This is a genomic window from Parabacteroides sp. ASF519, assembly GCF_000364265.2.
GTDB lineage: Bacteria > Bacteroidota > Bacteroidia > Bacteroidales > Tannerellaceae > Parabacteroides > Parabacteroides goldsteinii.
Map to the genome: position 1 here is coordinate 1,038,087 of NZ_AQFV02000006.1, position 57,671 is coordinate 1,095,757.

The 57,671-nt window shown below is 43.7% G+C and carries 44 protein-coding genes and 2 pseudogenes (1 of these 46 only partly in view); 29 read left to right on the plus strand and 17 right to left on the minus strand.

The genetic code is table 11. The features are described from left to right. The first annotated feature begins 706 nt into the window (after window positions 1–706). The 12 genes from C825_RS03955 to folE all read left to right on the plus strand — a co-directional run bounded on the left by C825_RS03955 (window position 707) and on the right by folE (window position 12,974). The gene (locus C825_RS03955; protein WP_010801480.1) at window positions 707–2,317 is read left to right on the plus strand and encodes a tetratricopeptide repeat protein; all 1,611 of its coding nucleotides are present in this window, start codon (window positions 707–709) and stop codon (window positions 2,315–2,317) included. Between the two features lie 193 nt (window positions 2,318–2,510). Continuing rightward, window positions 2,511–2,846 carry a DUF3244 domain-containing protein gene (locus C825_RS03960; protein ID WP_010801481.1) on the plus strand — a complete coding sequence of 112 codons (336 nt, stop codon included), beginning with the start codon at window positions 2,511–2,513 and terminating at the stop codon, window positions 2,844–2,846. Window positions 2,847–2,890: 44 nt separating this feature from the next. Continuing rightward, a complete protein-coding gene (locus tag C825_RS03965; protein ID WP_010801482.1) occupies window positions 2,891–3,871 on the plus strand; it encodes a DUF4848 domain-containing protein in 981 nt (326 codons plus the stop codon). A gap of 568 nt (window positions 3,872–4,439) precedes the next feature. Then, the gene (locus C825_RS03970; protein WP_228100124.1) at window positions 4,440–4,901 is read left to right on the plus strand and encodes a hypothetical protein; all 462 of its coding nucleotides are present in this window, start codon (window positions 4,440–4,442) and stop codon (window positions 4,899–4,901) included. Between the two features lie 90 nt (window positions 4,902–4,991). Continuing rightward, complete coding sequence (locus tag C825_RS03975) at window positions 4,992–5,453, plus strand: porin family protein (RefSeq protein WP_010801484.1); 462 nt, start codon at window positions 4,992–4,994, stop codon at window positions 5,451–5,453. 38 nt (window positions 5,454–5,491) lie between these two features. Further along, the gene (gene recG, locus C825_RS03980; RefSeq protein ID WP_007655756.1) at window positions 5,492–7,588 is read left to right on the plus strand and encodes an ATP-dependent DNA helicase RecG; all 2,097 of its coding nucleotides are present in this window, start codon (window positions 5,492–5,494) and stop codon (window positions 7,586–7,588) included. Window positions 7,589–7,796: 208 nt separating this feature from the next. Then, on the plus strand, window positions 7,797–9,044 hold the full coding sequence (locus C825_RS03985) for a M23 family metallopeptidase (protein WP_007655755.1): 1,248 nt from the start codon (window positions 7,797–7,799) through the stop codon (window positions 9,042–9,044). 93 nt (window positions 9,045–9,137) lie between these two features. Continuing rightward, window positions 9,138–9,683, plus strand: coding sequence for a DUF1599 domain-containing protein (locus C825_RS03990; protein ID WP_007655754.1), 546 nt, complete (start codon window positions 9,138–9,140; stop codon window positions 9,681–9,683). A 3-nt stretch (window positions 9,684–9,686) separates the two neighbouring features. Then, window positions 9,687–10,964, plus strand: coding sequence for a BT_3928 family protein (locus C825_RS03995; RefSeq protein ID WP_010801485.1), 1,278 nt, complete (start codon window positions 9,687–9,689; stop codon window positions 10,962–10,964). Window positions 10,965–11,002: 38 nt separating this feature from the next. Continuing rightward, window positions 11,003–11,758 carry a triose-phosphate isomerase gene (gene tpiA, locus C825_RS04000; RefSeq protein WP_007655752.1) on the plus strand — a complete coding sequence of 252 codons (756 nt, stop codon included), beginning with the start codon at window positions 11,003–11,005 and terminating at the stop codon, window positions 11,756–11,758. A gap of 68 nt (window positions 11,759–11,826) precedes the next feature. Further along, complete coding sequence (locus C825_RS04005; RefSeq protein WP_010801486.1) at window positions 11,827–12,330, plus strand: SPOR domain-containing protein; 504 nt, start codon at window positions 11,827–11,829, stop codon at window positions 12,328–12,330. A gap of 50 nt (window positions 12,331–12,380) precedes the next feature. Beyond that, the gene (gene folE, locus C825_RS04010) at window positions 12,381–12,974 is read left to right on the plus strand and encodes a GTP cyclohydrolase I FolE (RefSeq protein WP_010801487.1); all 594 of its coding nucleotides are present in this window, start codon (window positions 12,381–12,383) and stop codon (window positions 12,972–12,974) included. 42 nt (window positions 12,975–13,016) lie between these two features. On the opposite strand, the gene C825_RS04015 is transcribed toward folE, so the two are convergent. The 6 genes from C825_RS04015 to C825_RS04040 are packed head-to-tail and all read right to left on the minus strand — an operon-like array spanning window position 13,017 to window position 19,929. Further along, a complete protein-coding gene (locus tag C825_RS04015) occupies window positions 13,017–13,718 on the minus strand; it encodes a cupin domain-containing protein (protein ID WP_010801488.1) in 702 nt (233 codons plus the stop codon). An 11-nt stretch (window positions 13,719–13,729) separates the two neighbouring features. Continuing rightward, window positions 13,730–15,256, minus strand: a complete 1,527-nt coding sequence (locus tag C825_RS04020; RefSeq protein ID WP_010801489.1) for a xylulokinase — start codon at window positions 15,254–15,256, stop codon at window positions 13,730–13,732. After that, window positions 15,249–15,950 (minus strand): deoxyribose-phosphate aldolase, encoded by a 702-nt coding sequence (gene deoC, locus C825_RS04025; RefSeq protein WP_010801490.1) that lies wholly within the window; start codon window positions 15,948–15,950, stop codon window positions 15,249–15,251. Before deoC ends, C825_RS04020 begins: the two co-directional genes overlap by 8 nt. Before the next feature lie 2 nt (window positions 15,951–15,952). Beyond that, entirely contained in the window at window positions 15,953–16,723 is a 771-nt protein-coding gene (locus tag C825_RS04030; protein WP_010801491.1) for an SDR family oxidoreductase, read from the minus strand. Window positions 16,724–16,738: 15 nt separating this feature from the next. Next, window positions 16,739–19,102, minus strand: a complete 2,364-nt coding sequence (locus C825_RS04035; protein ID WP_010801492.1) for an HzsA-related protein — start codon at window positions 19,100–19,102, stop codon at window positions 16,739–16,741. A gap of 26 nt (window positions 19,103–19,128) precedes the next feature. Continuing rightward, window positions 19,129–19,929 (minus strand): IclR family transcriptional regulator, encoded by an 801-nt coding sequence (locus C825_RS04040; protein WP_010801493.1) that lies wholly within the window; start codon window positions 19,927–19,929, stop codon window positions 19,129–19,131. A gap of 183 nt (window positions 19,930–20,112) precedes the next feature. On the opposite strand from C825_RS04040, the gene C825_RS04045 reads away from it, so the two are divergent. The 4 genes from C825_RS04045 to C825_RS04060 all read left to right on the plus strand — a co-directional run bounded on the left by C825_RS04045 (window position 20,113) and on the right by C825_RS04060 (window position 22,714). Next, window positions 20,113–20,601, plus strand: a complete 489-nt coding sequence (locus C825_RS04045; protein ID WP_010801494.1) for an RNA polymerase sigma factor — start codon at window positions 20,113–20,115, stop codon at window positions 20,599–20,601. A 12-nt stretch (window positions 20,602–20,613) separates the two neighbouring features. Further along, window positions 20,614–21,195: a hypothetical protein gene (locus C825_RS04050; RefSeq protein WP_010801495.1), complete on the plus strand. Its 582-nt coding sequence runs from the start codon at window positions 20,614–20,616 to the stop codon at window positions 21,193–21,195. Window positions 21,196–21,520: 325 nt separating this feature from the next. Beyond that, window positions 21,521–22,210: an outer membrane beta-barrel protein gene (locus C825_RS04055; RefSeq protein WP_010801496.1), complete on the plus strand. Its 690-nt coding sequence runs from the start codon at window positions 21,521–21,523 to the stop codon at window positions 22,208–22,210. Between the two features lie 15 nt (window positions 22,211–22,225). Beyond that, window positions 22,226–22,714: a cupin domain-containing protein gene (locus C825_RS04060; protein WP_010801497.1), complete on the plus strand. Its 489-nt coding sequence runs from the start codon at window positions 22,226–22,228 to the stop codon at window positions 22,712–22,714. A 10-nt stretch (window positions 22,715–22,724) separates the two neighbouring features. Here C825_RS04060 and C825_RS04065 read toward each other — a convergent pair whose 3' ends face one another. The 8 genes and pseudogenes from C825_RS04065 to C825_RS04095 form a co-directional block, all read right to left on the minus strand. Further along, window positions 22,725–23,933, minus strand: coding sequence for an ATP-grasp domain-containing protein (locus C825_RS04065; protein WP_010801498.1), 1,209 nt, complete (start codon window positions 23,931–23,933; stop codon window positions 22,725–22,727). Window positions 23,934–23,994: 61 nt separating this feature from the next. Further along, a complete protein-coding gene (locus tag C825_RS04070; protein WP_007655731.1) occupies window positions 23,995–25,845 on the minus strand; it encodes a DUF349 domain-containing protein in 1,851 nt (616 codons plus the stop codon). Between the two features lie 233 nt (window positions 25,846–26,078). Next, on the minus strand, window positions 26,079–27,314 hold the full coding sequence (locus C825_RS04075) for a sodium ion-translocating decarboxylase subunit beta (protein ID WP_007655729.1): 1,236 nt from the start codon (window positions 27,312–27,314) through the stop codon (window positions 26,079–26,081). Beyond that, a pseudogene (locus C825_RS27810) lies at window positions 27,314–27,682 on the minus strand (acetyl-CoA carboxylase biotin carboxyl carrier protein); the annotation flags it as partial. The pseudogene C825_RS27810 and the gene C825_RS04075, both read right to left, overlap by 1 nt. Window positions 27,683–27,703: 21 nt before the next feature. Next, a pseudogene (locus C825_RS04080) lies at window positions 27,704–29,206 on the minus strand (hydroxymethylglutaryl-CoA lyase-like TIM-barrel protein); the annotation flags it as partial. 287 nt (window positions 29,207–29,493) lie between these two features. After that, complete coding sequence (locus C825_RS04085) at window positions 29,494–29,802, minus strand: hypothetical protein (protein WP_007657317.1); 309 nt, start codon at window positions 29,800–29,802, stop codon at window positions 29,494–29,496. Next, window positions 29,799–30,752, minus strand: coding sequence for an IS110 family RNA-guided transposase (locus C825_RS04090; protein ID WP_010800681.1), 954 nt, complete (start codon window positions 30,750–30,752; stop codon window positions 29,799–29,801). Before C825_RS04090 ends, C825_RS04085 begins: the two co-directional genes overlap by 4 nt. A 114-nt stretch (window positions 30,753–30,866) precedes the next feature. Next, window positions 30,867–31,142, minus strand: a complete 276-nt coding sequence (locus tag C825_RS04095) for an OadG family protein (protein WP_010801500.1) — start codon at window positions 31,140–31,142, stop codon at window positions 30,867–30,869. A gap of 936 nt (window positions 31,143–32,078) precedes the next feature. Here C825_RS04095 and C825_RS04100 point away from each other — a divergent pair. From C825_RS04100 to C825_RS04145, 10 genes are all read left to right on the plus strand, one after another. Then, window positions 32,079–33,041, plus strand: a complete 963-nt coding sequence (locus C825_RS04100; RefSeq protein ID WP_007655712.1) for a tetratricopeptide repeat protein — start codon at window positions 32,079–32,081, stop codon at window positions 33,039–33,041. Window positions 33,042–33,077: 36 nt separating this feature from the next. Further along, on the plus strand, window positions 33,078–33,674 hold the full coding sequence (locus C825_RS04105; RefSeq protein WP_232434158.1) for an RNA polymerase sigma-70 factor: 597 nt from the start codon (window positions 33,078–33,080) through the stop codon (window positions 33,672–33,674). A gap of 66 nt (window positions 33,675–33,740) precedes the next feature. Then, the gene (locus C825_RS04110; protein WP_007655709.1) at window positions 33,741–34,763 is read left to right on the plus strand and encodes a FecR family protein; all 1,023 of its coding nucleotides are present in this window, start codon (window positions 33,741–33,743) and stop codon (window positions 34,761–34,763) included. 240 nt (window positions 34,764–35,003) lie between these two features. Continuing rightward, complete coding sequence (locus C825_RS04115; protein WP_010801501.1) at window positions 35,004–38,456, plus strand: TonB-dependent receptor; 3,453 nt, start codon at window positions 35,004–35,006, stop codon at window positions 38,454–38,456. A gap of 12 nt (window positions 38,457–38,468) precedes the next feature. Continuing rightward, complete coding sequence (locus C825_RS04120) at window positions 38,469–40,358, plus strand: RagB/SusD family nutrient uptake outer membrane protein (protein WP_010801502.1); 1,890 nt, start codon at window positions 38,469–38,471, stop codon at window positions 40,356–40,358. A gap of 97 nt (window positions 40,359–40,455) precedes the next feature. After that, complete coding sequence (gene rpmH / locus C825_RS04125; RefSeq protein WP_005633099.1) at window positions 40,456–40,608, plus strand: 50S ribosomal protein L34; 153 nt, start codon at window positions 40,456–40,458, stop codon at window positions 40,606–40,608. 117 nt (window positions 40,609–40,725) lie between these two features. Continuing rightward, window positions 40,726–41,361, plus strand: coding sequence for a PASTA domain-containing protein (locus C825_RS04130; RefSeq protein ID WP_007655703.1), 636 nt, complete (start codon window positions 40,726–40,728; stop codon window positions 41,359–41,361). Window positions 41,362–41,363: 2 nt separating this feature from the next. Next, window positions 41,364–42,437: an RluA family pseudouridine synthase gene (locus C825_RS04135; protein WP_010801503.1), complete on the plus strand. Its 1,074-nt coding sequence runs from the start codon at window positions 41,364–41,366 to the stop codon at window positions 42,435–42,437. 2 nt (window positions 42,438–42,439) lie between these two features. Then, window positions 42,440–43,447: a D-alanine--D-alanine ligase gene (locus C825_RS04140; protein WP_010801504.1), complete on the plus strand. Its 1,008-nt coding sequence runs from the start codon at window positions 42,440–42,442 to the stop codon at window positions 43,445–43,447. An 11-nt stretch (window positions 43,448–43,458) separates the two neighbouring features. Then, complete coding sequence (locus C825_RS04145) at window positions 43,459–44,619, plus strand: 1-acyl-sn-glycerol-3-phosphate acyltransferase (RefSeq protein ID WP_010801505.1); 1,161 nt, start codon at window positions 43,459–43,461, stop codon at window positions 44,617–44,619. 689 nt (window positions 44,620–45,308) lie between these two features. On the opposite strand, the gene C825_RS04150 is transcribed toward C825_RS04145, so the two are convergent. Then, window positions 45,309–49,268 carry a hybrid sensor histidine kinase/response regulator gene (locus C825_RS04150; RefSeq protein ID WP_010801506.1) on the minus strand — a complete coding sequence of 1,320 codons (3,960 nt, stop codon included), beginning with the start codon at window positions 49,266–49,268 and terminating at the stop codon, window positions 45,309–45,311. Between the two features lie 225 nt (window positions 49,269–49,493). Between C825_RS04150 and C825_RS04155 the strand changes: the two genes are divergently transcribed. The 3 genes from C825_RS04155 (at window position 49,494) to rocF (ending at window position 53,067) form a co-directional block, all read left to right on the plus strand. Next, window positions 49,494–50,729, plus strand: coding sequence for an MFS transporter (locus C825_RS04155; RefSeq protein ID WP_007655681.1), 1,236 nt, complete (start codon window positions 49,494–49,496; stop codon window positions 50,727–50,729). 209 nt (window positions 50,730–50,938) lie between these two features. Further along, a complete protein-coding gene (gene rocD, locus C825_RS04160) occupies window positions 50,939–52,147 on the plus strand; it encodes an ornithine--oxo-acid transaminase (protein ID WP_007655679.1) in 1,209 nt (402 codons plus the stop codon). 23 nt (window positions 52,148–52,170) lie between these two features. Then, window positions 52,171–53,067, plus strand: a complete 897-nt coding sequence (gene rocF, locus C825_RS04165) for an arginase (RefSeq protein WP_010801507.1) — start codon at window positions 52,171–52,173, stop codon at window positions 53,065–53,067. Between the two features lie 147 nt (window positions 53,068–53,214). On the opposite strand, the gene C825_RS04170 is transcribed toward rocF, so the two are convergent. Continuing rightward, the gene (locus C825_RS04170; protein ID WP_010801508.1) at window positions 53,215–54,585 is read right to left on the minus strand and encodes a TolC family protein; all 1,371 of its coding nucleotides are present in this window, start codon (window positions 54,583–54,585) and stop codon (window positions 53,215–53,217) included. Window positions 54,586–54,589: 4 nt separating this feature from the next. Beyond that, window positions 54,590–57,671, minus strand: the 3' portion of a protein-coding gene (locus C825_RS04175) for an efflux RND transporter permease subunit (protein ID WP_010801509.1). Its footprint extends 131 nt past the window's final position; 3,082 of the gene's 3,213 nt are visible here — the last part of the coding sequence; its start codon lies off the right edge, out of view — the gene reads right to left on this strand; the stop codon is at window positions 54,590–54,592.

A 57,671-nucleotide genomic window follows, 5' to 3' on the forward strand; every position in this document is an offset into this window, starting at 1 on the left:
ATGGAGCTGGCGTCAAGACTTGTCAACAAGGGGGTAAATGGGGATAGAAGAATTATCAAAATGTAAAATAAGGCCTCTTGTCAGTGAGTTGTATGAGGGCTTTATAGGGAAGATGAATTTTTACTCGTTTTATTCGTTATAAGTGTATATCATTATTTTTATATTTACTTGATGTGGGTATCTTTATGATTTTATTTATAACGCATATGTAGGGATTGGTAGAATGAATGGTGTTATCTGTGTGAATTTGCTGTTTGGATTTTGTATGTATTATTGCTCTTTCTAGAAAGAAAAACTGTTTTTTAACATGTCTTTGTGCATGAAAAAGAATGCTCTAAAAGCGCTTTTTTCGACTGCAATCAATAAAAAACTCGTTTTAAACGGAGTTCAACTTCATTTAAAACGAAAAAAATTTTGCTTTAAACGGAGTTGAAATTTGTTTTAAGTGAATAGTTGGAATTGATATTGGCTGATTATGTGTTAAATAATGTATTTATTTTCATTCTGTTTTGTCCGTTTTGTGAAAAATGGCGGATATGAAATTTGCGCAAAATGCATTATTCTGATATTTTTTAGGTGAAAAGGATATCTTTTTGATAATAGGGAAATTCTGATTGGTGTTTTAATTTTGAATATACTTGCTGTTAATTTGTGCATTAAATATTTAATTCGGATATTGCAGTTCGAATAACACACAAGTATTGATATGAAAAACGTCATATTACTATTTATCCTTTTCTGTTTGTTCTTTTCCTGTAAAAGTAACAATGAAATTAATTTAAAGATAAAGGAGGCGGAAGAATTGATTCGGACTGAACAGCCGGATAGTGCTTTTGCCTTGTTGGACGGTATTACCAATCCGGAGGTGTTGAGTGATAAGGTATTTGCTCATTTCTGCATGGTTTCTGCCGGTTTATCCGAACAGTTGGGTGAAGACATGCCGTTCGTGCCGCAAATGGAGCGAGCAAATGATTATTACGAAAAGCATGGTTCTCCGGAAGATAAGATGAATAGCTTACTGTATCTGGGGATGGCTTACGAGGGAGAGACCGATTATGAATGGGCGATGAAATCCTATCTGAGCGCGGTAGAGTTGGCGAAAAAAGCAAAAAACTATCGATTAGTGGGGAAACTATATAATAAGATGGCTAAGTTGCATGATTTTGATGATAATTATGAAGAAGCGAAACAGTGTCATTTGTTAAGTGGGGAATATTACCTGAAAGGGAAGGATAGTATAAACTATATTTATTCGATCCGGGATATAGGTAGGATTTATATGCTTAAAGAAGATTATGATGCGGCTTTGAGGTGTCATCAGGATGCCTATCGGTTGGCTTTACCTCTGAATGATTCGTTATTGTTAAGTTCTTTGACGAACCGGTTGGGGAATAATTATGAGAAAATGGGAAACTATGCATTGGCAGAGAAGTTTTTGTTTCAATCGATTGCTTATGATGAGGCAGGTAGTGCACCAACTTATTTGACTTTAGCAGATTTGTATCTCTATCAGAAAAAATACGATAAAACACGAGAATATATTGAAAAGGCAATTTTGAGCAAAACAGCCAAGCGTCCTTTGACCAGTGGTATATTATATCAATCGTATATGTTGGAAAAAGAATTGGGTAATTATAGTCTGGCATTGGATTATTATGAATGTTTTAATCATTTTGCAGATTCTATCATAGAAGTACAATCACAAATAGATTTGAGGAAAGTCGAGAAACGATACAAACATGCAGAAATATTGAATCGGAACGCGGTTTTGGAATTGAGACATTCCCGGATTTTGGGTGTTAGTATTTTATTGGGAGTTTTAATTTTGATAAGTGTTTATGTTTATATTAAAAAGCTTGATAGAGAAAAAGATGAATTAAAAAAGAAACAAGAAGATATAGCGAAGAGTTTGCAGGAAAAAGAATTCGAGGTTCAGGGATTGAGTGGTAAAATCAAAGGAATTCGAAAAGGCATATTGGAAAATACAGGAACATATAAAAAGATCATGCAGAATGCATGTTCGATAGAGGAGGCTAAAAAGAATCCGTTGACGAATGAGGATTGGTTATCGTTGTACGGATCGTTAAAAATAACTTATCCGTTTTTTATGGAAGGATTGGAAAAACAATTTCCGGGTTTGACAGAAGAGGAAAGACATTTTTGTTGTTTGTTGAAATTAGGATTGGATAACCAGCAACTGGCTATCTTTCTGAATATACAATCTACCTCGGTAGATCGCAGGCGTTATCGGATCCGTAAAAAGGGAAAATTGGAAAATACTCAAACTACCCTGGAAGAGCTAATTGCTGCGCTTTAGAGATCTCTTTTAAATAGGTGAAAACGTCCTCTGTACATATATTGTTGTATGTACAGAGGATGTTTATTGTTAGTAGTCAGTCTGTTGTGTGTTTTCTGCGCTAAAGTTACCTGTACATGTGTATGCCGCTTAAAAATTTTTTGCCCTAGTTTTATCCCTCTACTTTTGCCGCAAATTCTAAAACGCAAAAGAAATGAAAAGATGTTTGTTTATTGCGATGTTGCTCTGCGTAACAGTCGCAGGTTCTGCTAAAAGGGAGAAGATCTATTTGGATGATCGTTTTCGTTCTTTAATGCCTCCTATCGAAGCCTATATTGATGGTCAGGTATTAGAGTTCGAGATTGCTGAAGAGTTGAGAACATTGGATATACTGATAGAAGATGTTTCCGGAAATGTAGTTTACCGTTCTACGATAGAAGGTAATAAAGGTATGGTTCCTTTAGAGTTGGATTTAAAGGAAGGGGAATATGTGCTTATTATTAATGGCGAAGAACATATTCTTTTGGGTAATTTTAGTGTAGAATTATGATGTGGCATTAATTATTTTTTTATAAACATTTAAATAATCAAAGAATGAAAAAAGTTTTGTCTTTGCTATTATTGTTGATGATAGTAGCTTCGTGTACAAACGATTTGGACACAATGGAAGGTGTGTCTTTTAATGAACTGGAAAAAGATATTGTATTATTGAATGGTAATTCTTTAACAAAATCTTCCGATGATCAGAGGATTAATATTCTAAAGTTTAAAAATCAATCAGTATTTGATGAAACAATCACCCATTTGAAGAAAATGACGAATGAAGAACGTTTGGAATGGGAACAGGAAATGAATTTTGTTTCTTTAAATTCTATCTATGAGAATGCATTAGAAGAAGTGACTGCGATGGAAGGTACTGCAGAAGAATATAATACTTTCAAGGAAAAGTATCAAGACTGTTTATATTTTCCTGAATATAAAGATGATTATGGAACTTATTTACCTGTAAGCAATGAAGAAGTTGCTTCTGTTTTGAATAAGAACGGTGAAGTTATGATTGGGGAAGATATTGTTAATATGAGAGATATATTTGAATATAGGGACCTTCAATTGACTGGTGATGCTTTATATGATTTAGATATATTCCCTAGATTAAGTAATAAAGACTATATTGGAAATCAATATGATTCAGGATGGAAAGAAGTTGGAAGTCGAAAGTTTAAGTTGAAAGCCGGACGTAGAATTATGGATGTTGGTAAAACAGAAATAGCTTTGCATCTTGAAATTTCATTTAGAAAGAAAGGTGTTTTCGGCTGGATGAATTATAAGGAAACGACTCAAACAACGGGAACTTTTTATCCTTATGCAGGTCCTGCAGGTGGAACATTCTATCAAGAAGAAAGAGGTCGATCTTCGCATGATCACTATATAGAAAGAGGTAGTAGCCTTTTCTGGAAAATTGTAAATAATAAAAAAGTTGGTACACAAATGGGTGGTAATTTTACTGTTAAGTTTGTAGGATTTAATGTGACTCAAAATTATAAATTTGATTTACCTGAAACAGAGTTTTCATAATTAGGTCAAGTATATATGAAATAAGAATACTTTTTAGTGTCTCGTCCTGATTTGGGGTAACTGTGTATTAAAAGAGTCTGGTTACAGGTTGTCTGCAACTGTAAAAAAAGCAGGTACACTTTTATCTGTTTTCTGTAGGATATGCAGCTTTTTTTGTTGATTACGTGACCTATTTTTGTCAAAACAGACAGAAAAAGGTACCGAAGATGTCCGTTTGAGGGCTTTTTACACCTGGGTGTGAAGGGGCGTGCCCCCCGGGTGTAAAAAGGTTTTGCTTTCTATGTTGCTGAAAATAAGAAGTATACCGAGAGAAATCAGACAGCCGATTAGTGATAGTATGATAGATGAAATTGGCATCTATCACGCCTACTACCACTGCTTGTATCTGTTGATTTTTAATCAATAAAAGATAGTTGGTGATAGTATGACAGTTGTTTTCCCAAATAATCCTAAAAAGAAAATAAAGCAGACCGGTTAAGCTTATGCAAAATTTATTTCAGGAAAATTTAAACAGGCTCTTAGTGTTCTTATTTTTTGCTTAATATTTGTGAATCGTTTAATTTTGTAGATGATGAAAAGAATACTGCTTTTAATAGGTTTTGTTTTATCATTATTCACGAGTGCGCAAGCAGCCGATATAGAAGCGCGTACCGGAGTAATGGGTGGTGACGTTTGGGGGCTTCATGCAGGGGCCTATATTAATTTCCCTCAATCGAAGCTATTTTCGATTCAAACAGGATTTTTATTGCATACGGCTAATCAATGGATTGGTAAAAAATCGGATATGTGGGATATTGATGTGAATGTACCGGTTTATGTCTCTTTCCATATTCCGTTGAGTGAGAAAACAAACCTGCGTCTGAATGGTGGTGCGTATGTAGGCACCGGGCATACAATGCAATTGGGGGCAACTGCTGATGTTGGTGTGGAAGTGAAGCGGATGTTTGTTGGGGTAAACTGTTTTCAGAATTGCATTAACACTCAGGAGTTTCTGTTTGGCGTATCTGTAGGTTATAAATTTCATTTGTAGTTAAGAGCTTCTTTTGTAAAAGGGGCTAATAAAATAACAACACTTCGTTTTTTTGATGAAGTGTTGTTATTCATATAATAAGATGAGATTATGAAAAGAATTTGGTTACTATCAGTGTTGATGATTTTGTTGTGTGCAACAGGAAATGCGAAAGGAATAGAGTTGGAGCCTCGTGCCGGTGCCAGTTATTCCAAGGTTTGGGGGCTTCATATGGGTGCGCTGGTCTCTTTTCGGGTATCGGATATATTTTATTTTCAGCCGGGTGCTTTGGTGAATACGGTTAGCGGTGAGTATAATAAACCTGGAGATTGGAATTTTGGTATGGATATACCTTTATATGCCTCCTTTCGGATGTCGGTAGATGGGGCGATGAAGGTTCGTCTGAATGCGGGACCTTTTATTGGGCTTTCTTCACCAGCGAGCCTGGGCACAGCAGTGGAAGGAGGCATTGAGTATCATAAATATTATGTGGGTGTCTCCTGGATGCAGAATTTGATTAATGAAAATTCTGCCCGTTTACATTTCTCTATTGGCTATAAATTTGCATTGTGACCATAAAAATGATAAATTCGCTGTCCAAATAGACAGCTATGCTTGATTTAGACAAACGATCCCTTATGTATCTGCCGGGTGTAGGCCCGAAGAAAGCGGAGATATTACGGAAAGAGGCCGGAATATCTTCGTATGAGGATTTGTTGTTTTATTTTCCGTATAAATATATCGACCGTAGCCGGTTTTATAAGGTTTCCGAAATAACGGGAAATATGCCTTATATCCAACTGAAAGGACGTATTCTGTATTATGACACGGTGGGGGAAGGGCGGACCCGGCGATTGGTGGCTAAATTTACCGATGGCACCGGGACGATCGATCTGGTCTGGTTCAAAGGTCTTAATTATGTGACCGATAAATACAAAACGGGGACAGATTATATTGTTTTCGGCAAACCGACCGAGTTCGGACATATTTATAATATTCCCCATCCCGATATCGATCCGATGGATCAGGCAGACCAGGTGGCAGCCGGCCTGACACCTTTCTATAATACATCGGAAAAAATGAAAAAGTCGTTCCTTAATTCGAGGGCGATACAGAATCTGCAATATACATTACTGAGTTCTTTGAACTGGATATTGCCTGAAACACTTCCGGCAGATGTCCTGTCGCGTATCCGGATGATGCCGTTGAAGGAAGCGATCCGTAATGTCCATTTTCCGGAGTCGACGGAGAAGCTGAGACAGGCACAGTTGCGCTTGAAGTTCGACGAACTGTTTTTTATACAGTTGAATATCCTCCGTACAGCCAGTCTGCGGAAGTTGAAGCTGAAAGGAATCGTATTCCCCACTGTCGGGAATTACTTTAATACATTCTATAAAGATTATCTTCCGTTTGAACTGACCGGTGCACAAAAACGGGTGGTGAAGGAGATCCGTGCCGATATGGGGAGCGGGCGGCAGATGAACCGTCTGTTGCAGGGAGATGTGGGAAGCGGAAAGACGTTGGTCGCTTTACTCTCCATGCTGCTGGCTGTCGATAACCATTGTCAGGCCTGCATGATGGCGCCGACGGAAATACTGGCAACCCAGCATTATGCTACCGTGATGGAATTCCTGAAAGATATGGATATTCGTGTTGCCTTATTGACCGGATCGACGAAAAAGAAGGAGCGTAATAAAATACTTCCGGCCATTGCCAGCGGTGAAATACAGATCGTGATAGGAACGCATGCCCTGATTGAAGAAACTGTGGTATTCTCTTCACTCGGGTTGGCTATTATTGACGAACAACATCGTTTCGGTGTGGAACAACGTTCACGCCTCTGGAAAAAGAATGCAGTTGTCCCTCACGTATTGGTGATGACGGCTACTCCTATTCCCCGGACACTTGCCATGACTTTGTATGGTGATCTGGACGTTTCCGTTATTGATGAGTTACCCCCCGGTCGCAAGCCTATCCAGACAGTGCACCGTTACGATAATAAAAAAGCCCAGTTATATGATTTTCTGCGTAAGGAAATCCAGTTGGGGCGCCAGGTGTATGTTGTTTACCCGCTGATTGAAGGAAGTGAGAAGCTGGATTATAAAAATCTGGAAGACGGTTTCGAAACATTTAAAGAGGTGTTTCCCGAATATAAGGTTTGCATGGTGCATGGGAAGATGAAAGCGGCGGACAAGGAAACTGAAATGCAGAAATTTATTACCGGCGAAGCGCAGATATTGATGGCAACAACTGTTATCGAGGTAGGGGTGAATGTTCCGAATGCCTCTGTGATGGTGATTGAAAGTGCCGAACGTTTCGGTCTGTCACAATTACACCAGTTGCGCGGCAGGGTAGGACGTGGTGCGGAACAATCCTATTGTATCCTGGTCTCTTCTTATAAGCTGAGCAACGATACCCGTAAGCGTCTGGAGATAATGGTGAACAGCAATAACGGTTTTGAGATTGCAGAAGCCGACCTGCACCTTCGCGGACATGGAGATCTGGAAGGAACCCAGCAAAGCGGGGAAGGGCTTGACCTGAAGATTGCGAACCTGGCTGCTGACGGGCAGATATTGCAATATGCGCGGGATATCGCACAGGAAGTCTTGGACAAAGACCCCGAATTACTGTCCGAACCCAACCGGATTTTGAACGAAAGGTTAAAAACACTCTTTACCCGGAAGATAAACTGGAGTATGATTAGCTAATATGTTGTGAAACATGTTTTCGTGTAAGTGTTTGTGTCTCAGAAAGAATAGTGCGTCGTTTTGAATTTCTTCACTTTCATTGCGGAAATTTTTCCGGATTGAATTTTGTCAACTTGCTCAAAATAACGAACTTTGGTCGATTTGTAAAAAATAGGGTCTGTTTCACAGCTTATTTTACTTCTGGATTCCATTTCGAAAAATGATAAAAATGAAAATAAGAGCACTACTTTTTATTTGTTGTACTTCCTTTATGGTTTCGGCTGTATCAGCTCAGAAACAAACAGGGACAGATACTCCAAAAGAAACTATACATATAGTAAAAATGGATAAACGCGTATCCGAACTGATGGCTGACCGTGTTACCATCCGTAAAGATATGGGTTTGAAAGAACTGGCAGAGATCAATGCAAGAGTTGATGAATCTCTTGCTGCCAATGAAGCCCTTCTGTTTCCTGCAGATGAATTGTACGGATCGAACTGGGACACCCGTTGGGTAGATCCTTTCCGTGGAGGTGCTAAAGTTGAAATGCCGGATTCCTGCGCTATAGATTGTTCAACATTTATTCTTCCTATCGATACAATGACGCGCGTTACCTCTAAATATGGTCCCCGTCGTCGTCGTATGCATAAAGGAATAGACCTGAAGGTTCAGGTAGGCGATACGATCCGTGCAGCATTTGACGGAAAGGTACGTATCCGTAATTTCGAACGTCGCGGATATGGAAATTACCTGGTGGTTCGCCATCCGAACGGACTTGAAACAGTTTACGGTCACTTATCCAAATCACTTGTTGATGTAAACGACATTGTTCGTGCAGGCGATCCGATCGCATTAGGAGGAAACACCGGACGTTCTACCGGTTCTCATCTTCATTTCGAAACCCGCTTCCTGGGACAGGCTATCAATCCGGCCGACATTATTGATTTCGAAAACTCAGTTCCTCATCAGGATGTTTATGTATTCCATAATATAAAGATTAACGGGCGTAAGAGTAATATTTATACTTCTTCAAGTGACCAGATGGTTTATCACCGTGTGAAATCGGGTGATACACTGGGTAAGATTGCCCGCATGTATGGCACGACAGTTAATGAGCTTTGCCGTTTGAATGGCATCAAGAGTACTTCTATGCTTCGTTTAGGTCAGTCAATCCGTTGTAGTGCCGGAAAAGAAGCGACTGTAGCAGCTAAATCTGCAACCAAAAAGACAAATACGCAAACTGTAGCAAAAGCGGTTAAGACTACAACTGTAGAAGCTGCCACTCCGGTTGCCTCTCTGACTGGAAATGTCAGTGCTGATCAGGAAGCAACACCTGTTTACCACCGCATTAAGAGTGGTGATACCTTGGGTGCTCTGGCTGCTAAATACGGAACAACAGTTGGCAAGTTGTGCGAAATGAATGGTATATCCAAAACTACTGTTTTGAAACTGGGTCGTTCCATCCGCTGTAAATAAGTTATTTTTAAGATAAAGGCAAGGCGCAGATGGAAACTTCATCTGTGCCTTTGTTGTTTTTTTACTATCTTTGCGGCATAATATATTTAGTATATGGCTGATACGAAAGAGCAATTCGAGAAAGTGATCTCCCAATGCCGGGAGTTGTTCGAAAAGAAGTTGAAAGATTACGGTCCCTCCTGGCGGATTATGCGTCCCCTGTCTGTGACCGACCAGATATTTATTAAGGCAAACCGTATCCGCAGCCTCGAGATAAAAGGGGTGAGCATGGTGGACGAAGGGATACGTCCGGAGTTTGTTGCGATCGTTAATTACGGAGTGATCGGACTGATCCAGTTGGCAAAAGGTTTTTCGGATACGACCGATATGACGAATGAGGAAGCGCTGGCATTGTACGATAAGTACATAACGGAAACCAAAGAGTTGATGTATGCCAAGAACCATGATTACGATGAAGCCTGGCGCAGCATGCGTATCAGTTCCTATACCGATCTGATCCTGATGAAGATCTACCGTACCAAACAGATAGAAAGCCATGGTGGCAAGACGATCGTATCGGAAGGTGTGGATGCCAATTATATGGATATGATTAATTACGCCCTGTTCGGTTTGATCAAACTCGAATATGGCGAAGAATAATATATGAACTATAAAGAGACTGCAATAAAGATACTGACAGAGTGCAGCCGTCTGCTGATCGGGGTCGTGTTTATCTTCTCCGGTTTTGTAAAGGCGGTCGATCCGATGGGAGGCGCAATTAAGATAGGCGACTATCTGACTTCTTTCGGGTTGGATATGTTGCAGCCTTTTACTGTCCTGGCATCTTTTGCCCTTTCGGCTGCCGAGTTTGCCATGGGTGTTTGTATGTTGTTAGGGGTATACCGCCGCTACAACTCTTTCCTTGTTTTACTTTTTATGGCATTCATGACGCCGCTGACGTTGTATCTTGCGATATTCAATCCGGTTTCCGACTGCGGTTGTTTCGGGGATGCAGTCGTTATTACGAATTGGGAGACGTTTTTTAAGAACCTGGTTCTTTCGGCTGCTGCTATTATGGTGTTCATGAACTGCGGTAAGATGTTCCAGTGTTTTACTTACAAGGTTTACTGGTTCGTGGCGTTGTTCTCTTACTTTTTCTGCATTGGGTTTGCTTACTGGAATTACAATCATTTACCGGTCATGGATTTTCGTCCGTATAAGATCGGGGCTAATATCCCTTCTTTAATGGCAATACCCGATGGCGCTCCCGAAGATGAGTATAAATATACTTTTGTCTATGAGAAAGATGGCGTACAGAAAGAATTTTCTTTGGAAAACTATCCGCAAAATGACAGTACCTGGACATTTGTTGAGTCGAAGACCGAACTGATAAAGAAAGGGTATGAACCTCCTGTGGCTTCTTTTAATATCTATAACGCCGAAGGAGATGATGTCACCGATGAGATATTACATAATCCGCAACCGGTTCTGCTGTTGATCGCTCCGAAACTGGAAAAGGCGGATGATGAACAGATTGACGAGATAAACGGAGTGTACGATTATGCGCTGGAATATGAAATGCCTTTCTATTGTGTGACCGGTTCCTCTCCTGAAATGATCGATGAATGGAGCGACAATACCGGTGCCGAATATCCGTTCCGTATGGCCGACGAGGTATTATTGAAGACGATCATCCGTTCTAACCCGGGGCTGGTACTGCTGAAAGACGGTACTGTGATGGGCAAATGGCATTATAACGATATCCCGGACGAGGAACATGTAAAGGCTGAGATCGAAGATCATTTGAACCTGAGTGAAACAAAAGAAAAAGAAGATGGCTGGCTTATTACCATTTTATTGACTTTTACCGTACCTTTGCTGCTCGTTTGGGTATATGACTTTTTCCGATTCCGCCGGAGACGGAAAGAGAAGGCTGAATAAAAGATTTTATTGTATTTATATATTTAATTAATTAAATCATGAGAAAGAATATTGTTGCAGGAAACTGGAAGATGAACACAACTCTTCAGGAAGGTCTGGAATTGGCAAAAGGATTAAATGAAGCCCTGAAAGGCAAAGCTATCAACTGTGATGTAATCATCGGTACTCCGTTCACTCACCTGGCAAGCATCGCTGCTGCTATCGATACTGATAAAATCGGTGTAGCTGCTGAAAACTGTGCTGACAAAGAAAAAGGTGCTTACACCGGTGAAGTTTCTGCTGCTATGGTTGCTTCTACAGGTGCTAAATATGTGATCCTGGGTCACTCTGAAAGACGTGCTTACTATCATGAAACTCCGGAGATTCTGAAAACTAAAGTTCAGTTGGCTCTGGCTAACGGTCTGACTCCGATCTTCTGTATCGGTGAGGTTCTGGAAGAAAGAGAAGCCGGCAAACACTTCGAAGTGGTAGACGCTCAGATCAAAGAATCTTTGTTCGACCTTTCTGCTGAAGATTTCGGTAAGATCGTTCTGGCTTACGAACCGGTTTGGGCTATCGGTACAGGCAAGACTGCTTCTGCTGAACAGGCTGAAGAAATCCATGCTCATATCCGTGCTACACTGGCTGCAAAATATGGCAACACAGTGGCTGACGACTGCACAATCTTGTATGGTGGTAGTGCTAATGCCGGTAACGCAAAAGAATTGTTCTCTAAACCGAACGTAGACGGTGGTCTGATCGGTGGTGCTTCTCTGGCTGTTGATAAATTCATGCCGATCGTTGAAGCATTTTAATGACATTATCCTGTAGGGAAAGGGCAAACGCTCTTTCCCTCCCGATTTGAACATAAAAATAAATCACAATGAAGAATTCCCCTTGTATCACTTTCTTATTCATGTTACTGGTTTGTGTGACCGGGGCGTCAGCACAAATGAGTGTCGATGGATCGGCACAGACGATTTTTGACGACCTGCAAACATCGAAGCCCGGTAAAGGCGAGGTGATTGTCAATCAGCCGGAGGCCCTTCGTAAAATGGTGGGAGTACGCCTGTATGGTGATAATGTAGAGAAGACGGATAGTACTGCCTTCCTGAAGATACAGGGATTCCGGACACAGGTGTTTTCCGGAAATAGCCAACGTAAGTCGAAAGATGAAGCGTTCGAAAAAGAAAAGAAGATCAAGGAACTTTTCCCTGATGTCCCGACTTATGTCAGCTATACCGCACCGTTTTGGAAACTGCGTGTAGGTGATTTCCGTTCACACGAAGAAGCATATCATATGCAACGCCTGTTGATGACAGCTTTCCCTTCGTTCGGAAAAGAAATGTATATTGTCCGGGAAGAAGTAAAAATTCCATTGAATTAACTAAGAAAATAAGAAACTTGTCCCCGTGCCTGACACGGATAATTATAGAAATGACAAAAGAAATAGACGACAAGACCTTGGCGGCACGCGAAGAACTGGCCGGCCATTACAAACAAATATTAGGCCTGCTGGGCGAAGATGCCGAACGTGAAGGTCTGATCAAAACGCCGGAACGTGTAGCAAAAGCTATGCAGTTTTTAACCAAAGGATACAACGAAGATCCTGCAAAGGTACTTGCTTCCGCTATGTTTCAGGAAGAGGACTACAAGCAGATGGTTATTGTAAAAGATATTGATTTCTTTTCGCTGTGTGAACATCATATGCTTCCGTTCTTCGGAAAGGCCCATGTCGCTTATATTCCCAAGAAATATATTACGGGTCTGAGCAAGATTCCCCGGGTAGTGGATATCTTTGCCCGCCGCCTGCAAATCCAGGAACGCCTGACTATGCAGATCAAGGACTGCATCCAGCAAACATTGGACCCTCTGGGTGTCATGGTGGTGATCGAAGCACAGCACATGTGCATGCAGATGCGTGGCGTGGAGAAACAGAATTCCCTGACGACAACTTCCGACTTTACAGGTTTCTTCCAGCAGGCTAAGACGCGTGAGGAATTTATGAACCTGATCAAGAATAACCGGTAGGATTTGCGGTGACCGTACGGGATTATACGGTCACCTGATTGTTTAAGGACGTAGCACGTCTGTGAACACAGCCTTTTGATTGGTGAATTTTAATCCGTTCCCATCCTGGTATGTTCCGAATTCCGAGATGATGGCACCATTGTCGCCTGCACGAAGGAAATGAGGAGACAAGAGTTCCTTCAGCGGAAGTATATCGCCGACTTTCATATAAGTGAAGTTGGAGACAGTGATAGCCTCTTTCTGACTTTCAGGCAATGCCGGAGGATTGGGGGTAGGATCACCGATCCCGAAATTATAAGCCGATCCGTTGCGTACCATCCATGATTCGAATTTAGCCGGATACTCAGGGGTTGCCACATGACGGTGTTCCGGGATCATTTGTCCGGGTAACAGATATATTTCGTGTCCGAAATGGCGGTTAACCGGGTCGTTAACCCAAAATACGCCGGCCATACCGGCATGTTCGAAATCTCCTAAGCCGAAATCGGATATCCACATGTTCTCCTTCATAAAGTCTGTAAAGGGAACTCCATAAAATTCAAACATTTCGAGATAGGCTTTCAGGGCGACTTCGCCGTTGAACTTTCCGTCTACATAAAAATCTGCATTTGTGTACTTTTTGGTGAATACCTTTTCTTTTGTCTGTACCATGTTGTCTTTACTTTTGTTTGTTTCGCATCCGGTGAATCCGCCTAACAACAGGGCGGATAACAGAATGGATGCGGTAAGTTGTTTTGCATTCATTGTTGGTTCATTTATTTGTTTGTACTATTCAGGGAAGCAATACTGTCGGCAAGTGCCTTGAAGTTGTCGAGGACTTTCCGGTAGGTTGCCTGATGACGGGGATCGGGCCTGAACCGCTGTTGTTCCTGATGCAGGGTGTCGATCTTTTCATAACTATTCCAAAGACCTGTACCTTTCAGGGCGAGTGCCGCAGCACCCAACGAAGCCGCCTCCTGCCCGATGTTTGTCTTTTGGATTTCCAGTTCGTAGATGTCGGCAAAGAGCTGCATCCAAAAATCACTTTTTGTGCCACCGCCGACAAATAACATCTCAGAGAATGAGGCGTGATATTTCCGGAACAGATCCAGTGCGATACGAAGATTCAAGGCGATACCTTCCATGGTTGCACGAATCAGGTCGGCACGGGTATTCCCCAATCTCAGTCCGGTAAAGGCTCCTGTCATATCCGGGCTGGGCTCGATGCTTGAACCACCAGCCAGGCTTGGGTTGAAGAGCAGGCCATTCGCACCCGGAGCCGAAGTCTCTGCCAGTTTGTTCATGGCTATATAGGCGTCTTCTCCACCTTGTTCTTCGGCCGATAACAGATCGGGACAGATCGTATTTCGTACCCATTGCAGGCTACTCCCTGCCGAGAATATGCAGGTGGCGGAGGCATACATTCCTTTGATGACGTGTGTAAAGACATAAGGCTTTTTGTCAAAGTCGAGCACCGGATTTTCGGATACCAGGGCGATCCAGGCAGAAGATCCCAGCGAGGTATAAATACGGGAAGGCTTGATCCCTTTGCTTCCCAGGGCCATACAAGAGTTGTCCACACCGCCGCAGATAACCCTGACATGTTCCGGCAATCCGGTTTCGAGAGAGGCTTCGGGAGTAATTGTCCCGACGATAGCGTCTGAGTCCAGTATTTCCGGGAATATATCCGGGCGGATGCCGGATGCCTGTACATATTCCTCTTTGTAGTTCCAGGTTTTCAAGTCGAAAACTCCGCTTCCGGAGGCATACGAATAGTCGGTGCAAAGGCGACCGGTAAACCGGTAGTTACAGTAGTCTTTTGTTCCGATTATTTTGTCTGTAACCTCATATTGTTCCGGGAAATGTTTCTTGTACCACATGATCTTGAAGACCGAATAACATTCCGGCGGGAAACCGTTGCCGGTTGTCTCATACCATTCTTTATAATCGATCCGGTTGAAGAACGTTTCGGCTTCGCTACTGGCCCGGCGATCGGACCAGATAGGGGTGGCAACCTGCAACAGGCTACCGTCTTTGCCGATTGGAACGACGCCCAGGCTGTGTCCGGAGATGGCAAGGGCGGTTATTTTATTTTTATCGATCTTAGTCTTATCCAGCAGGTGCCGGGTGGAACGGATGATAGCCTGCCACCAGTCTTCGGGTGCCTGTTCCTGCCAGCCAGGTTGCGGGTAGACAGTCGGATAGGGGATAAAGACGGAATGTAGAGCCTCTCCGTTGCGATTGAAAAGAGAGGCTTTTATTCCCCCTGTTCCCAGATCATAGGATATTACTTTTTCATTCATGTGTTTCCCTGTTTATACATTCTTCCATGATGCTGAGGGCTGATTTATAGCCAATACCGAAACGGCTGACGCCCATTTGATACATTTCCAGCAACGTGTCGAGCGTGCGGACGCCTCCCGCCACTTTTAATTTGATGGCGTCGCCGACGGTCTCTTTGATCAGATCGATATGATGGAGCGTAGTTGCTCCCGCCCAGCCGGTTCCGGTTTTAATGTAATCCGCCCCGGCTTTCAGGATGATGGAGGAAGCTGTTTTTATCTCTTCATCGGTGAGGAGGACGACTTCCATGATTACTTTTAAAGGAAGAGGGGAAACGGCAGCTTTGATCTCCCGGATTTCGTCTTCTATATCGTTCAACATGCCGGACTTTAGTTTGCCGATATTCAGAACCATGTCGATTTCGTTGCAGCCAGCCTCTTTCAGTTCTTTAGCCTGGAACAGCTTGCTTGCCGTAGTCTCTCCGCCGGAAGGGAAACCGACAACACCTCCGATTCCGATCTGCGGATGGTCTTTCAGTTTCTCAAAAACGAGCAGAAGCATGCTGGGCATGGGGAAGACGCAGATGAAGTTGTGTTTTATAGCTCCGTCGATGATGTCTTCCACGTCCTGGCGGGTGGAATCTGCACGTACGGCACTAATATCGATCAGACGTGCGATTTCCCGGGAGGAAATGATAGGATTGTGAGTGCTCATGATTATAAACTTGTGTAACCGCCGTCAACAATTAAATCTGTCCCTGTTGTGTAGCGTGCGGCATCGCTTAACAGGTATAAATAGGCTCCGATAAGGTCTTCCGGCACACCGAGGCGGCCAGCCGGGATTTTCGATATCCATCCTTCGTGCATGTCCTTCATCTCTGCAACCAGCTCAGTTGCCATATATCCTGGACTGACGCAGTTGACGCGTATATTATACTTGGCCCATTCGACTGCCAGTGCTTTTGTCAGCAGAAGCACGCCACCCTTAGAGGCACAATAGTTGGCTATTGTCTGTGGGGTGTTGATGATATGGGCGGACATGGAGGCCGTGTTTACGATACTGCCGGCTTTCCCTTCTTTTATCATCTGGCGGGCTGCGGCCTGGGCTGTCAGAAAGACGCCGTTCAGATTGATGTCGACAACTTTCTTGAAGTCTTTGGATGAAATTTCCTCTGCTGCATAAGTGTTTGCTATTCCGGCATTGTTGATGGCAAAGTCGATGCTGCCGTACTTTTTGATAAATGTGTCCATCATTTGTCCTACATCTTCTGCATCCGTCACATCGCAGCGGATGGCGATGGTGTGGGCTGAGTAACGGGCGGCCAGTTCTTTGGCTGTCTTTTCCGCCTCTGCAATATCTATGTCGACAATAGCGATAGAGGCGCCCATTTCTGTGAATGCATCGGCAAGGCATTTTCCAATACCGCGTGCGGCTCCGGTGATAAAGCCTTTTTTCCCTTTCAGGCTGAATAAATCGAGTGTACTCATGGTTGTGTGTTTATATTATTTGTCGTAAATCTTATCACCTTGTCCGATGACCGAACAGTTTTGCTGTTCGACTTTCAGACGTTCCGCATATTTTCGTAGCTGTGCTTTATGCCGTTCGCAGGGAACGAGGTCTTTTTCAATATCTCCGCGTGGAGTAGCTTTCAGCCGCTTTTGTCCGGTGCGGATGATTTCGACGGCACGGGCATATTTCTGCTTGTCGTTTCTGATTTTATCCAGGCATGGACTGACTTCCGGGCGGTCGAAAGATATTTGTGCAGGTAATTCTCTCCAAAAACAGTCGAGTAACCAAATGTTTATACCCGTCAAAGCTGTTAATTCCCGTATTTCGTGATCGTACAATGGACTTCGTCCGGCAAGAGTTGAATCGAATGCAGATTCGTATACCGGATAATAAACCCCGTTTAGGTCCATCCAAGTGTAAAATGTCTCTTTTTCTTTAACCGATAATTTGATATTGTGATGGTTTTCATCGATAATTTTAGTAAGCTTACTTGCATGAGATCCCCAAGAGTAAGGTTTTTGTATCTGTGCTGGCCCTCCGCCAATAAGGGTAACTTTCTTTTTTACATATAGATTGACATAGGCTGCATTAAAAAATGGATTTTTATCTTTCGCTAATACCAATTTCTCGCGATTTTTGAGGTCGAAGTCATGACAACGTACACAATTTTTATCTAATATGGGTTGAACTTGCTCCATAAAAGAGAAGCTTTTGGCAGCCTTCCCCATCCAGCCGTTCAGTTTGGCAGGGCTTTTTTTCAGTGCCAATGGTTTTGCTCCCATAGAGCTGGGTGTGCTTAAACGATCTTCATGGCAGCCAATACAACCGTTTGTTTCTCCTGGCATCACCATTGTACCGCTACGCATGGACTGAATCATTTTTTTGTTTTTGTCAAGCAGCTGAAAATAAACGTATGTGCCGGATGGTACTTCAAAATTGGCGGATCCATCTTCTTCCACCGGAACTTCTCCCAGGATTCGTTTGGTTTCAAAACTATGCCAGTTAACAGCCGGAGCTTGCTCTCCTTGGCCATACCAGGCATCTTTTGTCCATGTTTTTTTTTCTGGTGATTCGATAACACGCAAGTATTTGACGGTTCCAAGCTCTACCCCATTCATGTGTGTACCGTGATATACGTTTTGCACATAAAAAGTTCCTTTTTTGTCTGTGTAGTTTCTATTTGTAGGTATAGTATGAGGTTTGGGGCGTGCTTGGATAATCATTGGATCGAAAAGGCTTCGGCTTCCTTCTATAAGTAATTCTTGTGTACTGTCTCGCCCGATTAGATAAATGCCTGATTTAGAATCTATGGGGGCTTGTTTATGGGTTTTTGTCCAAATTGTTCGTGATGCAAGAAAGAAATTTTCATTTACGGGGAAAGGATCTTCAAAGAAGTAATCAATCCATTTGAATGAATCCAAATTTCCTTTGCCGATCAAATTTCTGCTATTTTCCGGCCATATTTGTATAACAGGTTCAATGCCGTCTACTCCTTTTTTTCTGTCAATAATGGCGAGTGCTCCCCAAGGGCGGTCGTGGCATGATCCGAAGATACAAATCACCTGGTCGGTCCCAGGTATTTGGCGAGCATCGATTACTCCACCTGGTGATTGGGTATTGTTACCATAATAGATGGAATGTTTTGTTCCATCTGGATTTACTGTCCATAAACCTTGTGCATCACCGAAGTTACGGTCGACATATTCCCAACGGTCGTATAAGATTCTACCATCGTTCAATAAGGTAGAATGCCCTTCAAACAATGTGCTTATACCGATTTGTGTGATATTGGCACCGTCTGCTTCCATACGATACAGGTTACACATAATATGTCGATTACACATGCAATACTTTGGCTGGCGTGTAGAGCTGAATACGATCCCTCCGTCAGGCAGGTACAGTGGGTCAATATCAGACACACCTTCTGCAAACGTGAGTTGTTTTAATTCGGAGCCATCTATATTAATTTCGTAGATATGATAGTAATCGTCTTTATTTTTCCGCATAGAGAAAATTATCTTTTTACCGTCAAAAGATAATTCAGGATCACGAATTACGCCATTTTCCAGTTCTATCAGTGTCGTTGTATTTCCGGTATTGATATCATATATTCTCATGGCTCCTCCTGGGCAGAAGCTGTTTTCGTTAATTTCTCCTTTTTGAAATATGGTTGCTGTATTGTGATGGTCTGGAGCGTATTGTTCTCGTTCTATATATAATATTTGTTTTCCTGCTAATTGTTCTTTTGCATGAGATGTTAGCGTAATCTTTTTGGGATTCATTTGTTCGGCAGAAAGTAATGTGCTTCCTCCGAATAGGAAGGTCAGAAGAATTAAGAATTTGTAGTAGCTTTTCATGATGTCCATATTAAGAAAGTAAGAATTTATTCAGGAATATACCCCATGTTAGCGGAGATAATGCGAGCAGTCCGGATCAGTTCTTTCGATGTCTCCGGGAATTTTTCTTTATCCAGCCGGCCGGATGGGCCGGAGGTCCAAATAGTGGCCGCGATGGTCCCGAACTGATTGAATATCGGAGTGGCGATGCAATGAACGCCGGCCATTTCTTCTTCCAGGTCGGATGCATACCCCATTTTTCTGATGCGGTTGATCTCTTTGCGCATCTGTGTTTCGTTGGCTATCGTATGTTTGTTGAAGACTGTGTATTGGATGGTTTGCATAGCCTTTTCGCGTTCTTCGTCCGATAGATAGGCTAAAAATATTTTGCCCGGCGCCGATGCGTGCAGGCAAAAACTTGTTCCGGGACGTAACAGGAAGGTGAAATTATGTGACCCTAAAACCTGTTCGAGAAGGACTACCCGGTTTTCCATAAAGACACCTAGCATGACACTCTCTTTGATCGTATCGCGGAGGGCACGCATCGGGGCTAATGATTGTTCTACGATATTTGATTCTCCCAAGGCGGCCAGTCCCAGTTTCAGAAATCTTTTAGACAATGAAAACCGTTGTGTATCGGCATCTTTTGTCAGGTAGCCCATGCCTTGCATGGAGCTGAGCAGCCTGTATATGGTCGTTTTGGGAGTATCCAGTAAATTCACGAGTTCCTGCATGGTTAGTCCGCTGGGGTAGTTAACCAGAAATTCCAATAGCTCGAAGCTCTTTTCCAGCATCGGAATATTGTATTTGGCAGCGTTTTTCTCTTGCATTTCTTCTTGAGTAATCATGGTCCTTTTAGATTGTTTTACGGTTTCTGATATGAAACTTTGTTTCTTATTTGAAACAAAAGTAGAGTTTTCCAGGAAATAGGCCTTATTTATTTTGTTAATAAATAATATAATTGTTCATCTTCCTTGTAATTATCCATCTTTGCATACGACTGATATAGTAAACAATACGATTGTTAGTAAATGAAAGCACAGCAACAAGAGAAGGAGTTTGTCGCACTTGTAGAAGAATATAAGCAGGTGATATATAAGGTATGCTATATCTATGCAAGTGATCCGGAAAATCTGAATGATTTATATCAGGAGGTCGTGATAAACCTGTGGAAAGCATTTCCCCGCTTCCGGGGCGAGTGTAAGGCTTCCACCTGGGTGTATCGTATCGGATTGAATACTTGTATTTCTTTTTTCCGCAAGTCAAAGTCCAAACCGGAAGTGGTACCGATTTCGGTCGACTTGGAAGATTTTGTGGAAGAAGAAGATAAAACAGCCCAGCTTCATGAACTTTACCGGATGATAAACCGGCTGGGACGTTTGGAGCGTGCACTGATCCTGCTTTGGCTGGAAGAAAAGAGTTATCAGGAGATGGCGGATATTACCGGACTTTCCCGTAATAATGTGGCAGTAAAACTCAATCGTATTAAAGAGAAACTAAGAATCATGTCAAACAGTTAAATTAAAAAGAATATGGAACTGGAAGAATTAAAAGCAGGTTGGAATGTGCTGAACGAGCGATTGGCACAGAATGAGATATTGAATAAAAGGATTATTAAGGATATGATTGTAACACGAACCAACTCTGCCCTGTCAAGATTAAAATGGATGAACTGGGGAGGTATTATCCTTGTTTTCGTCATGTTTATTTTAGTGTTGATTATGAAAAATATTGTGGTTATTCGTCCGGCAGCAATGATTATTTCCGGATTGCTGGGGGGGAGCGTTCTTATTTACTGTATTTGTTATTTCCGTTTTCTGGAGCGTTTGGATTTGAATAAACTATCTATTTGTGAGGCTATGGCATGGTGTATAAAGTTCAGAAGAATACAGCGCTGCGGAATGTTTGTGGGGCCTTTGGTCGCTCTGATAGTAATAGTTTCTATCTTTTTCATACATCATCATTACCGTAGCCTTTATCATATGATTGTAGATGCGATAGGCGTGTTGTTTGGTGTTTGCATCGGTTATTTATGTTATAAATATGTGGATAAGAAATCTATAGAAACCATAGAAAAAGGATTGGAGGAATTGAAAGAATTTGAGGATGAATAGCTTTCTAGAATAAATCCGCATGTCTCAATAAATTAAAGAATAATAAACCATTCGTCAAAGGAATCCTTCCGTTTGTCACAATAATTTCCGGACTTGTTTCTACTCGTCTACTTTTGGTGTAAAAACAAAAGATATGAGTGGGAAAAGTGATGACGTGAATGTCCTGAATGTGGCAGACCATGAAATACCAGTTGCGCGTAATTGTAGAGACGCTGTTTTTGCCAGTATAATAAAAAATCCCCTGTAGTCGTCCTAAATATAGAGGGGTAACATACGAAATTGTTCCGACTCTCGTTTAATTCTCATAACGAATTAAATGAAGATTATGAAAAATAAGAGTTGTGTATGGTTGGTGTGTATGTTGTTATGTATTGCCGTAAAGGGAAATGCACAAGTGATAACGTTGGAAAACGGTTTTGGCATAACATCTATGCGAGCAAAAAAAGCCAGTACGAATAAGGTTTATCCCTATCAGATGTCGTTAGGGTATCAGTATTTGGATAAAGGCTGGTATAATTTATCCAGCAATATCGGTTATACCCGAAGAGGCGGTCAAGTGAAAATACCTTATAATTCGATAACTGGGGCTGAATGGAGTGGGAGGATTACAGAAAAAGATAAGTTACATTATCTTACATTGAGTACAACTTTCGACATTAAGAAAACAAGTCGTGACGGTTATACTTTTTTTATCGGAGTGGGGCCCAGACTCGATTTTAATCTGAAATCGGTAGTAACAACCTATTCGGATTTTGATGATACAGTTTCAGATTATAAGTCGACAAAAGAAAAGCTGGATGGCATTCATCCTGTCCTGTTCGGTTTGAAATGTGTGGGTGGCATCCGGAAAGACTTCAGGAATATGCAATTAGGATTTAATATCGCTTATTTACCTAGTTTTACCTGTTTATCGGATGGAATACGTGACCGTACATTTACATTTGGATTATCTTTGGGGTATAAATTAAGAACAGAAAAGACGGGTACTATTCGTAGTGTTCGTCGTCATAAATAATAAGATATATAGCTTATGGATCGTAGCAAGGATTCTTCTTATTGGATTGAAAAACTAAATATGTCTCCGCATCCGGAGGGTGGTTATTTTAAGGAAGTATATCGTCCGGACAAGTGGAAACCTATTCCCGGATATCCATCCGACCGCAGAGTATTGACAACGATCTATTATCTGTTGGAAGAGGCGGACTTTTCGGCTTTTCACCGTATTCAATCTCCGGAAAGCTGGTTTTTCCATAAAGGCGAACCTTTACATATTTATTCTTTCGAAAAAGGACAACTTGTTTGTCGTGAACTTTCGGATCAGGAGGGAGGACAGTTGCAGATCACTGTTGAACCTGATACCTGGTTTGCTGCCCGCCTGAAAGAACCGAAAGGGTTTACGTTAGTAAGTTGTGCCGTCGCTCCCGGATTCGAATATAAAGATTTCGAACTGGCCCGGAAAGAAGAACTGGTCGTTAGGTATCCTCAGGAAAAAGAGATTATTGAACAATTGTGTAGATAGAGAAAACTATCTACACAACTAAAATATAAGCTCTGTACTTTGTCTCCTTTGTCACTGGGCATAAAGACAAGTATCCTTCCCTGATTTTGCCATTTTCTATGGTGAGCGGGTAAGCTCCTTTCATGAAACGATGACGTTCGTAGGCTTCCCCGACTTTACTGTCATAAGTGATGTGGAAATCACCAATGGTATGCGGAGCCAGATATCTTTGACTGAGGCGGAGGGCAACCATTCCCATCGTATAGCGCATATTGATCTCGATACAGGGATGGAGGGCATACGAACCGTCTTTTGTTTTGTAGACGATCATATCCACTCCCAGATATCCACGGTATATATTTCCATAAATGCCTTTCAGGGCTTCTGCAACCGCATCCTGGGTCCGCTGGTAAACATCTTCTCCTATCCAACGTTTGATCGGTATAGCCAGGTATTCCTGACTTCCCAATACATTTCCGGAGTAGGAACCTTTTTTTTCCGTACTGAAGACGGAGAGTCCTTCATAGGTGACATGGCCTTCCCCATCGGAATAAAACTCCATCGCTAAATCATGGACCTTGTCTAGTCCGCATTCAATACTGACAGTGCCCTGTTTATTGATAGCCCCTTCTATCCAGGTACGGTCTTTAGGGGTGAGTTTACGCTCCGGTATCCAGTGCAAGCCGCGTCCGGATGAAGAATAAGGAGTCTTTACAACAAAAGGGGCATTTTGCAGGATCAGGTATTTTTCTATTTCCCTGATCTTTTTGCAGAATTTTGGAGTAGCCGGTATGAGAAGGTCGGGTAACAGCTGGCGGATTCGTTCAAGGCATTCTGCCGCTGTCTGCCTGCCGGTCAGCCGGAAATATTCTTCTTTCCAGGTCGGTACGGACAGGTTTAATTGTAATTCTTGTTTCAGTTTCTCAAAGAAGTGCAGGCTGTGCGGAGATATTCCCCAGGGAGACGCCGCCAGTTCCGGGAGGGAAGGAGCGAGATTCTTCAACTCTTTTCCGGAAACAAGTGTGGCGAATGGCCTGAGCTCTTTGGGTTGTAAAGAAAAGAAACGGGGCGAAGCAATCTCTTCCGTAAATACATAATCGTTGCTGTCGGCGTACCACACCGGAAGATATGATAACTCCTGTATCATTCTTTGTACGTTTGTCGGAGGTGTATAGTTCTCCGTGCCCAGCAGTACGGCAGTTTCATGTCCGGGATTAAATAAATGTATCTGGGATATCATATAAAATAGTAGATGTATATAAACAGCGAAGCCGTCTGTTAGCGAGACGGCTTCGTTTTATTTATTCAAGATTTTCATCTATTGCATCGATCTTTTTAATTATGAGCGCCATCTCATCTTTTAGCTTTTCGATCTTGCGCTCCATTTCTTTCACGAGACCGCCACCGCCTTTCGAAGAGATGCTGAGGAAGCCGATATTGTTTTCGTATGTCTGCAATTCATTTTTCATGCGGTCATACATTCTCATCAGCTTTTCGCGTTCGCCATACAGTTTGCCTTTTCCATGTTCGCCTGCCATATCGTTCAGGTTACTGCGGAATGACTGCATCTTACGATCTGTCTGGTCTACTTTCAAACGGTCGAACTGGCTGTCTACCGCTTCGTGATATTCTTTATAGATTTTATCTTTTTCCTTGAAAGGTACATGACCGATTGCATTCCATTCAGCCATCATATCTTTCAGTTCAGCCAATGCTTCATCTGCACTCAATGTTTCGTCCAGCTTATTGATCTTTTCGATCAATGCTTTTTTAGCGGCCAGATTTGTCTGTTCTACGCTCTTCTGGGAGGAAACATTTTTATTTTTCTGTTCGAAGAAATAATCACAGGCAGAAATGAAACGTTTCCATACAACATCCGAGTGCTTGCGGGCAACCGAACCGATCGTTTTCCATTCTTTCTGGAGAGCGATCATCTTTTCAGTCGTACTCTTCCATTCTACGCTGTCTTTCAGTGCTTCCGCTTTCTCACACAAGGCTTTTTTCAGTTCGAGATTCTTTTCCATCTCTTCCTTGATATTCTTGTAGAAAGCGCTTTTCTTGTTGAAATATACATCACAGGCAGCGCGGAAGCGTTCGAAAATCTTTACATTGGATTTTTTCGGTGCGAAACCGATTGTTTTCCATTTATCCTGTAAAGCGATCACCTCTTTATTCTTTTCTTCCCAGTCTTTGAATGTCTTCAATGCATCGAAGTCGATACCTTCTATTTCTTCGCAGATAGCTGTTTTTGCAACCAGGTTTTCCTGTTCTTTCGATTTCAGCGATTCAAAATGCTCCTGATGACGTTTGTTGATCACGGTAGAAGCCGCTTTGAAACGAGCCCATAACTCTTCGCGCAGTTCTTTGGCAACCGGACCGATCTCACGCCATTGCTGATGCAGTTTTTGAAGCTGGTGGAATGCGGACACGACATCCGGTTCGGTTTGCAGCTTTTCAACTGTTTCACATAGGGCAGTTTTCAATTCCAGATTTTTCTTGAAGTCGTAATCGCGGAACTGGTTATTGATCTTGATTATATCATAGAATCTTTCGCTGTAAGTCTGATAGTTTTTCCACAGTTCGTTTGCATGTTCCTGTGGTACGGCTTTAATTTCTTTCCATCTCTGCTGGATGTCTTTAAAGTCGTTGTATAGCTTATTGAAGTCGTCCTGACTTTCGGTCAGCACTTTTAACTGGTCGATCAGTTGAAGTTTCAGTGCATAGTTCGCAGCCTTTATGCGTTCTTCTTCTGCCAGGATTGCAGCTCTTTTTTCTTTAAAAACGGCCAGCAATTCTTTCAGTTTGTTTTCGCCTTCATCTTCAGGAGCGACGAAATCCTTTTCTTCTCCACCACCTTCGAGGAATGTTTTCTTCGATTCTTCAACTTCGGCTCTGTGGATTTTATAAAATGCCTGTTTCAACGATTCCACTTCGTTGCGTGCCGTTTCGGCAGCAGCATTTACCAATTCAGCTAATTTTTCAAGAATTTCTTCTTTTGATAATTTACTGATAGCGTTCGCTGTCGCTTCATCCGGGGTTTCAGTTGTTTCAACTTCAGCCGCAGTGTTCTCCGGAGTTACTTCCGGTGCTTTAGTTTCTTCTAATTTGCCGGTTTCTTCAGCTGGCAGATTAGTTTCATGAGTGTCCTTCATATTCAATCACATTTAAGAAAAGGATAAAAAGCATTCCTATATCAAGTCACAAATTAAAGTATTTATTTTTGGATTACAGCATTTGCGGGCAATTTATTTATTAGAAAAGGTTAATATTCGTGTAAAAAGTCCGGAATTAACCGCTTTGTTCTCCAAAAAATGTATTAAACAAAAATCCCTGCAACTTGCATTGAGCAGATTACAGGGACTTTTTATAAATAGTTGCAGTTTTTTTATCCCAGGAATGAGATCAATACGCCGGCTGCAACAGCCGAACCGATTACGCCGGAAATGTTGCTGGCCATGCAATACTGCAATACATGGTTTTTGGGATCGTATTGCAATGCAATCTCATTGGCAACACGTGAAGCCATTGGGACGGCACTTAATCCGGTTGCACCGATAAGCGGATTGATTTTCTTCTTGGTGAACAGGTTGAACAGTTTTACGAAGAAGATACCGCCAGCGATAGACAAGGCAAAAGCCAGGAATCCACCGATCACAATACCGATCGTTGTAAAGTTCAGGAAGGCTTCCGCCGTCATGGTTGCACCTACCGATAGTCCCAGGAAGATGGTCGCTGCATTCATGATACTGTTGGATGCAGCATCGAATAGACGGAATGTATTGGTTCCGATTTCTTTTACAAGGTTACCGAACATCAACATACCGATCAAAGGCACTGAACTGGGAACAAACAAGGCAACAACAGTAGTAACAATAATTGGGAATATAATTTTTAAAACCCGCATATTCTTAATCTCTACTGTTGAAGGATATTTCTTTTCCTGTTCCTTCATATTGATACGAAGTTCTTTTTGGGAGCAAAGAGCTTTGACTACCAGTGGTATGATTACAGGGACCAGTGCCATATATGAATAAGCAGCAATGGCAATCGGACCTAATAAATGAGGTGCGAGTTTAATGGTTGTAAAGATCGCTGTAGGTCCATCTGCCCCCCCGATGATACCGAGAGAGCCGGCTTCCTGTGGAGTGAATCCCATCAGGATTGCTACCAGTAAAACGGTGAAAATACCCAGCTGGGCAGCTGCACCGAAAATCGACAGGCGAAGATTGCGCAACATCGGGCCGAAGTCGGTCAAGGCTCCTACACCCATAAAAATGATTGGCGGAAGGAAACCGGTCTTGATCAGCATGTAATAGATGAAGTTCATGATTCCCAGTTCATGAGCAATGTCGTGCAACGGCATTTCCCAGATGTTTTTCATTACTCCGTTAACATTGACCAATCCATTTTCATCAGCCTGGATCACGCCCATGTCACCTCCGGGGAAGTTGGCGAGCAGCACCCCGAATGCAATAGGGACAAGCAGCAAAGGTTCGTATTGCTTCTTGATACCTAGATAAAGCAATATGAATGCGATTGCATACATGATCAGGAACTGCGGTTCAGCAATAATGTTGCTGAACGCAGTCATTTCATACAGATTTTGAAATATCTCGTTCATTACTGTATAGTCATTAATATGTCGTCTTCAGAAACTGTGTCGCCACCAGCGTAGTTGATGGAAGTGATCTTTCCGCTGAATTCCGAACGTACGGCATTATATGTTTTCATTGCTTCCACATAACAAAGCACATCGCCTTCTTTGACTATATCTCCAACTTTAAGTGGTGTGTCGGAAGCGTTCTTTACGAGGAAGAATTTTCCTTCCAGCGGTGAAAGAATTTCATTTCCGGCTCCGGCAGGCGCTGGAGCGGCCGGTGCTGCGGATTGTGCGGCCTGGGCAGGAGCAGCAGCAGTATTAGCCGTATCTCCGAAAGCAACTGTTACGCGGTAAGGCTGTCCGTCTACATCTACAGTCAGTACCTGGGGTGTTGTAGGCAGAGCTGCCGAAGCGGTTGTGGCCGGTGCTGCCGGTTGTGCCTTTCCCTGCAAAGCTGCTTTTTTCTGGGCAACATCAGCGAGGAATTCGACTTTCGCTTTTCCGGAACGGTAGGCTTCGTACTGAGCCGGGTGCATTGCATATTCGAACAATTCTTCGTCGTCTTCGCCGGTTTCCCATTGTTTCTCGTTCATCATCTTGCGATATTTGTCAAGAGCATCCGGGTAGTTGTCCTGCGGATTTCCTTCGAAGAATTCGCGTCCTTCGGCTTTTGCCTTTTCGATGATTTCAGGAGCCAGCGGACCAGGCAGTCTTCCGGCTTTTCCGAGAAGCATATCCCAGATGTCGTCGGCGATCATGCTCCAGCGTGCTTTCCCTTTTTCCATCTGCATTACATTCATCAGTGCCAGGTTCTTTACATACTGGCTGAACGGAGTTACCAATGGAGGATAACCGACACGTGGCCATACATAAGCCACTTCGTCGAACAGCTTGATCAGCAGCTGGTCTTGCGACATCAGCGGCTTGTTGTTCTTGATATTGTTTTTGTTGATCGATTCCAGATTCTTTTCCAGGTCAGACATCAGGCTGCCCATCATACCGCCGGGAAGTCCCGGGCCGATCAGCAACGAGTTCATCAGACGGTTTTTCGGACTGATATACAATCCTAAGAAATCATCCATAAATTCCTGGATCATGCTGCGTACTTTCATGTAGGCTTCCATATTGATTTCCGGCACTTTGTAACCGGCATCTTTCAACATGGCCTGCACGGTCAGCAGGTCGGCATGCCCTGTGCCCCATGACAGTGGCTCCATACCTACGTCGATATAATCGCAACCGGCGTTGCACACTTCCAGGATAGAAGCTACATTGAATCCGGGACCAGCATGGCTATGATACTGGATAGGTATTTCAGGGTGTTTCGCTTTGATATTGGCAACGATCTGTCCCAATGAATAAGGACGTCCGATACCAGCCATATCCTTGATACAGATTTCGTCTGCTCCCAGTTCGATCAGTTCCAGGGCCATCTTTGTATAATATTCGACCGTGTGGATAGGCGAGTGGGTGATACAGAGCGAACACTGGGAGATCATCCCGGCTTCTTTGGCATACTGGATGGAAGGAGCAATGTTGCGTACGTCATTCAGGCCGCAGAATGTACGGGTGATGTCGGTGCCCTGTGCTTTCTTTACCTTGTAGAATAGCTGGCGTACATCTGCCGGAACCGGACTCATGCGGAGGCCGTTCAATGCACGGTCCAGCATATGTGTTTGAATACCTGCTTCATGGAATGGCTTCGTCCATTCACGTACGGCTTTATTTGGATTTTCTCCGAATAGTAAATTAACTTGCTCGAATCCCCCTCCGTTGGTTTCAACGCGGGCAAAACAGCCCATCTCAACAATAGCGGGGGCAACTCTGGTTAGCTGGTCTACTCTGGGAACATATTTTCCGGCAGATTGCCACATGTCTCTGAAGACCAAACTGAATTTGATTTCTCTTTTCATATGTAAATAAATTGCGCTCCCTATCTCAAGAGAGCCGTTTAAACCATTAATAAATTGATTTTTTTAGAGTTCAGACAAAACAAAAGAGAGCACTTGTATAGATACAAATGCGGTTGGCTATTATCTTTGGGCATTTTATAATTTTACAACAGCTAAGAAAAAAAATTTCATACACGCGTTAAAGGACTCGCAGTCTTGACCGCTTAGCAGTTGAGATCAGTTTCATGAGCGACCTCTTGCTGTTTCTTACGACAACAAGCCAGTAAAAATCGACCTTCTCTATGTTTTTAACCTACTTCTGGGATTGGACCATCATCACGGCTGATTTTAACTTTATAGCCAAGTGCTTCCAGCTCTTTCTTCAAGTAATTTTTCCGTTTCTGCTCCATCCTTTGGTTGAGATATTCCGCACCGAGTTCCTTATACTCACAAGCCTCTTTCAGTACATGCCATACCGATTTCAGGATCGAGTGTCCTACTGCTACTAAAGCCCTCTTTTTCCCTCGACGGGCGGCTAAACGGTGATAACGTGCACTGTAAAAGGTGTTCTTGGTACGGGTGGCTGCCCACGCAGCCTCCGTGATTACGGCTTTCAACTGTTTGTTGCCATGGGTGGTTCTACCACTTTTTTTTTACCTGCGCTCTCGTTATTGCCTGGACAGACACCGGCCCACGAAGCCAGGTGCTTTTCGGTTGGAAAGGCTTCCATATCCACACCTATCTCTGCTATCAGGTCTTCAACCGTTTTCCGGCTAAGTCCGGGGATCTTCTGCAAGAGTTCCATCACATTCTCATAAGGAGATAAAACCTCTTTTATACGGCAGGTAAGGTCAGCTATGATGGCTTTCGTCTGTTCCATATCTTTACGGATGGTCTGCAACATATAGATGTGATGCGGTTCTATAAAGCCTTCACAAGCCTGATAAAGAAGTTCCGGACTGGCTTCAAGTTTTTTATGATAGATGCAAGTTATGTCATCCATTGTTACATGACCCTTATCGATCAACATATCTATCAGCTTGTTCGCCACGACTCCGTCCAGGCTGCACACCACGCTGGAAAGTTTGATGTTACAATCTTCCAGGATACGAACAATACGGTTTTTCTCAGAAGATACATGCTGGATCAACTTGTTACGGTAACGGGTTAAATCACGAAGCTCACGTTGTTCACGCTCCGGGATATAACTCGGTTTCAACAAACCTGCTAAAAGCAGTTTGCAAATCCAGGCACTATCCTTTTTATCCGTTTTGTGCCCGGGAACATACTTGATGTGCCGTGCGTTCACGATCCAGACTTTCATATCTGGACATTCAAGAATCTTATAAACCGGCTTCCAGTAAACACCGGTACTTTCCATTGCTACATGCGTAATGCCACTGGATAATAACCATTCTTTTAATTCTGTCAAAGAACTACTGAAGGTCTTGTAACTGCGGGTTTCAGTTTTGAGACCTTCGCCACTTATCGTAGCAACTACCATGTCCTTGTGGACATCTATTCCACAACCCCGGAGGATGACTTGTTCAAAAGGTACTGTTTTCATTGCATTCGTTTTTTCGAGTGAATGACACTAAAGTAAACAATACCCCCCTATTTACATTCTCTTGGACGAAATTTATTTCATGGATGTTTCATGATATATTATGTATAGCTAGTATTATAATTTTTCAATTTTGGTAACCTTTCCTTGTCCACCTGTTACCATGCTGACAGCGGCTACGATAGCAGCGGTAGTCTTACCCGGAATATTTCCGGACTGTCCGGCAGCAACAGGTTGTGTTGTTACTTGTTTTTTTACGATGACTTCTTCCGGTGCGTACTTGTTTACCAATGTGATTAATCCTTTTCCTAAATAGATTACGATCAAAAGAATTGCAAATACTGTGGTCATTCCGACTACCATTAACAAAAGTCCAGTTTCTATGTTTTCCATATCTAATATTTATGACAATAAGTGTTGTGGGAAGCGATCAAAACAATCTCCGCCAAGTTATAAATTGCATGCAAAAATAGCAAAATCCCGCAATTTTCTTTGCTGGAAGACTATAAAAAAAGTAAAAGAATAGAATATTTATTCTTTCGAATGTTTTGTTTCGTAGTATTAATGTGGTTTTTTGTGATAAATAGTTATTTTTATGAGATGAAGTATTTAAGTCTGTTATTTATTGGTATTGCTTTTGTTGTACATAAGTGTTTGAAGGAATGTATTTGACAAAATGAATCAATCTGGGGTTGTCCTTGAACAAAAAGATCCTATTCGACGAGTTTTTGTGGCGTGTATATTCTTTCAAACAGATGTTCTGGAATGCTGTTAAATACAAAATTTAACAATCTGATCGGCAGATACATCTTTTATGATTCGTTTAAAAGAAATTTCTAACTCGTTTAAAACGAATTTTTTTTCATTTTAAATGAATAGGCAATTTGTTTAAACCGAGATTTGTGTTAATAAATGTTGAGTTCGAATCTTTTTGAGGCTCTTTTATCCCTAAAAAGCATGTTGAAAAACATTTTTATTTTCTGTAACGAGGAAAACAGGGGCTGTGAATGAAAGAGAATATTGATAGTGTGTTTGAAGAATATGTGACTTGTTGTTGAGTATACTTTTTTGTGGATTTCATAATGTTGTATTTGTGAGTTTATGTGTGTCTTAGTGTTATTGGCTAAATGGCCGACAGGTAAGTGAATAGCAGCAGGGCTTGATTAATGGCTGTACAGCTTCTTTAAAAGTAGGTTGAAATGACATTCTGATATGTGTAAATTGTTGTTTTAAAATAAATCTGTTTTTATATGGTTTATGATATCTTGTTGCATATGGCAAATTCAAAATAATCGGTATATTTGCCCTCTCGAACATAAACATATAACCATGGGAAATTTCTTTACATCTTTGTTCTCTTCTTCCAAAAGTGAGGATACGGCAGAAGGAAAAGCTAAAAATGATCAGAAAAACTTCGACATATTAAAATATGACGGTATCCGTGCGCAAAAAATCGGCCAGGTGGCCTATGCTATCAAATGCTTTACGGAAGCCTTGAATATACAGGAAGATTTTGAAACAATGAACCATCTGGTATCGGCCTATTCAATGGCAAACCAGACGGAAAAGGCTTTGGATACATTGAACCGTATGGTGGAAATGGAGCCGGAGCATATCCAGACGTTGTTGACAAGGGTCAGCGTGCTCTTTATGCTGGATAAGGAAGCCGAGGTCATTGCCGACTGCCTGCGGGTGATCGAACTGGATGAGTCGAACCATCTAGCCTGGTTCCTGATGGCAAAAGCCAAAAGAACAACCGGCGACCAGTTGGGAGCCATTGCCGACCTGACGAAAGCCATTGCCTTGAAAGATGATTTCACGGATGCTTATCTGCTTCGTGCAGAGGTGTTGCTTGCCATGAAACAGGGACAGGAGGCTTTGCCCGATATCGAGAAAGCGATCTCATTGGCTCCGGAAGAAGAAACAACATATCTGGTAAGAGGTAAAATACACGAATCGCTGGGTGACCTGGATGCTGCCGCCGATGACTACCAGCAGGCGCTCGACCTGAACCCGTTCAATGAAGATGCCTGTATACTGAAAGGTTCGCTGCTGATCACTAAAAACTTGTTAGACGAAGCCATTGTCTTTTTCGATGAGGCCATTGAAATAAAACCGGATTTTGCCAAGGCTTATGCCGAACGCGGTCGCGCCAAAAACCTGAAAGGTGATAAAGAAGGTGCTTTCGAAGACCTGAAAAAATCAATCGAATTGAATCCGGAAGGAGAGGAAGCCAAGAAGTTTGAAGGACAACATGCCAATTTCGAGAATAAAACTTATATGCCTTTCTGATGTTATATAAGGAGTAGATAATGATGGGGATAAACGGTGACAATTTTGCATGATGAAAACTTAATAGAAGGTCTGCGTCTTGGGGACGAACAGGCTTATAAATCGCTTTATAAGCTGCATTACAAGGTGCTTTGTGCTTTTGCATATACCTATGTGAAAGATTATTTTGTTGCCGAAACTTTAGTCAGCGATATTATATTCAATATTTGGGAGAAACGTGATTCGTTGATTATAAATCAATCATTGAGAGCCTATCTCATGAAAGCTGTGAAAAATAGCAGCATCAATTATCTTGACCATTTGGAGCGGCAAAACAATCTGAGACAATCCGTTTCCCAACAAATGGAAAAAAGGGAAGAATCTTTCCATGAGCAGGATTATTATCCGATGTCTTCTTTGCTGGAAAAAGAACTGGAGGGAAAGATTATGCAGTCTGTCAGTTCCCTCCCTGAGTTTACACGTGAGATTTTCGAGATGAGCCGTCATGATGGATTGAAGTATGAAGAGATTGCCGCCCGTAAAAATATCACGATTGATATAGTGAAATATCATATACGTTTATCCCTGAATCAGTTGCGTCATGATTTACGGGACTACCTGCCGTTCTGGCTGACTTTGTTCCTTTTTATGTAAAAAAAAGATCATTTTTTTTCACCCGTTTTCTTTTTTCGTTTGTCATATCTATAGAAGAGGAACATTATGGATATACGAATTACAGATCGGGGATATTGGGATGATTTGATAATTGACCGACTTTCGGGAAATTTATCAGCAGATGACCGGGCGCGTCTGGAAAGATGGTTGGACGAATCGGAGGAACATCGGCAATATTATAGCCAAATGAAAGAACTTTGGGATTCTTCTGAAGTTGTAAATCCGCATTTTCTTTTTGATGATGAGAAAGCCTACATACTTTTCAGCAAAAGGTGTGCCTCTTTTGCCGGGATCCCGCGTAAACGGTTGAGTGTCCCGTGGTGGAAAAGAGGGGTGGCAGTGGCGGCAGTGCTGATCCCTTTTGTGTTCCTGAGTTATTTTACCGTCCTTTATTTTCAATCACGTTCCATTGAGGAACGTGCTCCTCTGATCTCAGAAATAAAGAGTCCGAAAGGTTCACGAACACAGGTTTACCTGGCCGACGGTTCGCTTGTCTGGCTGAATTCCGGGAGTACGATCAGTTATGCGGATGATTTCGGTAAGAACAGCCGTACGTTGAAGCTATCCGGTGAAGCTTATCTGGAAGTTGCAAGAAACGAGGAGATACCTTTTGTTGTTGAGGCAGGCGGTCTTGAAGTGAAAGTCTTGGGGACAAAATTTAATGTGAGTGCCTATGCCGGAGATGAAGATGTAAAAGTCTTTCTTTTGAACGGGTCGGTCCGTTTATCAGGGAATGAAGAGTTGGCTCCGGTGACGCTTAAACCGCAGGAGATGGCAGTTTATAATACGTTGGTCAACCGGGTGAAAGTGTTTGAAGACGATGCCTCCTTTGCATTGAACTGGATGAATAACAAATTGGTGTTCCGAGGCGAAACAATGAAACAAATTGCACAAACCCTCCAGCGTTATTATGATGTGAAGATTGAAATTCATAATCCTTCAGTGAGTGAGCGGCGATTCGCCGGTGACTTCAAGCTGGATGATCCGATAGAAAAGATATTTAAAGTAATGGCCGCTAATGAAAAATTCAGATACCGGATCAAAGGAGGTATAGTAGATATTTATTAAGAGAGTGAATAAAAAACTATAGTGTTAACATTTAATTTAAAATGCCTATGAATAAAAACTGAGTTAACCTGAGACAAATTGAGGAATGCGCTAACATTCCTCAATTCTGTTGCTAAAAAAGTAGAAAATCATTTCAGACTAGATTATTAACTATTTAACAACTAACTACAAATGTATCAAAAAGCTTGTAGCATAGGTTCGTTGTGTCGAATTTTATGCATAAAAAAAAGTCTAAATATTATGAAAATATCTGTCTTGCTGTTATTTCTGGGGATATTTTCAGTGTCTGCAAAATCTTACGGACAGGAGACTAATGTTACGTTTAATTTGAGTAATGTCACAGTGAATGAGGTCTTTGATGCGATTCGCGCCCAAACGGATTATTCCTTTTGGTATGACCTGAAAGACGTAGATGTAAATCGTGTTGTCTCAGTGGAAGCCGAAAATAAGTCGGTTAAACACGTGCTGGAAAGTATTTTTAAAGATAAGAATGTGGATATCCAATTGGTTGATAACCACATTGTCCTCAGAGCGAAAAGTTCACAACCGGGCCGTCCGGCAACTGCACAGGCACACCGGGTTACAGGAGTTGTGAAGGATCATATGGGAGACCCTGTTATCGGGGCGAATATTGTTGAGAAAGGAACGACTAATGGAACGATCACCAATATAGACGGACGTTTCTCTATTGAGGTATCTCCTGGTGCAACCTTGATTATTTCTTATATCGGTTATCTGTCAAAAGAAATTCAGGTAAATAACCAAAGAAATATTCAGGTTAATCTGGTGGAAGATACGCAGACATTGGGTGAAGTGGTTGTTGTTGGGTTCGGTTCTCAGAAAAAGGAGAACTTGACGGGAGCTGTTTCGCAGGTGAAAATGACGGAAGTGCTGGGTTCGCGTCCGGTGACGAATGCGATGAGTGCCTTGCAAGGAACTATGCCGGGGTTGCAGATTACCGCCAATAATGATGCGGCAGGTCCGGGTTCGTCCAAGAATTTCAATATCCGTGGTACGACTTCAATTAACGGAGGAGGTCCGTTGGTGCTGATCGATAACGTGCCTGGTGATATCGATATGTTGAATCCGGAAGATATAGAAAGTGTTTCGGTCTTGAAGGATGCTGCTTCTTCTGCTATTTACGGGGCACGTGCCGCTTTTGGTGTAATATTGGTTACAACGAAGAAGGCACAGAAAGGGCAGCGGTTCCAGGTGAATTATAATAATAATTTCGGGTTCCAGTCTTCTATCAACGAACCGGGTATAGCCAATGGTATGCAATGGTTGCAGGCTTATAAAGACGCCCAGTTTGGTTCCGGAAGTTATTTTGCAGGACAGGATATCGATACTTGGATTAAATATCTGGGAGCCTATCAGCAGGATCCCAGCCAGTTTAAAACGTACGGGGATGGTATTTATACGGATCCGGAAACAGGTGTGAACTATTATTTGAATGAAAAGAATGTTTATACGAACATGTTCGATAATTTCGGCTTTTTACAGAACCACAATGCTTCGCTGAGCGGAGGCGGTGAGAAGATTACTTATCGTATGTCGTTGGGATATAATAAAGAACAGGGTATTTTGAAAACAGATAAAGATTCGTATAAACGTGCATCTGCCAGTGCCTATGTCTCCGCTGATATCACTTCCTGGCTTACTCAATCGGCCGATGTCCGTTATGCGCAAAGCACGAAAAATATGCCGATCACGTCATCTTCGTCTACGCTTTATGATATGCGTAAACCGAGCCTTTATCCGGAAGGTTATCTGATTCTGCCTGACGGAGAGGAACTGTTGACGGATACGCCGCAAAACTTGTTGAAGTTGGCTACAGATAACAGGACGATCAGGGATAATACCCGTTTGATGTCGAAAACGGTCGTGAAACCGTTGAGTGGCTTGGAAATGGTTTTTGAGTATACCTTTGATAAAGTGGTGCAGAACAACCGCCAGAACCGGGCTATCATGGATTATGCCAATATACAAATGGCTAAAATGCAAACGGCGGCAAACTCTTCTTTACAGGAGATAAATGAAGCAACCGATTACCATGCGATAAATGCTTATGCTACTTACACCCGTACGTTCAACGAGAAGCATAATTTGACGGCAATGGTCGGATTCAATCAGGAACATAGCAAATATACGAAACTGACTGCTTACGCATACGATTTGATAAATGATCAGGTGCCCTCATTCAACACGGCAACCGGCGAGACAAAAACGATTACGGATCAGTATCGTGAATATTCCGTGCGTGGGGCATTCTATCGTTTGAATTACGATTATGAAGGGCGTTATCTGTTTGAGGCGAACGGACGTTATGACGGTTCGTCTAAGTTCCCGAAGAAAAGCCGTTTCGGTTTCTTCCCTTCTTTCTCCGTTGGCTGGAATGTCGCCCGTGAAGCCTTTATGGAGTCGACTGCCGGATGGTTGGGAGAATTAAAGCTGAGAGGCTCGTGGGGGCAGATCGGTAACCAGGCGATCGATCCTTATCAGTTTACACCGGTTATGTCGGCATATCCGGCAAACGAAGTGAACTGGATCGTAAACGGAGATAAACCGGTTACAATAAAAGCACCGGGACTGGTTAGTGATAACTTTACCTGGGAAACAGTGGAAACATTGGACTTTGGTGTGGATATCGCTTTGCTGAATAACCGCTTGCGCGGAACTTTCGACTGGTATCAGCGTGATACAAAGGATATGTTGGCTCCCGGATTGGAACTGCCGGCTTTAGTCGGGGCGTCCGCTCCTTTACAGAATGTGGCGGATTTACGTACGAAAGGATGGGAGTTGAGCCTGAACTGGCGGGATAAGATCGGTAACTGGGGATATAATGTCGGTTTTAATCTGTATGATTCGCGTACGACTGTTACAAAGTATGATAATGAATCGTTTGTCTTGCAGAACAGTAATGGAGAGAATAATTACTATACCGGTTATGAGATCGGAACAATATGGGGATATGTGACAGACGGATATTATACCGTAGATGATTTTGAGGATACGAATACCTGGAAACTGAAAGAGGGGGTTACCTCTATTAATGCTGTAAACCCACGGCCCGGTGACATAAAGTTCAAGAATCTGCGTGATGATGACGATAGTGTGAACCGAATCGATGCTGGCGACGGGACATTGATGAATCCGGGAGATCGTCAGATCATCGGTAACAATAAGATACGTCTCCAGTATGGTATTAATCTGGGTGTTAATTATAAAGGATTTGACCTGAATGTGTTGTTGCAGGGTGTCGGTAAACGTGATGTCTGGATAAGCGATGCCCGCAGATGGTCGTTTGCTTCCGGCCAGTTCGGACAGATTTTCGACGATCAGCTGGATTATTGGAAACCGATCGATCCGGATAATGGCAATTGGAACCCGGTAAATCCGGATGCTGAATATTTCCGCATTTACAACCAGCGTGAAAATTCCGGTTCGAATACACGTGCACAAACGAAATACCTGTTGAACGGGGCCTATCTACGTGTGAAAAACATCACATTCAGTTATACATTCCCGAAGACATGGATGGATGTTATTCATCTGAATGCGTTGAAGGCTTTTGTGAGTTGTGAAAATTTACACACATTCTCCTCTTTGCCTAAAGGGTATGATCCGGAACGTCTTTCCTGGGGATATCCTTTCTATCGCACCGTTTCGTTTGGTATAAATGTCACACTTTAAATTAGCAGGAAAATGAAAAAAATAATATATTCTTTGATGATTATGGCAGGATTGGCTGCCATGCCGGGGTGTAATGATGATTTCATGGAACATTCTCCGAAGGATTCATTGACCGAAGAAACTGTATTTTCAACCTACAGTACGTTCAAGACATATGCGTGGGGATTGTATAATGTATTTACGAATGGTAATATGTTGCGGCGTCCGGGGACGGGAGGTTCCTATGCCAGTGCCGTATCTTATCAGGGAGATATCAATGCGGGTTATCTGATGCGCCGGTTGGGTAGCGGGAACAGTTATGCTTTCCAGACGATAACGGATGCGGCTTCCGGCAACGGATGGAATTTCTCTTTTGTCCGTAATGCCAACCTAATGCTGGATAATATAGATAATTCTTCTATGAGTGATGTCGATAAGGAACATTGGCGCTCTGTCGGTTACTTTTTTCGTGCTTATTATTATATGGAACTGATCGCCCGTTTTGGCGATGTGCCTTGGGTAGAGCATATCCTGGGTGATAGTGATACCGAAGTGGCTTATGGTCCGCGTACTCCGCGTAAAGAAGTGGCGGACAAGGTTCTGGAAAACTTATTATACGCTGAACAACATATAAAACCGGAAGGCGACGGGGATAACACGATCAATGTGCATGTTGTACGTGCATTGATCTCCCGTTTTGCCTTATTTGAAGGAACCTGGCGGAAATATCATGAACTGGGCGATTATGAGAAATATTTTGATGCCTGTATCAAAGCATCCGAAAGTCTGATGGCTGCCTATCCGACGGTACACAGCAGTTTCGGGGAAATGCTGACCTCTGACCTGGCAGGTGTTCCGGGAGTGATCCTGTATCAGGAGTATGTTCCTAAGATTTTTACAAATTATGTGCTGACACATGTGGAACGGACTTCCACCCATAATGTGGAAATGCCCCAGCACATTGTCGACATGTATCTGTGTGAAGACGGAAAACCGATTTCTACCAGTAGCTCCTATGAATGGGGAAAAACGGATAAAACGATGTATTCAACATTTCGGCATCGTGATTACCGTTTGTTGGAGACAGTCGCACCACCCTATAAAGTTGTTCGTAAAAACAATAACAATTCTTGGGAATATACGGATAATCCGGCTGATAAAGAGTATATGGACTTGATGGGGATTACCACTTATACCGGATATGGAGGTGGAAACGGGGAAGCTGGCAAGCATAAGGTTTTTCCTCTGATGAACTGGTCGGCTTCTGTATTGGAAGGCATCCCTCATTTCTCGACTAATAATTGGGGGCAAGGTTTCATTGTAGCCCGTAGCGGTAATTATGTATACCGTTATTATAATGTATGGGATGATTCTCGTGAAAATCAGGGGACAACCGATGTCCCTTTATTTAAGATTGAAGAAGTCCTGCTGAACTATGCGGAAGCCAAATTCGAGAAGGGAGAGTTTAATCAGGGAGTAGCTGATGCAACCATTAATAAACTGCGGGTAAGGGCAAAGATTGCCAGTATGACGGTCAGCGAGATCAATGACAGCTTCGACCTGGCTCGGGACCCGTCGGTAGCTCCGGTTCTTTGGGAGATTCGTCGTGAACGGATGGTGGAACTGATGGGCGAAGGTTTTGGCTTTTACGACATACGGCGTTGGAAAAAAGCGGAATGGTTTGTAAACAAAGTACAGTACGGACAATGGGCGACTAAAGAGCAGATTGGTAACAGCGGGCAGTTTATTGATTTGAATACAGGTTTTGCCGATGCCTCCGGAAAAACAGAGGGATATGTATATATGTATAATGATCCGGTAAAAACAGGTAAAGGCTGGCTGGAGAAATACTATCTGTATCAGATTCCTACTAATGAAATTGCTCTGAATCCGAATTTGAAGCAGAATCCGGGCTGGAATTAGAAGAAAAAACTTTCAACTCTTTGTTTATTAAAAAAAAACCTCTATCTTTGCAGCCCGAATTGATATGTAAGATAATAATAAATAAATATATAGAAAGATGAAAAGAACATTCCAACCTTCCAACAGAAAAAGAAAGAACAAGCATGGCTTCCGTTCTAGAATGGCTACTGCTAATGGCCGTAGAGTATTAGCATCTCGTCGTGCTAAAGGAAGAGCTAAATTAACTGTATCTGACGAATATAACGGATAATCCCCGTTAGAAGAAATTAGTATAAGAAAGTAGAGGTTTTTGCTAAAAAGCCTTTACTTTCTTTGTTTTAACGGCTTTGTTTTCTATTTTTGATCCCGCCTACAAAAACAAACAGAGATGAATAACTTTTTTGTTAAACTGATAAAGAATCCGTACGTCTTGAACCTGCTGCTGGCAGTGGTCGTGACGTGTGGCCTGATCTATGGTGCTTTGAAATGGCTGGATCATTATACACGGCATAATGAGGCTGTTGTAGTTCCGGATGTGAAGGGACTGAAGATAGAAGAAGCCGCTGAATTCTTCAAAAATAACAACCTGCGTTATAATGTGATCGACTCGGTATTCTCTAAAGACGTGGAACCGGGAGCTATCGTCGAGCTGTCTCCATTGGCCGGCTCGAAGGTGAAAGAAGGACGTATCGTTTTTATCACCGTGAATGCTTTGACCTCGCAGATGGCAACAATTCCGGAAGTGGAAGACCTGTCATTCCGCCAGGCGTATGCGCTTTTAAAAGCCCGCGGGTTTGAAAATGTGGAGATCGAGTATGTTCCGGGTGACTTCAAGGATCTGGCAGTTTCTGTCGATCTGCGTGGACGGGCGTTGGCAAAAGGTGAGCATGTTCCGCTTACGGCACCGCTGGTGCTGAAGGTGAGCAGCGGTGAAGCCGAGATGCATCCCGACTCTTTGTCGATCGACTCCCTGTCGACGATGCCCATCGAATCATTGGATAGTGAAGAAGAAAACTGGTTTTAGCTATGGATGAATTTTTCGACGAAATGGATGATGAACAGGTTGATGACCTGTTAGAACAGAACGAGGAGGATGTTCCCCGGCTGTATGAACATTTCCGCTTCGTTGCCGATCGCGGGCAATCCTTGTTGCGGGTAGATAAATTCCTGGTAGACCGGATGATGGGGGCCACCCGTAACCGGATACAGTTGGCTGCCGATGCCGGTTGTATCATGGCAAACGGCAAGCCGGTAAAAAGCAATTACCGGGTGAAACCGGAGGATGTCGTGACTATTATGATGTCTCGTCCCCGTCGGGATTTAGCAATTATTCCTGAGAATATTCCTATAAAGATTATTTATGAAGACGATGATTTGCTGGTGGTTGATAAACCGGCAGGTCTGGTCGTGCATCCGGGTCATGGCAATTATACCGGTACGTTGGTAAATGCCTTGGCATGGTATTTAAAAGATGATCCTACTTACGATCCGAATGATCCGGCGTTAGGACTGGTTCACCGTATCGACAAAGATACTTCCGGACTACTGGTTGTAGCCAAGAAGCCGGAAGCAAAGGCGCATCTCAGTATGCAGTTTTTCAATAAGACGACTAAACGCGAATATCGTGCCCTGGTATGGGGCATCGTGAAAGACGACGAAGGCCGTATCGAAGGTAATATCGGACGCGACCCGCGCGACCGGATGCAGATGACGGTATTTCCCGAAGGAGATCAGGGAAAGACGGCCGTTACCCATTACTCCGTGTTGGAACGTCTGGGATATGTGACATTGGTGAAATGCCGCCTGGAGACGGGACGTACGCATCAGATCCGTGTGCATATGAAATATATCGGCCATACGCTTTTCAACGATGAACGTTATGGCGGAAATGAAATATTGAAAGGAACGACTTTTACAAGATATAAACAGTTCGTACAGAACTGCTTTGCTATCTGTCCCCGGCAGGCACTCCATGCCAAGACGTTGGGGTTTGTGCATCCTACTACCGGCGAGGAAATGTTTTTTGATTCCGAAATTCCGGCCGATATGACACAACTGATAGAAAAGTGGCGGGTATATGCAAATACTAAAGAGATATAAAAATGAAAAAGAACATTGCTATTGTAGCCGGAGGAGACTCCTCTGAAATTGTTGTTTCATTAAAAAGTGCAGAAGGAATCTACTCTTTTATTGATAAAGACAAATATAATTTATATATTGCCATCGTTAAGAAGGGCGAATGGGCGGTAAAACTTCCTGGAGGGGAACATACACTAATAGACAAAAATGATTTTAGTTTCCGTGAGAATGGCGAAGTAAAGCATTTCGACTTTGCTTACATCACTATTCACGGTACTCCGGGTGAAGACGGACGGTTGCAGGGATATTTCGATTTGATAGGCATGCCTTATTCTTCATGCAGTCAGTTGGTGAGCGCTTTGACCTTTAATAAATTTGTTTGTAATAATTATTTGCGTAGCTTTGGCATCAGAGTCTCTGATTCCATCCGTTTGTTCAGAGGACAGACAGTTACGGACGAAGAGGCTGTGAGCCGTTTGGGATTGCCGATATTTGTGAAACCCAATGACGGGGGAAGCAGTTTCGGTGTTACAAAGGTGAAGGATGCTTCACAATTACAACCGGCTATAGCTAAGGCTTTTGCCGAAGGGAATGAGGTCATGTTGGAGAGTTTTATTTCCGGAACAGAAGTGACTTGCGGTTGTTATAAGGTAGGCTGTGGCTCGGGAGCAGCCCGGAAAGAAGTAGTTTTTCCGCTTACCGAAGTAGTTACAAAGAATGAGTTCTTTGATTTTAACGCCAAGTACAACGGGGAGTCTGACGAGATCACTCCGGCCCGTATTTCTCCTGAACTGACGGAGAAGGTACAACGCGAAGCATCAAAGATTTACGATATACTGGGCGCCAAAGGGCTTATCCGGGTGGATTTTATTATTGAGGCAGACGGTGAACCGAAAATGCTCGAAGTAAATACAACACCGGGTATGACAGCTACCAGCTTTATTCCGCAGCAGGTTCGGGCTGCCGGATTGGATATCAAAGATGTCATGACTGACATTATTGAGAACGAACTGCAAAAGGTAGGTAAATAAAATTAAACGATATGGATACAGAAGTTTCCTATAATTTTGACGACATTCGTCCGCTGAACAACAACGAGGTGAAGGATGCAATCGAGGCATTGGTAACCAACGAAGATTTCGAGCGGGCCTTCCGGTACATCAAACCGGATGTAAACTGGAAAGAGTTTTCCGAAACAATGCGTTCTTTCAAGACGAAAGAAGATTTTAAATCGAAGCTGGCTTATGAGGCAGTGATGCTGGTGGCTAACAAGACGACCTTCTCGCTGACGATCTCCGGACGAAGCCGTCTGCCGAAGGATAAAAAGCCTTGTACGTTTATTTCCAATCATCGGGATATTGTATTGGATGCTTCCTTCCTGAATGTCATGTTGTATGATGTAGGTTATGGTATGACACAGGTAGCCATCGGTGATAATCTGATGATCCGTCCCTGGATAGAAACTTTGGTTCGCCTGAACAACAGTTTTATCGTGAAACGTGGTGTTTCCGTACGTCAGATGCTGGATGTAAGCCGTACATTGTCTGCTTATATCCGTCATACGATCAACGAAACGAAAGAATCGATCTGGATTGCACAGCGTGAAGGCCGTGCCAAGGATTCAAACGACCGTACACAGGGTAGCGTATTGAAAATGCTGAATATGAGCGGTGACAAGGATATCGTATCGAATATCATGGATTTGAATATCTTCCCGGTAGCTATTTCTTACGAGTATGATCCGTGTGACTTCCTGAAAGCAAAAGAGTTCCAGATGAAACGCGATGATCCCAATTATGTGAAAAGTCAGCGTGACGACCTGCTGAGTATGGAAACAGGTATCCTGAACAATAAGGGCCGCGTTCATTTTACATTGACACAGCCTATCAATGATCAGCTAGCTGCTTTGGATAAGGATATGGAAAAGAATGAACTGATCGCTACTATCGCAAACATCATAGACAAGGAAATCTATAAACATTACCGTTTCTATCCTTGTAATTACGTAGCATACGATATGTTGACAGGTACAAAGCGTTTCAGTAGTAACTACGGTTTAAGAGACAAAAAACACTTTGAAGAATATTTGCAGGGACAGTTGGATAAAATTGTATTGCCAAACAAGGATGAAGCCTTCCTGCGTACAAAGATTCTGGAAATGTATACCAACCCATTGAAGAATCACCTGGCAACTCAGGAATAAGATAGAAAGAAATCCATATAAAAATATGAATAGCAAAAGGTGTCCCGGAAAGGATGCCTTTTGTTGTTTATAAGTGAGTTCTGTTTAGGGAACCGTATCCTGTTTTTCTCTATAGGGTATGGTCGAATACCCTATATTCCGCCCCTCGTTACCTTATACCCAGTTGTATGGTGGGCTATAGGGTAAATGATTGTAAATCAGCTAGTATTAAAAGATAGGGACAGAAAAGGACAAAAAGGACACCGCCACATTTTCAGAAAGTGAGTCCCTTATTTTTTACGAAGTTTAAGTTTGGCAATAAAGGCTCGAATATGAGGTAGCGCATATTTTTTGAAATAGAAAATAAAATCATTAATATCATTGGATGGTTGATAATGAATATATTCTATTTTTGTTATACTATTTTTTCTACTTCAGCCATATGATTCACTTTTTCCAAAGATAAAAAAAAGAAATGAAAAGAACAAGTATAATAGTATAGAAATAGGGCGTTCCGATTAAATTAAAAGAAACGAATGTGACAGTGCAAGAACGAACCCTAAAATATGTGAAGCGTAGGGTATGCAGAGAGCCTTGCTTTCTGAAAATGTGGCGGTGTCCTTTTTGTCCTTTTCTGTCCTATTTGCTTAATAGATGTTGATTATCAATGATCTCATTTTCTTTTACCGTGCAACAGGGTGTATGTATTTTTACCTGTTTTCTTTTGCATATTTTGACGGGCTAACTCCAAACTGTTTGATAAATGCAGACCAGAAATAAGATTGCGAACTGAATCCTACTGCATCCGATATCTCATATATCTTCATATTTCCCTGTAGCAATAGTTCGGCTGCTTTCTTTAAACGGCTGATTTTAATCAGTTCATTGGGAGTAAGATCTGATATGGCACGGATTTTACGGTACAGTGTCGGGCGGCTCAAGTGCATCAGGTCGGCGATCATGTTTACATCCAGGTCCGGATTACCAATATGTTCGTTGATAATCTCATTCAATTTTTCAAGGAAACCTTCGTCTGCTTTGGTGTAAGCCATCGATTTCATGTTGGCGATCGGTGAGTTGAAATAGAACTTACGGATATTGTCCCGGTTTGATAACAGATTTGAAATTTGTGCCATCAGCAAGCTGGTGGAAAACGGTTTGTCTATATAAGCATCTGCTCCGAGTTCCAACCCTTCCAGGCGTGACTGCATGGTATTTTTTGCTGTTAATAAAATGATCGGGATATGGCTGAATTCAATATCCGCTTTTACGTGTTGGAGGAGGGCAAAGCCATCCATTACCGGCATCATGACATCGCTTATAATAAGTTGTACACTCTGTTTTTTCAACCAGTCCAATGCCTCGGAGCCATTACCGGCCACCAATACATTATAGTTCTCATTGACCTCGTCTGCGATGAAAGCACTCATTTCCTTATTGTCTTCAACGATCAGGACGGTCGGACGCCCCTCTTCGCAGGTATAAGTTATTTTAGGAAGGGATGTCTGTGGCTGAGATTCCTCGTCTGTTGTTTTTACTGCTCCGGTTTGTTTTACCGGCAGGGTGATACGGAACATTGTCTGGTTGTTTTGGAAGTCAACCAATTCAAGTATTCCATGATGCATTTCGGCTAGCGAGCGAGCTAATGGTAATCCCAGACCGGTCCCTGGCTTGTCTTCATTCCCTTTGATACGGTAGAAAGGTTCGAATATTTTATCCCTCATATCGATAGGAACGGGAACCCCGTCGTTGATAAAGTCGATCATGAATGTTTCGTAATCGGAAGATAGATGCAAGCGCACCACGATGCTCTTGGCTGCATACTTAACGGCATTCGAAAACAGGTTGCTCATTATCTTGGTGAGAGCTTCGCGGTCAACAAAAACATATAGCTCCTGTACAGACAGATCCAGATTTAACAGGAGATTATTCTCCGTGGCTATATCCTGAAAGCGTTTGGCGGTCTCGGAAAGGAGCGAAACGACTTCCGTGCGGACAAAGTTCAGACGATAACCTTCGATCTCTGTTTTCCGGAAATCCAGCAACTGGTTGACGAGTGATAACAGGCGGGATACATTTTTATCCATCAGTATCAGTGAGTTATTCTCTTTTTCTCCGATCTTGTCCGATTTCAGCAGGCGCTCCAGCGGATTCTTGATCAGCGTGAGTGGCGTGCGGATCTCATGTGCGATGTTGATAAAGAAGTCTATCTTTGCCTGGTAAAGTTCTTTCTCTTTCTTGCTTTCAAATATCTGCATGTTGTATGCCATATTCCTTCTTTCTTTCTTTTGCCAGGAAAAGATCAGGTAAATAATCATTACAAGGAAGAAGAAAGCATAAATTACATAGGCTGTAGTGGATGTCCACCAGGGAGGGAGTACCGTGATATGCAGTCGGGTAATATCATCCCCCCAGCTATTGGCAAGATTGGCTGCTTTTACTTCAAATGTATAGCTGCCCGGATGCAGATCGGTGAAGTAAACGATGTTACGTTCTCCGAGTGAAATCCAATCCCTGTCGAGGTTAACCATCCGGTAAGCGTATTGCACCGAACCGGGAGCTATGAAGTTGAGAGCTGAGAAATTGATATTGAAAGACGATTCTTTATGATTCAGTGTAATGCTTTTGACTTCCGATACGGCTGAACTGTTGATAACTTTTCTTCCGTCCGCTCCGTTCTGTATATCCAGGGAACTGATATGTACGTCCATCTTTTCGTCTGCCGGACGTACATCCGTCGGTCTGAAGTGTATAAATCCTTTCACTGTACCAAAATAAAGGGTACCGTCTTCATCTTTGAAAGCTGAGTTATAATTGAACTGCCGGGTAACGAGGCCGTGTGCTTCCGTGTAGGTAGTGATTTCTTCGGTCTGTGTGTTAAGGCGAACCAATCCGTTTGCGGTACTGATCCAGATATGATTATTATCATCGGGGAGAATACGGAAAGCAACGTTACTCGGCATACCGTTTTTCACCGTATAATGTAATGATTCGCCGGTCTGAAAGTCATATTTGATCACTCCTTCCACCGTGGCAAACCACATATTGCCGGACTTGTCTTCACAGGCATCGTTTACTGAATTGTGGCGCTGGGTGTTCAGTTTATCATATTGGAGATACATACCGCTATTGCTGATCGTATTGAAATAATAGCTGCGGTTGAACATGCCGAGCCATATCTTTCCGACCCGGTCCTCATACAGGCAGTTGACGGCGAATGGCGGGAATTGGGTAGCATAGACAAAGCGATCGTTCAGGTAATCGTAACGGAAAATGCCGTCTTCCGTTCCGACCAGTACTTCTCCTTCACGCAAGACCTTGATGCATTTGACGGTACTGTTCTTTACCGTTTGTGCATCTTTCAGCAGGTCGTAGTGTTTGATTACTTTCCGGGTCCGTATATCCATCAAGTCGATACCGTGTATCACATGACCTATCCACAGGTTATCCCCGGAGGCCGCCAATCCCCGGATATTAGTGTGTGAAAGACTTTTCATGCCGGGGACAGGCTGGTAGTTGGTGAAAGTCCCGGTTTTCTTTTCCAGGCAATTGATGCCGGCGTCTTCTGTCCCTACCCAGATATTCCCGTAGATGTCTGTACAAATGTCGCGTATTACTTCTCCTTTCAGCGAATGCGTTTCGTTCCAGGGATAATATACATTGAAAGGACGGAAGGGAGAGTAGTAGTTCACTCCGTTCTGGTGGAAGCATATCCAGACCCCGTCTTCGCGGTCTTTAAACAAGGCTGAGACAAAATGGCTGGATAGTGCATAGGGGTCCAACGGGTCCTGCCTGATACGTTTGCAGGTTCCGAGGTCCAGGTCATAGATGAACAGGCCCGAGTCGGTTCCGATCCAGAGTTCTTTCTGGTTTTTTTCAAGGAAACAGTTGATCAGGATAGTCAATTGATTTTTTTCCTGAATATTCAGGTCCTGATAGGTTTTTGAAAGAACATTGAATATTTTCACGTCATCATGCTCAAATGCCACATAGATGTTGGCAGAAGAAGGAGAGGGGGATAGCATGGATAACTTCCGGGAGGTAGTGGCAGGTGAATGGGCAAACAGGTTGTGCGATTCCAGACTGCCGTCTTCCGGGTTCAACAGAGAGATAAAGCCTTCCGAATCACCCAGCCAAAGGGAATTGTCTGCCATGATACAAAAGGAGGTATAGGTCTGTCCGTTATTACCGGCAAAGATATGAAACTGTCCGTCGGATACATTATATTGTATCAGTGTTCCGTCCATGAGCAACCACAGCTGATTGTTTTTATCAAACCGGAATAGGTCGATCCCTTTGTTTTTTGTGAAAGGAACATGCAGAAATGATTCTTTGGCCTCATTGTACTGGTATAGCCCGGAAAGGGTACCCACCCATAAATTCCCGTCACGGTCGCAGTCCAGATGTGTGATCCAGTTGTTGCCGAGCGATTCCGGGACGTCCGGGTCATTCCGGAATACTTTAAATGTATAGCCGTCAAAGCGGTTCAGTCCGTCACGCGTCCCGATCCATATATAGCCGCTTTTATCCTGCACGCAACAGGTCACCATATTATCGCTTAACCCGTTTTCCACCTGGTAATGGCGGAAGAGATAGTTGCTTTCTTCTGCAAAAAGCCAGCAGGAACAAGACAGGAAAAGTATAGATAAGATCAACTTCAGATAGCTCATATATAAGTTTGTTGTTTGACACTGCAAGATATGCAAAATTGTATTACCAGTTTTCATTTATTGTATCACGGATTTCAAAAATCGTATCATACCGGGTGAGAACAGCACAGAATGAGATGATTAGAGGAATTAATGCAACCGGAACAAACAGACTTTTCTTTTGATAGGGAGTACTTTTGAGCAACGATTGGAAAACACAACAAGAAACCTTTTTATATTACTATCATGAGTACACTACATTTTAATACAGGAATAGGAACAAAGATTCAACTTTGTCTGATGATGTTTTTGCAGTACATGCTGAGTGCTGTCTGGTGGGTGCCGCTGGCAGCTTATTTGTCTCACACGCTCAAGCTGGAAGTGTATCAGGTTTCTTTAGTATTAAGTGCAATGGCTATCGGTGCAATGGCCTCTTCGTTTATCGGAGCAATTGCCGACCGCTATTTTGCCGCAGAGAAGATTTTGGCAGTTTTGAATATTTTAACGGGAGTTTTCCTGCTGCTGGCTGCTCAGCAGCAGGATTTTCCTCCTCTCATGTTCTTTGTTGTAATGGCGATGCTTTGTCACATGCCGACACAGAGTCTGACAAGTACGATTGCGATGAGCCACGCTCCTTCCGAGCAGTTCCCGCGTATACGTATGTTCGGTTCGGTCGGATGGGTAGCTTCGGGGATTTTCAGTCTGGTAGCTATCCATCTGTTGGGGATGGAAGCGTTCGATGATACGAACCTGCCGATGTATTGCGGAGCGGGTGTCTGTTTCATTGCTGCTTTTGCCAACCTGACACTTCCGCATACTCCTCCGTCGGTGGCAAAGAGTACAAAGATATCGGTGATGGATATTACAGGATTCTCCGCTTTTTCTTTGATGAAAGATAAGAATTACCGTGTGTTTATGATTCTTACATTCTTGTCGATCATCCCGTTTACGCTTTACCATGTATACGGTTCCATGATTCTGGCGGACGAACAGGTACGAAATATCACAGTGACGATGAACTTCGGGCAATTGGCAGAGATGTTTTTCCTGATAATTACCACGACTATTCTGGTAAAATCGGGTATTAAGAATACATTGATATTTGGTATGGCTGCTATGTTGGTTCGTTACGGGGCCTTTTTCTTTGGGGCAGAAACAGGGCAGCAATGGTTCTATTATATCGGTATTATTGTGCACGGTTTGATTTTCGGATTATTCTATGTCGGCGGACAGGTCTATACCGATAATGTGGCACCGAAGGAGATGAAGGCACAGGCGCAGGGATTACTTTTCTTCCTGGTCTGGGGGATCGGTTTCCTGATAGGAACTTTGTGGAACGGATGGTTGATCGGTCAGTTCCGTGACGGCGACAAATGTGACTGGCCGGTATTGTTCCTAATCTCTTCGGCTTGCACGGCGGTATTGCTGTTTTTATTCATATTCCTGTTTAAGCCGGTAAGCCTTAAAACTGTCGATAAATAATACGCATTTAATTCTCAAGACTATATATATTTTTTACGCCAAACATGAAAAAGGGGATGACAAAGGTCATCCCTTTTTTATTCTATGGGGGGAGTGTGTTTCTTAACATAGATCTTTCGGTGACATACTGTCACTCAAATTACTATCTTTGGCTCAAAGGCTGTATGAAACGCTTACAGTCTGACAAAAACAATTAAATCAGAAATAGTATGAGACCGGAAGATTACATCACCCGTGAGGGGAAGTTTGGTGCACACAACTATCATCCCCTACCTGTCGTTCTCGAAAAAGGAGAAGGCGTATTTGTGTGGGACGTGGAAGGCAAACGTTATTTTGATTTCCTGTCCGGTTATTCCGCCCTGAGCCAGGGGCATTGTCATCCTAAAATCATCAAAGCATTAACCGAACAGGCGCAGAAGCTGACACTCGTATCGCGTGCATTTTACGCAGATATATTGGGTGAATATATGGAGTTTGCCTGTAAGTTCTTCGGCTACGACAAACTGTTACCGATGAATACCGGAGCAGAAGCGGTCGAGACCGCCCTGAAGCTGGCACGCCGCTGGGGATACCGCATCAAGGGTATCGCTCCCGAAAAAGCAAAGATTATTGTTTGCAGCGAGAACTTCCACGGGCGGACGATTACAATCATCTCGATGAGTACCGACCCGAGTTCCTATGAAGACTTCGGACCATACACGCCGGGTTTTATTAAAGTACAATATAATAATGTAGAAGCATTGGCAGAAGCATTGCAAGATCCCGATGTAGTCGGTCTCCTGTTGGAGCCGATACAGGGAGAGGCAGGCGTAGTTGTTCCCGATGACGGTTATCTCCGCCGGTGCTACGACCTCTGCAAACAACATAATGTCCTGTTCATTGCAGATGAGATACAGACCGGTATCGGTCGTACCGGGAAACTGCTGGCTTGCGATTATGAGAATATTCATCCGGATATCCTGATATTGGGCAAGGCTCTTTCAGGAGGTGTGACTCCTGTTTCCGCTGTACTGGCAAACGATGAGATTATGCTGACGATTGCTCCGGGCGAACATGGTTCCACTTATGGCGGAAACCCGCTGGCTGCTGCCGTCGGTATTGCTGCATTGGAGGTGGTGCGCGATGAATATCTGTCTGAAAATGCTTATGCAATGGGTGAACTTTTCCGTAGTGAAATGGAAAAGATAGACAATCCGATGGTCAAACAAGTTCGTGGTAAAGGATTACTGAATGCCGTAGTCACCGAACCGCATGACGGAAAGGTTGCCTGGGATATCTGCCTCGCACTGAAAGAAAACGGCCTGATAGCCAAGCCGACGCACGACCATATTATCCGCTTCACCCCACCTCTGATTATTACCCGTGAACAGATGATGGAGGCGGTAGGTATTATAAAGGAGACGTTTGCTCGGTTTTGATAATAATCGTAATAAATTATCATATGAAAATAAACGTAATAGGAGTCCTTCTGAACCTGGGTTGTGACCGGGAAGGCGTTGAACGGGCCCCGAACCATCTGCGTGAACGGGGATTGATGCAGGTTATCCGGAAGAATGGGCATCGTGCCTTTGATTTGGGCAACCTCTATGTCCCGCTTGTGTCGGAAGCGGATAAGTTTGCCCGGAGCAAGAGTATGAAATACCTCGATGCGATAGTGGAGGTGAACAATAACCTGGCGGAACTGGTCTATGATACGCTACGCGGAGGAGCTTTCCCGCTGGTTATCGGTGGCGATCATTCACTTGGGCTGGGGAGTGCCTCCGGGGTTGGAAAAAGTTTTGATGATTTCGGTATCATCTGGCTGGATGCACACGGCGATCTCAATACGAATGAAACTTCTCCCAGCGGAAATATCCACGGTATGCCGTTGAGTGCTTTGATGGGCATGGGTAGCGAGGAACTGGTCAATATATACGGACAAGGGAATAAGGTGAATCCGCAGAATGTTTTTCTGGTAGGTACCCGTAGCCTGGATGAAGGAGAGTTGGCATTGATAGACCGGGAACATTTAAGTGTCTACACGATGGAAACGATCCGTCTGAAAGGCATCGGCTTTGTAGCGGAAGATATTAAACGGAAACTGAAGGAAAGGAAAATACGCAACGTCCATTTCAGTATCGATGTGGACAGTATCGACCCCCGCTTTGCTCCGGGAACGGGAACGCGGGTCAGCGAAGGTCTGATCCCCGACGAGTTTAAAGATTTTGTGGAACATATGCTATCTACGAACCTGATAAAGTCGATGGACCTGGTCGAGCTGAATCCCGATCTGGATACAAATGACCTGACAACCAATCTCTGCCTCGATATTATTGATTATATAACCGCCCGGCTCTGACCGCACTGCCGGAAAGAGATAAAAAAAGGTGCCGCATCTGCTAAAAGATGCGGCACCTTTCTTGTTAACCTGGAAACTACTTTCTATCTTGCCTGGAAGCCCCTTTCTAGCCTGCCTCGAAAGGAGGTTCTAGGTAGGCTAGAATTTTTATTCTTCCTGTCCTCCTCCCAAAGCATGGTAGAGGTTGATGACACCTTGTATTTCGTCGAAGCGGTCAGCCGCCTGGGAAAGTTCGGCCTGCAACAATGATTGTTGGGCAGTCAGCACTTCCAGGTAGGTGATATTTCCGTGGTCCATCAGCAACTGCGTGCTTTTTACGGCCTTTTGCAGGGAAACGATTTGCCGGTCAGCCAGTGTGATGCGTCCGCGTGCCGTCTGCCACTGGGTCAGGGCGTTGTTCACTTCGCTACCCGCATTCAGGATGCTTTGCTGGAAAGCCAGTGAGGCTTCTTCCTGCTGCGCTTTCGCAATCTTCAGTTGGGCGATGTTGGCACCTTTGTTGAATAACGGCTGCGTCAGCGAACCGATAGCCTGCAACAACAGACCGCCGGGATTCGCGATGATGCCTCCTCCGCTGTTGGTCCATCCGGCCACACCGCTCAGGTTGATGTTCGGATAGAAAGCGCTCCGTGCCCCGTTCGTTGTATAAAACGCCTGTGCCAGCGAGTATTCTGCCTGCCGTACGTCCGGACGGTTACCCAGGAGGGCGAGCGGAACGCCGGTCGACAATGTTTCGGGAAACTCCTGGCGGTCCAGGTTGCCCCGTTCCACCCGCTGCGGTACTTCTCCGAGTAGGTTGGAAAGGCTGTTCTCCATCTCATTAATCTGTTGGCGCAAGGTCAGGAGGGAGGCTTCTACGCTGAGGCTGTTCGCTTCTGACTGCGAGACGGCGGCTTCGTTTGCCAGGCCTGCCTTTTTCAATGCCTGCATGGCTTGTACATTCTCTTTCCAAAGAGAGGCCGTCCGTTCACTGATGACAAGTTGTTTGTCGAGCAATAATAAAGTGTAGTAGGAGTTGGCTATAGTGGCTATTAGCTGTGTCCGGACGGCCTGTTTGTATGATTTGGTTTGTTCGAGAGCTGCCTGCGCACTTCTTTTGGCGTTTGTCAGTCTCCCGAATATATCTATTTCCCAACTTGCTGAGGCCGCCAACTGATAACTTTTGGCGGCTTTCGAACCGTCGAAACTGCTGATGGTACCCTGCGGAGTCAGGTTAAGAGCCGGCAGGTAAGCCAGGCGCGACGTCATCAGGGCGGCTTCGGCCTCCTGTACCCGCAGGTGGGCGGTGCGCAGGTCGGTGTTGTTTTCCAACCCTTTCTCAATTAGTGCCTGCAACTGAGGGTCTGTGAAAAGTTCCCGCCAGTCGAGATTGCCGATGTTTGTCGTATCCGTAACCGGCGCCTCCTCCCTGAAGAGGTTGTCAGGGACGGAGGTTTCCGGTTGGTAGGATTTGTAGATGCCGCACCCGCTCAGTAGCGAGAGGGTGGCGACAGATAATAGAATGATATTATTTTTCATCTGCTTATTTTTCTTTCTTTTTACTATCGAGATATTCTTTCCGCTCGGCAGTTACTTCTTCTACTTCTTCCTGAATCTGCCAGTCGTGTGTCGGTTCGAACTGTATCGGGCGCACTTTCTCCTGCAAATACTGGAATACAATGAACAGCGAAGGAACGACGAACAGCAGGGCGAGCGTTCCGATCAGCATACCGCCGACAGCACCTGTTCCCAACGAACTGTTACCGTTTGCACCTACACCGGTCGCTACAACTAGCGGGAGCAGACCGAAAATCATCGTCAACGCCGTCATCAGAATCGGACGCAGGCGAACTTTGGCGGCAGACAGCGCGGCCGAAGTCAGACTCATACCGGCTGCACGGCGTTCGGTTGCATATTCGGTTAATAAGATCGCCGTCTTTGCCAGAAGTCCGATTAGCATAATCAAACCGGTTTGCAGGTAAATATTATTCTCCAACCCCATCATTCTTGCAAACAGGAAGCTCCCCATCAGACCGAATGGTACTGAAAGGATCACGGCAAACGGGATCAGGAAGCTCTCGTAAAGCGCACTCAGGATCAGGTAGATCATCAGGATACAGATGGCGAAGATCACGGCTGTCGTATTGCTTTCCTGGTTCTCTTCGCGGGTGATACCGGCAAAGTCATAACCGTAGCCTTTCGGCAGGCTGGTTGCCGCTACTTCTTTTACGGCATTGATGGCATCACCGGAACTATATCCCGGCGCCGGCATCGCATTAACCCCGATCGAGTTGTACATATTGAAACGGCTCAGCGATTCGGCGCCGTATACCTTTGTCAGGTTCACGAACTGGCTTAACGGCGCCATTTCGCCGTTTGCCATACGTACGAAAGTATTATCCAGTGAAGACTCATCCAGACGATAATCCGGGGAAGCCTGTATCATCACCTTATACACTTTCGAGAAGCGGTTGAAGTTAGATACATATTGTCCTCCGTAATAACCTGACAGGGTGCTCAGAACGGCATCCGGAGTGATACCGGCACGCTTACATTTAGCTGCATCTACCGTCACTTCCCACTGCGGGTAGTTGATGGAGAAGGTTGAATAAGCGGCTGCAATTTCCGGGCGTTCGCGCAAGGCTCCCAGATATTGTTGTGTTGTATTGAAGAAATCAGTCAGATCGCCTCCTTTTTTATCCTGCATATACATTTCCAGCGCATTACCCATACCGTAACCGGGGATCATACCCGGCGACATGGCGAAGACAGTTGCATCCTTGATGTCGGCAGTCCGTCCGTATACTTGGTTGATAACCGATTGTACATGGTCTTCCTTATCTGTACGTTCATCCCACGGTTTCAGTTTGATGATGAACATACCGAATGAGTTTCCTTGTCCGGATATCAGTCCGTAACCGGATACTTTGTTATATTCCTTGATCTGCGGCAGGTCTTTGATACGGTTCTCGATGTTGGTCATCACGTCGTTGGTCGTAGCCAGTGAGTTGCCGGCAGCTGTTGTAACGTTGACGAACAATACACCCTGGTCTTCGTCCGGCACCAGACTGGTCTTCGTCGTTTTCATCAGGAAGAACAACAGGACAACCGAGCAGGCCAGCATCGACCACATCAGCCATCTGCGTTTGATAAAGAAGAGTACACCCTTCTTGTATTTGGCGATTAGGACGTCGAAAGCAGTATTGAACGCTTTACGGAAACGGGAGGCAAAGTTATTCTTTTGCGAACCGTCCTCATTGATATACGGTTTCAGTATCAGTGCGCATAATGCCGGGCTCAATGTCAATGCATTGATCGCCGAGATACCTACGGCAACCGCCATCGTCAGACCGAACTGTGTATAGAATGTACCTGACGTTCCGCTCATGAACGATACCGGAATGAACACGGCCATAAACACCAGTGAAGAAGAGATAATGGCGGCACTGATCCCGCTCATGGCATCCATACTGGCCATGTACGAAGATTTATACCCGACGTCGAACCGGGCCTGTACCGCCTCGACGACGACGATGGCATCGTCGACCACCGTACCGATCACGAGAACGAGTGCAAACAAAGTAATCAGGTTGATACTGAATCCGGCAATCGACATGAATGCGAATGTACCGATCAGCGACACGATGATACCTACCAGCGGGATCAGGGTCGAACGGATATCCTGCAGGAAAATGTATACCACCAGGATAACCAGTAAGATCGCTTCGATCAATGTCTTTATCACCTCGTGGATGGAAGCGAACAGGAAGTCGTTCGAGCTCATCATCTGTACGATCTCGACACCTTTCGGCAGGTCTTTGCGTGCTTCGTCGAGGAAAGCGTCGATTTGCTGGTTTACCTCGGTCGCGTTGGAACCGGCTGTCTGGAATACCATACAGGAAACGCCGACATGCCCGGTCAGTTCACCGATGTAAGAGTAGTTTTCACGTCCCAGTTCTATTTCTGCTATATCTTTCAGTTTCAGTACTTCACCGTCTTCGGTCGAACGGATCACGATATCCCCGAATTCTTCCGGCTGTATCAGACGGCCTTTGTACTTCATCGTGTATTGGTAGGTCTCCGTAGAGTTCTCACCGAATGCACCGGTAGCCGATTCTATATTCTGTTCGGCCAGAACGGCGGTCACATCCGAAGGGATCAGGTTATATTGAGCCATCACGTCCGGTTTCATCCAGACACGCATACTGTAATCTCCACCCATTACCATCAGTTCGCCGACACCTGAGATTCGGAGGATTTCCGGTTTCAGGTTAATGCTCAGGTAGTTGGCTAGAAAGCCTTCGTCGTATGAGTCGTCCGGGCTATAAATCGAGAAGATCTGCAACATGCTGGTTTGACGCTTAGTTGTAGTGACCCCCACTTGAGTCACTTCTGCGGGTAACTGACCGGTGGCTTTGGACACACGGTTCTGTACGTTTACGGTTGCCATATCCGGATCGGTACCTTGTTTGAAGTATACCATGATGGATACCGTTCCGGCATTGGTTGCCGTAGATGTCATGTAAGTCATGTCTTCAACGCCGTTTATGGCCTCTTCCAGCGGGGCGATCACACTCTTTTGAAGTGTTTCGGCACTGGCTCCGAAATAAGTGGTACTTACCATG

Coding starts and splice junctions, on each gene's coding strand:
- C825_RS04035 (WP_010801492.1), bottom strand. CDS start 19,102: ATGAAAAGCTACTACAAATTCTTAATTCTTCTGACCTTCCTATTCGGA.
- C825_RS03955 (WP_010801480.1), top strand. CDS start 707: ATGAAAAACGTCATATTACTATTTATCCTTTTCTGTTTGTTCTTTTCC.
- C825_RS04140 (WP_010801504.1), top strand. CDS start 42,440: ATGAAAAAGAACATTGCTATTGTAGCCGGAGGAGACTCCTCTGAAATT.
- C825_RS04150 (WP_010801506.1), bottom strand. CDS start 49,268: ATGAGCTATCTGAAGTTGATCTTATCTATACTTTTCCTGTCTTGTTCC.
- folE (WP_010801487.1), top strand. CDS start 12,381: ATGACAAAAGAAATAGACGACAAGACCTTGGCGGCACGCGAAGAACTG.
- C825_RS04030 (WP_010801491.1), bottom strand. CDS start 16,723: ATGAGTACACTCGATTTATTCAGCCTGAAAGGGAAAAAAGGCTTTATC.
- C825_RS04155 (WP_007655681.1), top strand. CDS start 49,494: ATGAGTACACTACATTTTAATACAGGAATAGGAACAAAGATTCAACTT.
- C825_RS04065 (WP_010801498.1), bottom strand. CDS start 23,933: ATGATATCCCAGATACATTTATTTAATCCCGGACATGAAACTGCCGTA.
- C825_RS04005 (WP_010801486.1), top strand. CDS start 11,827: ATGAAGAATTCCCCTTGTATCACTTTCTTATTCATGTTACTGGTTTGT.
- C825_RS04070 (WP_007655731.1), bottom strand. CDS start 25,845: ATGAAGGACACTCATGAAACTAATCTGCCAGCTGAAGAAACCGGCAAA.
- C825_RS04100 (WP_007655712.1), top strand. CDS start 32,079: ATGGGAAATTTCTTTACATCTTTGTTCTCTTCTTCCAAAAGTGAGGAT.
- C825_RS04075 (WP_007655729.1), bottom strand. CDS start 27,314: ATGAACGAGATATTTCAAAATCTGTATGAAATGACTGCGTTCAGCAAC.
- C825_RS03985 (WP_007655755.1), top strand. CDS start 7,797: ATGAAAATAAGAGCACTACTTTTTATTTGTTGTACTTCCTTTATGGTT.
- rpmH (WP_005633099.1), top strand. CDS start 40,456: ATGAAAAGAACATTCCAACCTTCCAACAGAAAAAGAAAGAACAAGCAT.
- C825_RS04120 (WP_010801502.1), top strand. CDS start 38,469: ATGAAAAAAATAATATATTCTTTGATGATTATGGCAGGATTGGCTGCC.
- C825_RS04145 (WP_010801505.1), top strand. CDS start 43,459: ATGGATACAGAAGTTTCCTATAATTTTGACGACATTCGTCCGCTGAAC.
- C825_RS04055 (WP_010801496.1), top strand. CDS start 21,521: ATGAAAAATAAGAGTTGTGTATGGTTGGTGTGTATGTTGTTATGTATT.
- C825_RS04020 (WP_010801489.1), bottom strand. CDS start 15,256: ATGAATGAAAAAGTAATATCCTATGATCTGGGAACAGGGGGAATAAAA.
- recG (WP_007655756.1), top strand. CDS start 5,492: ATGCTTGATTTAGACAAACGATCCCTTATGTATCTGCCGGGTGTAGGC.
- C825_RS04090 (WP_010800681.1), bottom strand. CDS start 30,752: ATGAAAACAGTACCTTTTGAACAAGTCATCCTCCGGGGTTGTGGAATA.
- C825_RS04135 (WP_010801503.1), top strand. CDS start 41,364: ATGGATGAATTTTTCGACGAAATGGATGATGAACAGGTTGATGACCTG.
- C825_RS04130 (WP_007655703.1), top strand. CDS start 40,726: ATGAATAACTTTTTTGTTAAACTGATAAAGAATCCGTACGTCTTGAAC.
- C825_RS04045 (WP_010801494.1), top strand. CDS start 20,113: ATGAAAGCACAGCAACAAGAGAAGGAGTTTGTCGCACTTGTAGAAGAA.
- C825_RS04095 (WP_010801500.1), bottom strand. CDS start 31,142: ATGGAAAACATAGAAACTGGACTTTTGTTAATGGTAGTCGGAATGACC.
- C825_RS03995 (WP_010801485.1), top strand. CDS start 9,687: ATGAACTATAAAGAGACTGCAATAAAGATACTGACAGAGTGCAGCCGT.
- C825_RS03970 (WP_228100124.1), top strand. CDS start 4,440: ATGATGAAAAGAATACTGCTTTTAATAGGTTTTGTTTTATCATTATTC.
- C825_RS03975 (WP_010801484.1), top strand. CDS start 4,992: ATGAAAAGAATTTGGTTACTATCAGTGTTGATGATTTTGTTGTGTGCA.
- C825_RS04170 (WP_010801508.1), bottom strand. CDS start 54,585: ATGAAAAATAATATCATTCTATTATCTGTCGCCACCCTCTCGCTACTG.
- C825_RS03965 (WP_010801482.1), top strand. CDS start 2,891: ATGAAAAAAGTTTTGTCTTTGCTATTATTGTTGATGATAGTAGCTTCG.
- C825_RS04110 (WP_007655709.1), top strand. CDS start 33,741: ATGGATATACGAATTACAGATCGGGGATATTGGGATGATTTGATAATT.
- C825_RS03990 (WP_007655754.1), top strand. CDS start 9,138: ATGGCTGATACGAAAGAGCAATTCGAGAAAGTGATCTCCCAATGCCGG.
- deoC (WP_010801490.1), bottom strand. CDS start 15,950: ATGAGCACTCACAATCCTATCATTTCCTCCCGGGAAATCGCACGTCTG.
- C825_RS04040 (WP_010801493.1), bottom strand. CDS start 19,929: ATGATTACTCAAGAAGAAATGCAAGAGAAAAACGCTGCCAAATACAAT.
- rocD (WP_007655679.1), top strand. CDS start 50,939: ATGAGACCGGAAGATTACATCACCCGTGAGGGGAAGTTTGGTGCACAC.
- C825_RS04115 (WP_010801501.1), top strand. CDS start 35,004: ATGAAAATATCTGTCTTGCTGTTATTTCTGGGGATATTTTCAGTGTCT.
- C825_RS03960 (WP_010801481.1), top strand. CDS start 2,511: ATGAAAAGATGTTTGTTTATTGCGATGTTGCTCTGCGTAACAGTCGCA.
- C825_RS04060 (WP_010801497.1), top strand. CDS start 22,226: ATGGATCGTAGCAAGGATTCTTCTTATTGGATTGAAAAACTAAATATG.
- rocF (WP_010801507.1), top strand. CDS start 52,171: ATGAAAATAAACGTAATAGGAGTCCTTCTGAACCTGGGTTGTGACCGG.
- C825_RS04050 (WP_010801495.1), top strand. CDS start 20,614: ATGGAACTGGAAGAATTAAAAGCAGGTTGGAATGTGCTGAACGAGCGA.
- tpiA (WP_007655752.1), top strand. CDS start 11,003: ATGAGAAAGAATATTGTTGCAGGAAACTGGAAGATGAACACAACTCTT.
- C825_RS04015 (WP_010801488.1), bottom strand. CDS start 13,718: ATGAATGCAAAACAACTTACCGCATCCATTCTGTTATCCGCCCTGTTG.